General features: G+C 36.5%; 43 protein-coding genes. 7 read left to right on the forward strand and 36 right to left on the reverse strand.

The window, feature by feature from the left end:
* The 3 genes from OCV57_RS09065 to OCV57_RS09075 form a co-directional block, all read left to right on the forward strand.
* The coding region (locus tag OCV57_RS09065) for a hypothetical protein (RefSeq protein ID WP_267301251.1) at positions 1-238 on the forward strand (238 nt) is incomplete at its 5' end.
* Positions 239-291: 53 nt separating this feature from the next.
* A complete protein-coding gene (locus OCV57_RS09070) occupies positions 292-924 on the forward strand; it encodes a MuF-C-terminal domain-containing protein (RefSeq protein WP_267301252.1) in 633 nt (210 codons plus the stop codon).
* Positions 893-1,903 (forward strand): LPD3 domain-containing protein, encoded by a 1,011-nt coding sequence (locus OCV57_RS09075; RefSeq protein ID WP_267301253.1) that lies wholly within the window; start codon positions 893-895, stop codon positions 1,901-1,903. Before OCV57_RS09070 ends, OCV57_RS09075 begins: the two co-directional genes overlap by 32 nt.
* 21 nt (positions 1,904-1,924) lie before the next feature.
* On the opposite strand, the gene OCV57_RS09080 is transcribed toward OCV57_RS09075, so the two are convergent.
* A complete protein-coding gene (locus tag OCV57_RS09080; protein WP_267301255.1) occupies positions 1,925-2,125 on the reverse strand; it encodes a hypothetical protein in 201 nt (66 codons plus the stop codon).
* 102 nt (positions 2,126-2,227) lie between these two features.
* Here OCV57_RS09080 and OCV57_RS09085 point away from each other — a divergent pair, with 102 nt between their 5' ends.
* The 4 genes from OCV57_RS09085 to OCV57_RS09100 all read left to right on the forward strand — a co-directional run bounded on the left by OCV57_RS09085 (position 2,228) and on the right by OCV57_RS09100 (position 4,141).
* Positions 2,228-2,470 (forward strand): nucleotidyltransferase domain-containing protein, encoded by a 243-nt coding sequence (locus tag OCV57_RS09085; RefSeq protein ID WP_267301257.1) that lies wholly within the window; start codon positions 2,228-2,230, stop codon positions 2,468-2,470.
* An 88-nt stretch (positions 2,471-2,558) separates the two neighbouring features.
* Entirely contained in the window at positions 2,559-2,891 is a 333-nt protein-coding gene (locus OCV57_RS09090; RefSeq protein WP_267301259.1) for a nucleotidyltransferase family protein, read from the forward strand.
* Between the two features lie 51 nt (positions 2,892-2,942).
* Positions 2,943-3,176, forward strand: a complete 234-nt coding sequence (locus OCV57_RS09095; protein ID WP_267301260.1) for a helix-turn-helix domain-containing protein — start codon at positions 2,943-2,945, stop codon at positions 3,174-3,176.
* 677 nt (positions 3,177-3,853) lie between these two features.
* On the forward strand, positions 3,854-4,141 hold the full coding sequence (locus tag OCV57_RS09100; protein WP_267301261.1) for a helix-turn-helix domain-containing protein: 288 nt from the start codon (positions 3,854-3,856) through the stop codon (positions 4,139-4,141).
* On the opposite strand, the gene OCV57_RS09105 is transcribed toward OCV57_RS09100, so the two are convergent.
* The 35 genes from OCV57_RS09105 to OCV57_RS09275 all read right to left on the reverse strand — a co-directional run.
* Positions 4,100-4,594 (reverse strand): tyrosine-type recombinase/integrase, encoded by a 495-nt coding sequence (locus OCV57_RS09105; protein ID WP_267301262.1) that lies wholly within the window; start codon positions 4,592-4,594, stop codon positions 4,100-4,102. The two genes, OCV57_RS09100 and OCV57_RS09105, sit on opposite strands and share 42 nt — an antisense overlap.
* A gap of 699 nt (positions 4,595-5,293) precedes the next feature.
* The gene (locus tag OCV57_RS09110; RefSeq protein WP_267301263.1) at positions 5,294-5,491 is read right to left on the reverse strand and encodes a hypothetical protein; all 198 of its coding nucleotides are present in this window, start codon (positions 5,489-5,491) and stop codon (positions 5,294-5,296) included.
* Positions 5,492-5,682: 191 nt separating this feature from the next.
* Entirely contained in the window at positions 5,683-7,332 is a 1,650-nt protein-coding gene (locus tag OCV57_RS09115) for a hypothetical protein (RefSeq protein ID WP_267301264.1), read from the reverse strand.
* A gap of 39 nt (positions 7,333-7,371) precedes the next feature.
* Positions 7,372-8,046, reverse strand: coding sequence for a hypothetical protein (locus OCV57_RS09120; protein ID WP_267301265.1), 675 nt, complete (start codon positions 8,044-8,046; stop codon positions 7,372-7,374).
* Between the two features lie 363 nt (positions 8,047-8,409).
* Complete coding sequence (locus OCV57_RS09125; protein ID WP_267301266.1) at positions 8,410-9,834, reverse strand: deoxyguanosinetriphosphate triphosphohydrolase; 1,425 nt, start codon at positions 9,832-9,834, stop codon at positions 8,410-8,412.
* A 20-nt stretch (positions 9,835-9,854) separates the two neighbouring features.
* Entirely contained in the window at positions 9,855-10,226 is a 372-nt protein-coding gene (locus OCV57_RS09130; protein ID WP_117865725.1) for an ASCH domain-containing protein, read from the reverse strand.
* Between the two features lie 51 nt (positions 10,227-10,277).
* On the reverse strand, positions 10,278-11,345 hold the full coding sequence (locus OCV57_RS09135) for a hypothetical protein (protein WP_267301267.1): 1,068 nt from the start codon (positions 11,343-11,345) through the stop codon (positions 10,278-10,280).
* Between the two features lie 3 nt (positions 11,346-11,348).
* Positions 11,349-11,858, reverse strand: a complete 510-nt coding sequence (locus OCV57_RS09140; RefSeq protein WP_267301268.1) for an ATP-binding protein — start codon at positions 11,856-11,858, stop codon at positions 11,349-11,351.
* Between the two features lie 257 nt (positions 11,859-12,115).
* Positions 12,116-12,370: a hypothetical protein gene (locus OCV57_RS09145; RefSeq protein WP_267301269.1), complete on the reverse strand. Its 255-nt coding sequence runs from the start codon at positions 12,368-12,370 to the stop codon at positions 12,116-12,118.
* 12 nt (positions 12,371-12,382) lie between these two features.
* Positions 12,383-12,871 (reverse strand): gamma-glutamylcyclotransferase family protein, encoded by a 489-nt coding sequence (locus OCV57_RS09150; RefSeq protein ID WP_267301270.1) that lies wholly within the window; start codon positions 12,869-12,871, stop codon positions 12,383-12,385.
* A 19-nt stretch (positions 12,872-12,890) separates the two neighbouring features.
* Positions 12,891-13,979: an amidoligase family protein gene (locus tag OCV57_RS09155; RefSeq protein WP_267301271.1), complete on the reverse strand. Its 1,089-nt coding sequence runs from the start codon at positions 13,977-13,979 to the stop codon at positions 12,891-12,893.
* 60 nt (positions 13,980-14,039) lie between these two features.
* Complete coding sequence (locus OCV57_RS09160; protein WP_267301272.1) at positions 14,040-15,656, reverse strand: recombinase family protein; 1,617 nt, start codon at positions 15,654-15,656, stop codon at positions 14,040-14,042.
* Entirely contained in the window at positions 15,604-16,548 is a 945-nt protein-coding gene (locus tag OCV57_RS09165) for a recombinase family protein (protein WP_267301273.1), read from the reverse strand. Before OCV57_RS09165 ends, OCV57_RS09160 begins: the two co-directional genes overlap by 53 nt.
* 107 nt (positions 16,549-16,655) lie before the next feature.
* The gene (locus OCV57_RS09170; RefSeq protein WP_267301274.1) at positions 16,656-18,182 is read right to left on the reverse strand and encodes a recombinase family protein; all 1,527 of its coding nucleotides are present in this window, start codon (positions 18,180-18,182) and stop codon (positions 16,656-16,658) included.
* Positions 18,183-18,253: 71 nt separating this feature from the next.
* Positions 18,254-18,373 carry a DUF3789 domain-containing protein gene (locus OCV57_RS09175; RefSeq protein WP_267301276.1) on the reverse strand — a complete coding sequence of 40 codons (120 nt, stop codon included), beginning with the start codon at positions 18,371-18,373 and terminating at the stop codon, positions 18,254-18,256.
* Between the two features lie 12 nt (positions 18,374-18,385).
* A complete protein-coding gene (locus tag OCV57_RS09180) occupies positions 18,386-18,544 on the reverse strand; it encodes a hypothetical protein (protein WP_181979785.1) in 159 nt (52 codons plus the stop codon).
* A complete protein-coding gene (locus tag OCV57_RS09185; RefSeq protein ID WP_038670434.1) occupies positions 18,537-18,884 on the reverse strand; it encodes a type II toxin-antitoxin system PemK/MazF family toxin in 348 nt (115 codons plus the stop codon). The genes OCV57_RS09180 and OCV57_RS09185 overlap by 8 nt, the downstream gene beginning before the upstream one ends.
* The gene (locus OCV57_RS09190) at positions 18,865-19,101 is read right to left on the reverse strand and encodes a hypothetical protein (RefSeq protein WP_038670436.1); all 237 of its coding nucleotides are present in this window, start codon (positions 19,099-19,101) and stop codon (positions 18,865-18,867) included. Before OCV57_RS09190 ends, OCV57_RS09185 begins: the two co-directional genes overlap by 20 nt.
* Positions 19,102-19,559: 458 nt before the next feature.
* Positions 19,560-19,994 (reverse strand): RNA polymerase sigma factor, encoded by a 435-nt coding sequence (locus tag OCV57_RS09195; RefSeq protein ID WP_051706239.1) that lies wholly within the window; start codon positions 19,992-19,994, stop codon positions 19,560-19,562.
* 207 nt (positions 19,995-20,201) lie between these two features.
* A complete protein-coding gene (locus tag OCV57_RS09200) occupies positions 20,202-25,547 on the reverse strand; it encodes a YDG domain-containing protein (protein ID WP_267301278.1) in 5,346 nt (1,781 codons plus the stop codon).
* Between the two features lie 379 nt (positions 25,548-25,926).
* On the reverse strand, positions 25,927-26,265 hold the full coding sequence (locus OCV57_RS09205) for a hypothetical protein (protein ID WP_117928425.1): 339 nt from the start codon (positions 26,263-26,265) through the stop codon (positions 25,927-25,929).
* Between the two features lie 8 nt (positions 26,266-26,273).
* Positions 26,274-28,145 (reverse strand): protein kinase domain-containing protein, encoded by a 1,872-nt coding sequence (locus OCV57_RS09210; protein WP_267301280.1) that lies wholly within the window; start codon positions 28,143-28,145, stop codon positions 26,274-26,276.
* Between the two features lie 484 nt (positions 28,146-28,629).
* The gene (locus OCV57_RS09215; protein WP_267301281.1) at positions 28,630-29,067 is read right to left on the reverse strand and encodes a DUF5104 domain-containing protein; all 438 of its coding nucleotides are present in this window, start codon (positions 29,065-29,067) and stop codon (positions 28,630-28,632) included.
* 3 nt (positions 29,068-29,070) lie between these two features.
* Positions 29,071-30,297, reverse strand: coding sequence for a hypothetical protein (locus OCV57_RS09220; RefSeq protein WP_117859668.1), 1,227 nt, complete (start codon positions 30,295-30,297; stop codon positions 29,071-29,073).
* 28 nt (positions 30,298-30,325) lie between these two features.
* Positions 30,326-30,493: a hypothetical protein gene (locus OCV57_RS09225; RefSeq protein ID WP_181979776.1), complete on the reverse strand. Its 168-nt coding sequence runs from the start codon at positions 30,491-30,493 to the stop codon at positions 30,326-30,328.
* 3 nt (positions 30,494-30,496) lie between these two features.
* Positions 30,497-30,820: a hypothetical protein gene (locus tag OCV57_RS09230; protein ID WP_267301282.1), complete on the reverse strand. Its 324-nt coding sequence runs from the start codon at positions 30,818-30,820 to the stop codon at positions 30,497-30,499.
* Positions 30,821-30,834: 14 nt separating this feature from the next.
* Complete coding sequence (locus OCV57_RS09235) at positions 30,835-32,568, reverse strand: FtsK/SpoIIIE domain-containing protein (RefSeq protein ID WP_117859666.1); 1,734 nt, start codon at positions 32,566-32,568, stop codon at positions 30,835-30,837.
* Complete coding sequence (locus tag OCV57_RS09240) at positions 32,565-35,819, reverse strand: FtsK/SpoIIIE domain-containing protein (RefSeq protein ID WP_267301283.1); 3,255 nt, start codon at positions 35,817-35,819, stop codon at positions 32,565-32,567. The genes OCV57_RS09235 and OCV57_RS09240 overlap by 4 nt, the downstream gene beginning before the upstream one ends.
* Positions 35,816-37,144 (reverse strand): hypothetical protein, encoded by a 1,329-nt coding sequence (locus OCV57_RS09245; RefSeq protein WP_267301284.1) that lies wholly within the window; start codon positions 37,142-37,144, stop codon positions 35,816-35,818. Before OCV57_RS09245 ends, OCV57_RS09240 begins: the two co-directional genes overlap by 4 nt.
* A gap of 79 nt (positions 37,145-37,223) precedes the next feature.
* Positions 37,224-37,523, reverse strand: coding sequence for a hypothetical protein (locus tag OCV57_RS09250; RefSeq protein WP_267301286.1), 300 nt, complete (start codon positions 37,521-37,523; stop codon positions 37,224-37,226).
* A 2-nt stretch (positions 37,524-37,525) separates the two neighbouring features.
* Entirely contained in the window at positions 37,526-37,882 is a 357-nt protein-coding gene (locus OCV57_RS09255; RefSeq protein WP_267301287.1) for a WXG100 family type VII secretion target, read from the reverse strand.
* A 15-nt stretch (positions 37,883-37,897) separates the two neighbouring features.
* Positions 37,898-38,218: a hypothetical protein gene (locus tag OCV57_RS09260; RefSeq protein ID WP_267301288.1), complete on the reverse strand. Its 321-nt coding sequence runs from the start codon at positions 38,216-38,218 to the stop codon at positions 37,898-37,900.
* Positions 38,208-39,722, reverse strand: a complete 1,515-nt coding sequence (locus OCV57_RS09265) for a tetratricopeptide repeat protein (RefSeq protein ID WP_267301289.1) — start codon at positions 39,720-39,722, stop codon at positions 38,208-38,210. The genes OCV57_RS09260 and OCV57_RS09265 overlap by 11 nt, the downstream gene beginning before the upstream one ends.
* Positions 39,723-39,764: 42 nt before the next feature.
* Positions 39,765-40,292 (reverse strand): T6SS immunity protein Tdi1 domain-containing protein, encoded by a 528-nt coding sequence (locus tag OCV57_RS09270; protein WP_117925361.1) that lies wholly within the window; start codon positions 40,290-40,292, stop codon positions 39,765-39,767.
* Between the two features lie 14 nt (positions 40,293-40,306).
* Positions 40,307-40,890: HINT domain-containing protein (locus OCV57_RS09275; RefSeq protein WP_267301290.1), on the reverse strand; the 584-nt coding region annotated here is incomplete at its 5' end.

Consider the following 40,890-nt stretch of genomic DNA (forward strand, 5'->3'; position numbering starts at 1 on the left):
TATAAAGCTTAAGTTTTCGCAAGAACAGATACTTGCATTAAAACAGGCTGTGGTGGCAGCTGCACAAAATGGTGAACATAACATACGGCATTGGGTAAGCGTCCGATATTCGCCCGATGAGCTACAGCATATATCATCTTTAGTAGCAGACTACTACTCTCAAAGTGTAATAGAGCATTCAAGGCAGAACGTTCAAGCGGTTGAAGTCCAGGACAACTCTGCCGATACAATGACTTGAAGGTATGTGATACACCTCAAATACTGCTTGACGTTGGCTGTGAGCAACTTCCAATGCTTTATACGCAAAAACATTTGAAAAAAGTTGTTCAACCAAAAGATTTGGAAAAGCATACACATTGCTTAACTACAGAACAAATAAAAAAGCTACCTGAATGGCTTGCAGATCCAGTAATGATATATGACTCATTATCAAGACAGGATAGTTTAGTAGTTGTAACATCAGAAATTGATATTGATAATGAGCCTATAATCGTAAGTGTCCGTCCAAGTGGTAATGGAAATTATAATCTTAGAAGAGTAAGCTCAAATTTTATAACAAGTGTATATGGGAGAGAAAACTTTGACAGACATTTGGAGCTAGAGTTACAAGCAGATAATATCTTGTATATAAACAAACAAAAAAGTCAAGAACTGTTCAGTGTGCTGCGACTACAATTCTCGCAGGGCTTAAACGCTCTTGACTCTAATATTATTATACACCAAAGTCGCAATATTGTCAAGGGTATGCAGCAGGAAAATATTGAATACAAGGATTATTCTGTTACACAGCAGGATATTGATATTCTTCGTTCGATAGAGCTAAGAAAAAGCGTACTCAATTTCACTGCGGAAGAATTACAGCTGACAAAGGATTGGGCTGAAAGGTTTGAAAATGACATACACAAAAAAATCGCCGTTTTATAGAGCTGTAAACGGCGAGTGGAGAGATAAAGAAACAACAAGGGCAGAAATTCTTTCAATTTCAAACTATAACGTCGACTTTAAGAAAATTCGTGAGGATATAAAAAATCAGACAATAGTACGTGGAGTTTTTACAAATAATGATACTGCTTGGAATATACAGATAAGCAGAAATGGTTTAGAAGACTCCGTCAAATATGGGTTTAAACACAAAGATACAACTGTATACAATATGCTATATCAGTTGCCAAAGCTTGTTGAGAATAGTATTTTACTTGATAGTTTTATTTCTGAAAGAAACAATTCAAACAAAGCATACAATACAGCTTTTATGCACAAATTGTATGGTGTATGCAGAGTTGATGACAAACCATACCTTGCGAAAATAACGGTTGAAGAATTTGCAAATGGGCAATCAGGTACACTTATGAGAATGTACAATTTTCAAGACATAAAAATAGAGCCTATCAGGCTCATAGAGTTCACTGAAGAACAGCTAGCTCGTTCAGTCCTGAAAGGTTCTAATATTAGTATATCAGATTTGTTCAAAGTTGTCAAACACTATGATAATGATTTTTACATTAATCACAGTGAACAAAAAAGTCAAGAACTGTTCAGTGTGCTGGGACTACAATCATCCCAGGGCTTAAACATTCTTGACCCTAATGTTATTATACACCAAAGTCGCAATATTGTCAAGGGTATGCAGAAGGAAAATAATGCAGAACAACTCTCTTTCTTTGAAAATTCGACATTGGAAGATACGGAAGTTGAGATACCTTTTGCAGTTGGTGATGAAATAGATTATGGCGAACGCCATTACACGATTTCAAAAATCGACAAAGAGAAAAATACAGTTACGCTCCTTGACTATAACACAGGTTGGTATCCTATTTCTCATGATGAGGACCTGTCAATGGTCATTGCCGAGTTTGAAGCGGTGAGGGAAAAGGAGATAGCTGGTTTTGTCAATATCACTTGACACATTTTATTCGAACAAGAATTATGCAACGAGAAAGATATGATCATAGTAGAGCTTTCTTCGGGCTGCCGGAGGCAGCCCACCGTTGGCGGTGCAGATTCTTCTGTTGGTCCAGTAACTCATATAATATCTCCAGATCATAGTCTTCAACTCTTTCATAGTGTAGTTCTCCGGCTTGTCCTCACGGCTGTAGAACAGCTCTTCTTTCATTCTTGCACACATACTTTCACAGCTAACGGAAAACTGTATCTAAAAAGGATAAAAGTCTTGACTTAGCGCAAGGTATAGAGTATACTTTAGATAAATAATAAGGGGGTGTCAGTTGTGAGTGTATTTCCCGTAAGAGCTAGTGGAGATGAAAACGTCTTAAAACACATTTTTCCCACAAAGCAGGCTGATATTCAGAAATTACTTGAGTATGTTAAGAGCAACTCAGAAATAAAGAAGGTCATTGTGTTTGGAAGCGCAGTAACATGGCAGTGCCGCCCGACAAATGACATAGATATTGCGGTACAATATGCTTCTGACAGGAAGTTTGCTGATATTGCCGCTGATTTAAGAAAATAAATGACTTCTGAATGTGATGTTGTAGATTATGATGATATTCACAGCGTATTTCTTAAACAGGAAATAGACAAGAAAGGAGTGCTTATCTATGACGGACAAAATCTATAGCATTGATGAAATAAAGCACTTAGTCGCTCCTGTTGCGAAAGAGTTTGAGCTTAATGAGATTTATCTTTTTGGCTCGTATTCCCGTGATACAGCCAATAAAGATAGTGATATCGATTTATATATACCTATTTTGCCCTCCAAAATAGGTATAAGGTATTTTGGTATGCTTGAAACTCTTAAGGATACATTTCAGAAGGATATCGATATTATCACTGACGATACTGTATTTTTGTCAGCTGAGGAACATGATAAATTTATGTTGGAAATAATGAAAGATAGGGTGATTATTTATAAACTATGCTTAAGGATCTGAATTTCAGGCCCTTTTTTTGTTGCCTAAATATATTGGAAAGGAGGAAAGAAAATGCGCATACCAAACAGCTTTATAACGGACCTCAGAAGCAATTACACAGATTTTGCCGTAGCCTGCAAACTATATAGCCTTGTCAGCTCTCATACCAAGCGTAGCAGCAACGGCTATGAAGTTTGCATTAAGCAGGAAACTATAGCTGCTTCCTGCAAATGCTCTGTATCAAGCGTAAAACGCTCTGTGTGCCGTCTTGAAGAAATGGATATAATTTCGTTTGGACGGCTCTGAGGGGCGTTTAGGGGCATATCACTATGCGTTGAAGCCTTATGACCTGAGCAAAAACTATTTTTTTATGAATAATCGTAAGGCGTACTCTGCCAAATTGTCACCAAAGCTTTTCTATGTGTATGCAGTATTCTGCAAACTCATGTGCAATGATATAGCAAGATTTTATCAGTCGCTTAATGACCTTTCTGCGCTCATCAGGCTGAGTAGGGCAGAAGTGTCAAAGGTCATAGCGGTGCTTATTGACAGGTCCATGGTGCGCAAACAGCTCAAACGAACTAGAGCAGGAGATTATACGGACAATACATATTTCATCGTCACTCGTAAACAAGGTTGCATAAAAAAAGCAGGACCTAGATCCAATAGGTCCTGCTCAAATGGTTTGTGTTCTCGTGGGAGTTCACAACTCAAACAGCTATATAATAACACCTCGAACGGAATTTGTCAATCCTTTTTACGAAATTTTTTATTATATAAGCCGATTATATTTTATTATGGGGGTAGTCCCTGATTTGCACCGTCATATTTATAACCCACTTTGTATTAATATCTAAAAAAGGTCAGATAGAGTAATTCTGTTATATTACTTAGTTCAGAATATGTAGTAATATATATGGCTTTTGATTTTTTTGAAATTGGCCCTTTTGCCTTTTTTTAGATAATTTTAGGAGAACTTTTTTATGTTGAGAAGAGAATATTTGATAAGATTGCGTACAGATATGCACTTTACACGAGAAAACATTGCTAAAGAGCTTGGCGTTAAAGACCGCTATCTCAAAAACATAGAGGACGGGCGAAGCCTATCTACGGAAGCTATAACACGGCATTTTATTGTTTTGTCAAAGCTTTTTGGTATATCAATAACCGACTTGGTGGCAATGGAAGCACTATACCAAGTTGCCAATATTGAGCTGATAGATACGATGTCAAATGAAACCACCGAGAGCAGTATTGACAATGTCGACTGATTTCGTCTTGTTTTCCTCAAAGCAATGACTATATATGTTTAACGTTGTAGTTGGGGTTGAGTGACCTAGTGTCGCTGATACAGTTACAGCGTCTATGCCAGCATTTATCTGCAGACTGGCGTTGAGATGTCTGAACGTATGAACGCCATAGAAAGGCAACCTAGATGCTGCACACATAACTCTGAGCCAACCATATGGTGTATTCGGGTGCATTGGCGTTCCGTCCCTTTTGGTGAAAAGTCTGCCTGATTTTGTGATTTTTTCGCCTTTGTTTTTTGCATAAGTGAAGTCATGTTCCTGTGCTAACTGAAACATAATCAGAAGTTGTGTAAGCTCTTTTGTAATGCTTACAGTACGCTGTGACTTTTTGGTTTTTGTAGTATCAGTATAGATTCCACGGCTTTTTGTGTAGTTTGACGTCCGCGGACTGTGAAGCACTTTTATTTTTTTCATTGTAATTAACCTTAGCGGTTAATATATATCCCCGTTAGGCTTAAGGACCTTTCGGCTGGACTCAGAATAAGACATAATGATGTGTAATCTTTGCGAAATCACTAACAACTGCGCCGTGATGGACACTAGCGAGTATAGACACTGTGGTGCTGAGCTACCTGTGAGAGTAACAAAGCAAGGGCGTCAACTTCGAGCCGACATTGTCGTAATGTAGTCCCATTGTTTGAATGTCACTGCAGATGTTTCGTGCGCCAAAGGGAAAAATCATTATATAGCGCAAGCAAAAAAATCAATACGATTACGGATTGTTTTTACATACACTCGGTCAAGCGGTATGCTTGGCTGACCAAAGAGCATTTCAGCGAGTGCTTTTTGGTCAATCAAACATGGTCACTGTTTTTTTAGATAAAATTTGAAGTCCGCAGATAAACTCTACGGACTTCCTAAGTGTTGTTGTGTTGGGACTATGAAATAGATGACATTAATTTTATGCCTTATTCAAATAAAATTATACATACTTTTGTTTTTTTCTTATTTAATAAGCTTCAAATAAATTGATAACATAACAAAAATGAATAAACCGCACAAGACGGATGTTTATGTGCAATTTAAAGCTGAGTCTAGTAATAATTCAAATCAAGCAATGTAGTTAATTAATATTTACCAAGCAAATTAATGTTCTTCTTTTGATATCTATACTTACTGATACTCATTTCGCTTTGCATAAGCTAAACTTTTTAAACTTTCAGATTCATTCGACGTAAGCTGAACGGAAATACTACGCTCTAATCTATAAGCTGCTTTAGAAGAAATGCGTCCCTTTGGAGGATCAATCAACTTGATTTTTCCAGCCGACTGGCTTAATTCTTTTGGAATATATCTACTTAATTTTCTCATAAAAACCTCACTATTAAAAAACTAAAAAACACTATCATTTTCATTAGGGCACTATATAGGTATCTATTGAAAACAATATGTCTCTCAAAACAGGTTTAGCCACAAGGCACATATAAGTTTATCACATTTCATGAATTTTGTCAACCCCAAAATTTATTATATGATGTATGAGACTAAAATAACAATCTTGTTCAAAATTTCAAAAGATTCTTAGAATATCCTATAAATCGAGGATCTGTTTGAAGTCCTAGCCACTGTGACATATTTATATCGTTTTGAAATGGCAATCTAAATGCTAAATACTCAGGAAACCTCATTAAAATAAGGCTTTTTGGTCCTCGACTTGGTGCAGAAGTAGCATCAATAATGTACTCACAAAAAGCCTTCTTTTCGTCGTTACTATTAAAATACTCATCTTCCTTATATAGTTCACAAACCCATACAAAGCGTGGCATTGGTATTGAAGCATAGTAATGCTTCAGTTCAATATCATTATAATTTGCCACTCTGTAATTTTTTAAGCTTTTAGAAGAAGCCATGAACATTCTAAAAATTACTTTTTCATTTTCGTCCAATATATTTTCTGAATATACAGAAAAGCCAAAATTATCATCATATAATAAATCACGAAAAATTGTTTCTGCATCCACCGCATCCATAAACATCCTTTTATATAAAGGGACCGATAATCCATCAACAAGCATATTTTTTGAAAAAGCTGAAAAGCATTTTATTTGATATACCGGAACATTATCATCAACAATTACATAATCCTCAAAAAAATCAGCGGAGTTTATTATAGGATTTTTATGATTATTATTTCTATTCTTATATGGTATATAGCAATTTTTGCTTGCTCTTTTGTAAAGGTCACTTTTGGACTTTCCATGCCCTATACATACAATTGAATGATTTTCATTAGATGAAGATTGGACGGTAGATGTAAGATTGACAGCTACTGGTATGCCAGATTCTATATAATAGTGCAGTATTCTCCTTAATTTATCGTTTTTTGTCAAAGAAGAGAATACATTATTATCCATGCCAAACAATGTATATAATCTTGGAGCAAAGCCAAACTCTGACATTACTTTGGTTAAAATTGGATATGTCGTTCCGCGAGATGGTAAAACGCGCTCATAATTATGCTTTTCTTCACAAGAGATAATATTACTAGGTGTTACAATTCGATAATCATTATAAGAATTTGAATAATAATCAAATATATTTAGCATTGTTATTTCAGCACATCGCATTGTTTCTTGATCCTGAGAACGATATGGAAATGCTTTAACCTGTAGAGGACGCCCAAAAATATTTAATTTGAACGCTGATAATCTCATGTAACACTCTGTTTCACTAAAAGGTATAAAATGTGGAGAAAACAAAGTTCTTCCTATCGCTCCTTTTACTAACGGATTGATTACACAACTTCCAATAAAATCTTGATTTAATTGTTCTATTTCGGCTGTGTAAAAAGCATCTCTAGAGTACATACCATTTATAAATGATAATCGCACAGATGATCTATTGACAGAAAAGTGCTGATTGGAATAATACATATAAAATGTATCTCTGTAACTTTGATCAATATAATAAGGTTCTACAACTAAAGTAAAAGGACAACTAATCTTATTCAAAAGTTTTACAAACCTACCTATTATTGAATGTGAAAATGTTGCTTCAATTGAATCTAAAATTTGATTATCTGCATCTTGTTCAAAAAAATCTATATATTCATCCGAAAATAAATATGTGCATAGTTCTTTTAATACGTCTTTCTTATTGTCATCGTTCACCATACTGAACGCAAGAAACTCTTCTTCCCCTGATATAAACATTTATATCTGCACTCCTCAGAATTATAATAAATATTATATTTAATACTTAAAATGATATCGGTATGTACCGTCATCTTTTTTTTTCTTAATTATCAATTTCTTATTTTCTAAGGAGGTCATAGCTGCTTTTATTTTACCGTCATCACAAAAGTCACAACTATCATCATCTGCGTTGTAATAATCACATACCCAAGTAGAATTATGCATATTACAAGTAATATTTGAATCTTTAGGCAACCATGATTTCAATTCGCTTAATGAGAAACCCTGTTTTCCATGTTCTTTATGATGCGTCATTGCCTGAAAATACACGCAAAAATCTCCATCATCCAACTCACTTGCGTTTCGAAACAATTCATATAGTTCAAATGCGCAAGTGCCTATAAGTATAGGAAGTGTTGTACCTGTAACACCTTTAAACAATACGTCAACAAAACCAGCATTTATACTAGCTTTAACTAAAGCTAAGATACTGTCTTTAATGATAATGCATTTTTTCCCAACTAAGAACTCGCTAGGTGCATCAACATTATTGTCCCAGATTTCAACGCTCTCCTTATTATTTGTATCATCGCTACAATAGTCGTTAAAGAATGCGGAAAAAACAATCTGCTTTTTTATCTTTTTTTCCTCATCGGATGATGTTTCTACCTCATTAAAAATTCCATCTAGTAACTCGTAGAATTCTTCATTGGTCACCTGATAATCAGCCATCTCAATCCTCCTCCAAATTATATAGTCCCAAATTGAACGTTGCTACCTAAAATGTATAATTTATAGCAGCCTATTTTCAATGATAAGTTAATTATACCATATTAATGAAATGTCGTCAATACACCATATCCAGCTAATTAATAATTAAAATTCTCAAAACGTTAGGGTTAAATATATATGCACCAAGAGTTGGCTGATTTGCACAACAACTAACAGAATAACTAGAAGGCTATTGTTCGTTTAAATAATTAAGTCAATGCTGTCAATAAAGATTATTTATATTCATAATCACTTACCTATTTATCATCTAAATAGAATAATATACAATTATCATTCCTTGAAAATCTCTCAATAATTATACAATCACTCGATCCCACTCAACTCCTGATAAAGCCTTTTAGCATAACTATCAGTCATACCGCAGACGAAATCAGTTACCAGAAGCAGTCTGAGATACAGCTTTTCTTTATCGCTCTTACCCTCAGAATATATTGTGTAAATTTGGCGGTAGTTCTCGGAAATCATACACATAAGCCTGTCCTCCATAGGTGAAAGCTTTACCTCCGTATCATAATGGATTGCCGCAGGAATGAAATTGTCGAGCAGAAAATTGATTATATTACCCGCTGAGATCTCCATTTTAAGTATCGGCTTAGAACGGAAAACATACTCGTATGCTATACCCCCTAAAGCCTTTGACAGAGCATTTCCACGTGATACAGAAAGCACATCTTTAGTGAATGTGCCTTCCATTATACTTCTGTAATTTCTTGTGAAACCATATGAAGCACAGTATAAAAGATTTCCCTGTATACTGATAACCCAATTCTGAACCGCATTAAGCTCGGGATTTGCTATTTTCTTAGCTTTAGCATTTTGATATTTTGTTTCCAACCAATCGATCATATTGGTATAATTTTTTCTCTCATCTTCATCGGCGCATTTACTTATGTATTTCTCACTTCTTAACTCTTCAAGAAGCTGATCATAACTCAGGAATCCTTTCTTAACTGCGTCCTCTATGTCAGCTGTCAGATAAGCTATATCATCGGCGGCTTCAAGCAAATATGTAAGTGGATACCGGCAACCTGCTGCACCGGTCGAAGATGTAATATCTTCAAAAAGCTCTTTTTCTGCAAGGTAATATCCCATCTTCTTAGTCTTGATATTACCACTGTGCTTATCTATTTCACAAGATGAAATCGGATACTTTATCAGCGTATTGAGCAAAGCATAAGTAAGATGCATACCGTTTTCATCAACAAGATAGTGCAGCTTTGTCAGCAAGCGAAGAGCCTGGGCATTACCCTCAAAACGAAGCAGATCGCTTTTCATCTGCTCGTCTAAATACCGATCAAGCGTAGTTCCGTCAAATTCAATTTTCGTTAGATTTGCTTCAAACCAGTTTCTGATGGAATCTTCACCAAAATGTCCGAAAGGAGGATTGCCTATATCATGCAGCAGCCCTGCACATTCGAGTATACTGCAAACGTTATCTTTTATTTCCGTAGTAAGTTCACTATCGATATTTTTGTCGATCAAATACTGAAAAGAAGTCTGTCCCAATGATTTGGCAAATGACGAAACTTCAAGAGAATGGGTTAGCCTTGTGCGCACAAAATCACTTTTATCCAAAGGGAAAACCTGAGTTTTATCCTGCAAACGTCTAAATGACGCACTGCATATTATTCTGTGATAATCCTTTTGAAACTCGTTGCGAAGATCTTTTTTACTTGGATATTTAGATCTAGTCTGACGTTTTTCACACAAAAGCTTTTCCCAATTCATTACAAGCCCTCTCTTTGCTGTTAATTCAAATAAACAAAAGACTGTGGTGCGTTTTTTAATCCATAATCAGAAAGACTTAGTGGATTTTTGAAATAATTAACTGTGCCTAGGCAGTATGCAAATGCAGTCTTCTTTTTATGATAATATAAATCAAAAAAATTCTTATTTATCCCAGCACCAATACAAGTTTGATTCCATACAACTTCAGGTGTACCTTCAATCAAACCTACAACTTCGACCTCACCAACAATTTTCATAACAGGAGCCGTTGAATAAATAACTATACTGTCTATTTTTCTTTTACATTTTACTTTTCTATACTCAAACACTTTTTTCCCTGACATAATATTATCAACGTGTTCAGGGTTAATTGACATAAGAACTTTACACACCCTTACCACCTCCAATATCATTATATCATATTTTGAATTGTGTTTTCAAGGCTATTTGATTAATTTCCCGATGTTCTGTTTTGCATAGGAAAGTATTGATTTAAAATCAGACATACTATACATTGCCTGGAATGGATGACCATCTTTCCATATTCCATTATTTTTTAATGTGAAGTAGTTCACATTATTTCCTTCACCAAAAGCATGATCATATACAATCTCAAGAACATATAAATTTCGCTGTGAATAAAATGACTCAATCTCTTCAGATGAAAATACAGATTTATTTCCAACCAAAACCTTATAATCTTCCAAAGCCATATACTCTACATAATTTTGTTTAATTTTAATGCACCTTACAATGGTACCATACGATGTTATGACGGATTTAAATTTTTTGTTTTCACCCGCAAACTTTCGGTAAATTAGTATCGGCTGATTTTCTTTGTAAACTGGCTCACTGTAAGGAAAGAATAAATACGTTTTTGTCATTCCATTTGCAGCAGCAAATTCTTCTGTTTCTTGTTTGGTATTCTTTAATTCAGAGTATGGGAACAATTTATCATGCCATTTTTCATCAATAGGAAGTAATGCAAATTCGTTTTGATCTTGGTTAATAAATGGGAAAGATGTGTATGGAGTAGAAAAATCTATCTCCTTTTTACTTCTAACATATATCCCTTCATTGTTTGGATTATATCCGGCCAATATAAATCCAAACTTTTTAAGCATTTCAATTAATTTCATATGCTTATCATATACGGTTACATAAATCTCTTCGTCATCGGATTCGAGCCAATTCCAAAGAGCAATTCCAATAGCTCCTTCTCCCAAACGGTTACCTTGAACCCTATCTGATAGCTTCAAAGTGCTTATTTTCAGACGTTTGCATGTTGGCAATTTCCCATTTTGCATTTGTATGGTTTCTACTTCGTCAAATTTAAGCATTACAAAAGCACCTAATCCGTTTTCATCAATATATGTGAATGCCTGTTTTTCTTCTCTAGCTTTTTTCAAATACCAATTTTCAAATTCAGGATAATCGTATTTAAGTGAATCAAAAAAAGGATCATTAATATCACATTCAGACAACAATCTCCATTTGTATGCGCCTGCCATAAATCACACTCTCCTTATTATTTCTACTATTTCATCAATTTTAAAATCATCATCGATCGTCAGGAATTTAATTTTTAACATTTTAGACAATTCTTTTGCATATTGAATTTCTTCATATTGAAACGATTTGAGAAAGTCTATATTATATTTTTGATTGTCACGATCCTTTAACCTTTTAAAAATCTCATTAGGATCTGACACCTTAGTTATGATAATTTTCGGATTCAATTTAATTATAACGTCACTATTAATTCTACAGATTTCACCATCGCCATTAAGCAAACACAAATGTCCATCCCAAATATATGGATTCCCATCATTTAAAGAATTCATAGCTTTTATGAGAACGCACTGATTGTCATCTATATTATTGATTAACTTATTTGAACTGTATGCTTCTTTTTTATATTTAGCAACCAGATGACTGGCTGAACAAGTCGGAATATTGTACTTGTTCAATTCCTTACACAGATACGATTTGCCTGAACCGTGAATTCCGCTAAGAAAAATCATTCATATCTTCCTTCTTGGACATTTGTCTATCCTACAAATGTATATTTACTATAAAACTAAATAGAGCGTTTTTAATAATATTGTTATGCACTTTTCGTTTCGACAAGCGTATGATTATTTCAACTTTCTACACATACAGACTTTTACGACAAAATATAATTTTATTTTTCAAGAAAATCTTATTTGTTATATTATACTACATTTATTCAACACATTTTTAAAAGTCGGTACGAATAGTATAGTTTTATGGTACGAAATCAATATGCGTCATTTTTACATAGCTTTTCTTCACACTCCACAAAATCCTTCGCCAACTGCACCGCCTCCGTAAAGCTGTTCTCCAGTATCTCAAACCCCACAGCCGCAGAAAAGTTGTATATCTCGACCTGCTCGGTTTCGTCAGCGAAAACCTGTATCAAAAAGCCCTCACAGAGAATTTTATCGCCTTTCTTGTCAACTTTGGGGATATATTTGTCTGGTGTAATTCTCACATAAAAATCCTTGTATCTCATTTCACCACCTCCTTAAAGCTTCATCTGAAGATCATCATCTTCGTCAAGCTCTTCATCTTGAATTTCATCAAAATACTGTTCGCAAACTGAACGTTCAAGTGCCGCCCTCAGATAGCTTGTGTCCATACCGTTCGCCTCATATCCCTGATTTATGACGCTGTAATAATAACTGGTCGGCGGCGATATCTGTCCTTTGTTCATCAAGTACGCCATGCACTCTTTCTTTTCTCCGTCTACCTCTATCTCAAACAGCTCCTTGCGGTAAAGATTTGGAAAGCCCTCATACCTGTCAAGACTGTGTTCGTCACGTCCGTCTATCTCCCATATGAGTATGGGGACTTCCGATTTATCATTCGGCACGATCGTCGCAACGCCTCTGAACTCTAGCTCATAGCCTTTCAGCATTTCTTTGCCGATGACCTTTGAATTCGGGCAGCGGTTTGACATTTGTTCAAGATTGATGTTGCTGCCATAGGCGATATATAATCTTCTGTATTCCATAAAAATCTCCTTTTCAAATTTACATACTCATTTCAAGTTCTTCAATGCCGTCACATTCGTTTTCTAACGGCTCGTTGTTTTCATCGGGTATACACTCGGTTTCATCATCGGAATGGCACACAGGCTCGGCACGCCGCTCACGAGCCGCTTGTTTTTCAAACTCTCGTTTTTCTTTTAGCTTTGCCCTTGCCGCAATGCCGTCCTCCGGATGTCGCCAGGCTATGTCACCCTCAAGATGTTTCAGCAGATGTGCCCTGCAATTTTTGAATTCTTCACCTATCAGCCCAAGGTTTAAAAGCCATACTCTGAAACTGTATCTCATATTATCACTTTGTGAAACGTGGGGAGAACAATATTTCTTGGTCACAGCCGCATTGCTTATGGCTAATGCAAGCACTATCTGACTTCTTACCTCGCCGGCGTGAAGTGAACCATTGTACGCCCTTATCTCATAATGCCCGTGCTGAAAAAAGCTGTGCAGATTGCAGATCACATATCGGCTGTTCGAGTAATGCTGAAACTGCTCACTCATCCTTCCACGATACCAAAGCTTTTTTATCTCCTCCATATCTTTGGGTTTCTTGCGGTTTATGTTCTCTATGAACTGCTTGTCCATCTTGTGGCAGTAGGATTCACGGGCAGATGATACCTGCAAAGCGTCCCACAGAAAGTTCTCCTTGCTTGCGAAAATGTTTACAAGATTTCGTATCTGCTGCGGTGTATAATCGTCGGCTGAAATGTGTATATGAGTGCCTGCACAATATCTAGGACCTGTTACTCCGCCTGCACGGCGTAATGCTCTGACAACTTCCTGCAAAAGCGGAATATCCTCATATTCCAGCACAGGAGAATTCATTTCCACGCTGTAAGATTTAGACGCATGTTCACCATTGGCATTGTAACAGTTGATACTTCCGTCATAAACTATCGCCCACTTTCTGTTCTTTGAATCAGTTACAATGTATTTGTCATAGCTTCCACCCTCGTGTTCAACACGCCCGTCAAGGACATTTGCCATAGCCTTTGCCGCCTGACTTCGTGTAAGTCCTGTCATTTCTATCTCTATACCGAATTTTCTTGTTTTTATGCCGTCAAAGTTTTTGGACAATGCTGCACCTCCCAACAAAAAACAGCCTGCGAATATATCGCAAGCCGTAAATTTTGATCGTTATTCAATTTCAGTCCTGACCTCATACCCACCTTTAAAGATCACCAGTATCTCCGTCTTGCTCAGAACCTTCACACATTCTATCAGCTTTCTGATAAGCACATTATCGAACGTTTCCAGCTCGAATTTCTCATGCTCTATCATATCTATTATCTTATCAAGCTTGGCTTGAGTTTCGGCGGAAGTTTGATTTTTTGATTTCAGCATTGCAAGTCTTTCACTCAGGCTTTGCTCTTCCTCATACAGCTTTTCAAACTCGCTGTCCAGCTTGTCCTCATCACAGCCGCCTGTTGCTATGAGACTTATCAGATCACTTCTTGCCTTGTCGATCTCTTTAAGCCTTTTTTCGATCGCTGCGATCTCTTCCTGCCCATGACATTCAAGCACATTGCTGATATTCGCTTTTAAGATTTTTTCAACATCGTTACCACAAGAGTAGTAGTTATTTATCGCTCGTATTATGGCTTTGTGGAGCTGTTCTTCCTTTATCGTGGGCGAATCGGGGCAATATCTTTTGCCATGTTCCAGCCGGCTTATACACCGCCAGACTATTAACTTTTTCCCTCTTGAAGTCCACGTTGTACGGCGGTAAGGCGTGCCGCATTTTCCGCAGATAAGCAGTTCCGTAAGTGCATATTTACTGCTGTATTTTCCTTGCTCGGTAGTAGTTTTATCGCTGATTTTACGCTTAGAACTTCGCCTTGCAAGCTCCTGCTGAACTCTATTGTATGTGTCACGGTCGATTATGGGTTCATGATGATCTGTCACAAGATACATCGGGCGTTCGCCGTGATTTTTAACTATCTTGTGAGTGATACAATCTGAGGTAAAAGTCTTTTGCAGAAGTGCGTCGCCTGCATACTTTTCGTTTTTCAAAATGCTGCGGATAAGTGATTCGTTCCATACTTTCTTTCCCTGTGAAGTCAAAATGCCTTTGTTCTCGAGGAGCTTTTTTATCCTGCTCATGCTGTATCCGTCGAGAAACAGCGTATATATCAGCCTTACTGTTTCAGCCTCTTCGGGTACTATCTCCGGTTTTCCGTCTTCACCTTTTTTATACCCAAGCAGATATTTATACTGGAACTGCACCTTGCCCTCACGGTAGGCTTTTTCTTTGCCCCAGCTTACGTTTTTACTTATGGATTCCGATTCTGCCTGTGCAAAACTTCCATACAGAGCTATCATAAATTCCGATGTCATAGTTAAGGTGTTTATGTTTTCTTTTTCAAAGATAACGCCTATCCCCAAGTCTTTAAGTTGTCTGACATATTCAAGGCAATCCACAGTATTTCGTGCAAATCGGCTTATGGATTTTGTGATAACAAGGTCTATTTTCTTGTTTCTGCACATACGAATCATGCGGTTAAATTCTGTTCGCTTTTTTGTCTGAGTTCCGCTTATACCCTCATCTGCAAATATCCCCGCAAGCGTCCATTCTTTTTTTCTGTTGATAAGATCGGTGTAATATGCGATCTGGACCTGATAGCTGTTCTGCTGTTCTTCCTGAGCCGTAGATACTCGGCAGTATGCGGCAACTCTTAACTGGTGGTATTTACTGCGACTTTCAGCTGTCTGCACTTTCGCAGGGATTATCGTTACATTGGGTGCTGTGGACATTATTTTCACTCCTTGACGTTTTGACTTTTTCAGTAATATTCTTGATCCTTACTCCGTTGATAAGCTCGGCCTCTATGGTACAAAAATGGCTTATCCAGATTCGTGAAACACACGCTTCGAATAAGCCGATATCGAGTATATTTAATTGTTTGTTATTCTCAAGTAAATTACGTAGTTCTTCTGTCTTCTGCGGACTTTCATTGTAAGTGCAGCAGTCGTATTTCATTTCGGCAAGCCTGAAAATTTCAGCTTTAACTCTGTCAAAATCCACTTGCGGAGAATCTGTCATATGATTGATCTCATTTTGCTTACGGACTATATCCGCAGTAGGCGAATATGTGCTTATTTCGCCGCCCGATTCCAACAGACTCGGATTCACAATAGCCGAATTCAGAACATTAAGAACTGCTCCTATTATCATTTGATCTGTAAGCCGAAATTCAAGCTTGTAACAATCGGGATTTCTGCAATCCCACTTTTCATATTTTGAATTGCCGCCTATCCTTGAAAGTCTGTGACCACATTCAGTGCAGTATGTACGTTTTCTGATTTTTTGTAAATCATCGGGTATCAGATCAAGTGTTGTTGCTTTCTTTACTCGCTTTTCGTTTGCTCTCTTGAAAATATCATCGGTGATCAACTGCGGGTATGTATCATTGCCTAAATACTTATCATTTTCAATGATCCGCTTGACCATATTTTTGTTCCACTTATCCGAAACAGCATTGTAGCGAATTTTCTCTGTTTGCATAAGCTTTGCGATCTCTGACAAACTTCTGCCTTCCAGATACTCGTCAAAAATTGTAACAACGGCGTATACTTCTTTGGGTTCGGTTGTTATCTCACCGTTTTTCATACAGTATCCGAATGGGATTGTACGATTCTTTGCCATGACATTGCCTCCTTTCAGACTACAATAATATCACATTTTCTGCTGAAAAGCTATTACCAACAGCAACAAAAAACTGCCTTGCAATTTTACCTGCAAAGCATTTTCAGCTATATTTTTTCTTTAAACTTTAATCCACCTATCAAATGAAACTCCAGTTCATGCTGATTAATTACAATAATCTTCTCAACTATACTCTCAAATGCTAATTCTTCAAACTCGGTTATAGGCTTATCACGCCTTTCAAAAAAGTCAATTAACATTTCGATCTGATCAAGTGTTTCGTCCTCATCGTCTGAGCGTGTAAACTTTTTCAGTTCTGCTTGCAGCTTATTGATCTTTGCCGTAAGCTCAGTAGTCTGCTCAATGTATTTAGCCTCGTCAAGAAAGCCCTTAGTTTTCAATCTTGCAAGTACATGAGTCTGTTCACGAAGCTTAGCGATTTCTTTGCTAATGTCCATTACCTGAGTTTTACCGCTGAATTTTCTGAATTTTAAGTCCTGCAATGCTGTTTGAAGAGGTACAAGTATTTGCTTATAATCATGCCATAATTTATTGTGAAGTCTTATAAAACTTTGCTTGATAAACTTTTCCTCAACTCGTTTATTCATGCACAATTCTGCTAAATTATCGTGTTTGCGGCAAACCCAGTATATTTTATTTCTACTATCTTTGCGTTTGTATTTTGTTCCACAGTTGGCACATATCAGTTTTCCTCTGAACGGTGATTCAGACACTATATTTTTATGTTTTCTGCTTTCAATCAATTTTTGAGCTTTTTCAAATATTTCTATCGAAATTATTGCTTCATGAGTATTCTGAATACAATATTTGTTTAATTGTCCATTGTTTTGAATCTTTCTATATGGAAGATTATTTGTTGTAAATGTTTTTTGATAGACTGAATCGCCAATATATTTTTCGTTGGAAAGAATATATCGAATGCCGTAATAACTAAATTTATCTTTATACACTTTGTACTTGCTCTGACAGATTTCTGAAATTCGCTGATAACCAATACCATTCAAAAACATATCAAAAATTTCTTCCACAATCTGAGCTTGAATTTTGTCAATAATCAATGCGCCATTATTTAACTTAAAACCAAATGGTGCAGAAAAAACATTTACAATTCCTTTTTCAAATCTTTTTTGATAACTCCATTTCAAGTTTTTTGAAATGGATACCGATTCCTCCTGAGCCAGACCGCCCATAATGGTTATCATCATTTCATCAGTCAGTTTTGCGGTATCAATGTTTTCTTTCTCAAAGAATACTGTTATTCCAAGGCTTTTAAGCTCCCTTATATTTTTCAGACAATCCTTAGTGTTTCGGGCAAATCGGCTGATAGACTTTGTGTATATCCTGTCTATCTTACCTTTCCGACAGTCGCTTATCATTCGCTGAAACTCATCACGCTTGTCCTCACGAGTACCTGTTATTCCCTCATCTGCATATATGTCAACAAGCTGTTCTCTGTCAGACTTTTCGAAAGCTTTCTCGTAATATCTTGTCTGAGCCATAAAGGAATTAAGCTGATCTTCGCTGTTTGATGACACACGGCAGTATGCCGCACAGCGGAGCTTATGGTTTTGTTCTTCTGATATTGTCGGCTGTATTATCGTTACCGTTGTCATTTTCTCACCTCCGTTTTACCAACAATGATACCACAAATCTTTATGGAATGGTATCACTATACTTGATAAAATTACTTATCCGAATCTGTGCAGTTTTCACGTTTGTCGGCTTGTCCTGCGGTTATGCACAAAGCCATTGCAAATACGCCGACTGTACCGCCTATGATTAATCCGATAATAAATCCTACCATTTCAATTTCTCCTTAAGCTGCGTCTTTTGATGACGCAAATTCTTTGTATATATCTTCTGTATTTCTGTTGATGTAATTCTGCTTTTCGCTTTCTTTAAGAAGTTTATCAAGCTTATCTGCGAATATCCTTGCCATAAAGTCGTTATACTCTGCCTGTCCGAACTTAGTCATCAAAATCCACTCCTATGCTTATTTTCATCGCTTTTTCTACTTTTTCCATAAGTTCAAGATCAACCGAACCCACATAATTTTTCAGACGATATCTGTCTATGGTCCGTATCTGCTCTGCAAGAACGATCGAATCTTTGGGCAATGCTTTTGAACCCTTGATATGGATATGCGTGGGAAGATGATTCTTTTGGGCTGTGGACAGCGGAAGAACCACGAGGGTGGGGCTGTACTTGTTTCCCACATTATTCTGCACTATCAGCACAGGCCGTATACCTCCTTGTTCCGAACCGACAACGGGATCAAGGTCTGCGTAAAAGATATCACCTCGTTTGATCAGCATTTTCCTTCACCTTTTTCTTTAGAGTTTCAAAAACTTTCTTATTCCTTATACAGCTATGAAACGGACAGAACAGCACATTTGTATCTCTGACATACCACACGCAGCCGCAGCATGGATGCTTGTCCGATAATCTGATTGTAGGAGCAGGAATATATACTCCAAATTTATTATATTCGTACCGAAAATCTGATTTTTCAGGCTTAACTTTTTCGCTCATATATCAGCCTCCTGACTTTTGTTAATTTATATGTAACAGGCGGTCTGCAAAAGTGTGCAAACCGCCTTTAATTCGTTTTGCCTTCGTCCGATCCATTTTGTTTCGGACGTTTTCCGCAATATTTATCCCCGATACCCGTTGCGGCGGAACTCTGCAGGCAATCGACAGCGTATCGATCTCATGGGCGTTTCACCCGCTCTTTTAGCCCCTACTGGGAAGTATCATTATCCTCACACGTTTCATCGCCTTTTCGGAAAGCTGTTCCGAATTTTGAAACGTCACATTTATCGCTCATCCTTTCGGAGTCTTGGCGTGTGGTTTCTTTGGCTGCCGAGATTTCATACCAGCCGTGTGATCAACGTACTTGCAGAGTTGATATTCTATTGTCAAGTTACTTGGAGCTTTTATTCTCCTTACACTTGTATAGGGGTAGAAGTCTGGTATTTAACAACCGTTTTTTATTGTGATCTCAAAAGTTTGTTAAGCTTGCACAAAATCCTACGTTTCTTTTTGTGAATATTTTGCTGAGTGGTATGTAGAAAACAAGCGACCTCGTTTTCCGTTTTATTTTCAAAATATATTGCAAAGATCAACCTTCGTTCATCCTCTGAAAGTTCATTCAGACAGCTATACAGCTTTTCGCATTTAATATTTTGTATCACTCTTCTTTCGACGTCGTCATTTTCTGTTCGGAACTCCTGAAAGTTTTCAAGTTCTCCGTTAATGTTTCCTTTCAACGCAGAGAACTGGATCTCGTGCTTATAGAACGATTTATTGTTGTCATCAATATTCCATTGGGTTCTATTGTAATATGTGCGGATCTTTTCGCTTACTTCAATTTCAACGTATCTTTTGGTTATAGTGTCATAAACACTTACTATGTTTTTGCTCATTTTTTATTCCTCCGTTTTGATTTTCTTGTTCTGAATCAAAACGAAGGCTTATGGATATTTGGCAATAAAACATTGCCAGTTTTTTAGAATGGGCATAAAAATAGACCTTTCTGCTTTTAAAACAAAAAGGTCTATAAAGAAAAAGGAGTATAACTTTCGGCTTTAAAAGCTTTTGTTATACTCCATATCAAGTTTATATCTATGTATTTAACTATATCGCTTTTTTCTAACAAAATAAACTATCGTAATAGTTATTCCAATGAATAGGACAGAGGCTATTATAATGATCCACAGCCAAAAATACCCGATATGAATATTATCGACCTCCTGAACACTGTATGTGTTGCCAGCAACATCTTCAAGTGTAATTCCTACATTATGCCAACCTCCGTTAAGCGTAAACGACAGGCTACCTTCAGCTGCCGAGTAAGTAAAATCAATCGCTTTACCGTTATCATATACTTTACACCTTGTTTCATCAAGTAACTCGCTTATATTTGTAACAGTAATTGTGCGAGATTCGTTTCCATAATACCAATGCCATGATTTCAAATCATTAGGAATATTACACGAAGGCGGAATATTATCAATATGCATTTTGCCCAAATCGATCCTTCCGTTTTCATTTTTTACAGACAAATATAGTTCTGTATCTGTATCTTCTTGAAAGTTTTCCTTAAAATAATCTGACTTCAAAGTATATCTGTAAACACTTACACCATACATACTATTATCAGTCTGAGCCTGCAGATCGGTATTCTTTTCTTCACCATTGTAATCTCTAAGAACTATATCGGTTTGAGAATTTGTTTTAGCAAGAACAACAATATCTATGTCGCTAAAATTATCTGGACGCTTGCTTATAGGTTCTCCGTTTTCATATTGAAATGAGTACCAGCCTGTTTTTTCCGCTGCATTGCTGTTTGAAATATACGCAAGAACATCGCTGTCCACGATTCTCATGTATGTGTTTGAATTAAGAACACTTTCGTTACCAGCTTTATCTACCGCTATTAGTTCCAATGCGTAAACACCGTCTTTTGAAAAATCAGGTAGAGTGAATAAATTCCCCTTAAATATGCCCGCTTTATCTTTGTCAGAGTCAAGATATACACTAACAGGCTTTACTTCCGAAAGTTCTCTGCCATTTGTATACTCAGGCGTATAAACAGTAAGGACATACTTTATATGATCAAAATTTACGTCTGTAAATTCGACCGTCGGGGCTGCCTCGTCCTTTCTCTCATACGGATATATATCCAGAAAATTCAGAGCATTCTTTTCATCGACAAGAATACCATTTTTTGATGATACAACAGGAAGTGTCGTATCTATCTCGAAGATTTCTGAGCTTTTATAGCCGGAAGTATTTCCGGAGGAATCTGACGGAGATATTTCAACACGGTATACAGCATCATCATCAAATATAATTGAGAGCGTATGTGTATCAATATCATCAGACCAATCTGCCATACTTACCATAGAGTATGTGACATCAGTAAAATCATTCTCGTTATGCTTTGCTCCCGCATCCTTTTTCAGTATTTTCAAACCGACAAGGCTAGGATCAAAGTTGTGCTCGGTGATTTTAATAACAGCGGTTTTCTTAGTATTAAAATAATTGTCATTATCACGGTTTATAAAGTCGCTGAAATTTTCTTCAACTACAGGAGAAGTTTCATCAACATAAAATCTTTGTACTTTCTCATAATCAAGATTTACCCCTGCCGAATGTCCCCCCAGATCAGTACCTCTGATACCAAAAGTGTAATCACCTTCACTGAAAGTAATGACAGCTCTGTGTTCTGTAACAGATAGATCCTGAAAGCTAATATTCGGAACATTTCCGTTGTAAGTATTTTCAATTTCAGCTTGAATCAATCTTGCGTCAAAGTTTCTTTCAATTACATCGATCGTCATTACCGCTCTGTTTTCGGCATTGTAATAAATCGTATTATTGATTCCATTGTTAATATCCACATTTATAATCGGAGCAGTTTTGTCGATAGTGAATGTCTCACTTTGAACACTTTCATTTACATTACCTGAATTATCCATCGCATCAAATGCTAATGTGATATCGTTATTATCTTTATCGAAAATAAATGTTTTTGTGATCTCAGTTACAAGATTTACGTCTTTTTTTACTATGACCCAGCCGTCGCCTATCTCGGAATCTACCTCAACGCCTGTCCCATCGATTTCAAGAACTCTTCTCTCAAATCCGTCGTTTTCGGACGTCTGATAATAACCGATTTCTCTGATGCCTGATTTAGTATCTGTTATAGTTACTGTTACGACAATATCATCAGTAAATAGCTTGTTTCCGTTTGCGTCGCTGTATCTGCTGCCGCCGATTTCGGAAATATTTATTTCAGGAGGAATATCATCCGCAACAAATGCTTTTGGAGTTTCTTCATCGAAATAATTTCCAACATTATCAAAAGCCTTAACAAAAATCTGTCCCTTGAATCCCGCAGGAATATCTATATGAGCTATACCGTCGGAAATAATTACTTCTCCTGTTTTTTCTTCTTTCAGTTCTCCGTTATCGTAAGAAACAAGACGGTATTCTGCTTTGTTAAGACCGGATGAAGGCGCACTATCGGAAATATGGATATTCGCAATGAAGTTTTTTTTGAAATAGTATCCATACTCAAGATATTCGATATATTCAGAAGTCTCACTGATATTATCGGAGGTTGCAGGAAGAAATTCAAAGCGATCTACGTTCGGAGATTTATTATCTATATGGTAAGTAAAGCTTTCTTTTGAATTGACATTTCCCGCATTATCCACAACACTGACTTTAACTTCATATTCTCCATTCAACGATTCGCCTGCGATTTTGGTAAAATAATCGGTATCAAAAGTATAGATATGTTTTTCGTTGTCTCTTTTCTTAGCTGCTTCCGTTGCGGATATTTTAGGACTGATAGTGCCGTTTTTATCGGCTGTCACATTGATCCCGTTTACCTCTATATCTGCATTGCGAATACCCGAATCTTTATCGTAAATAGTTATGCTTATGTTTTTATTGGAATTAAACCAGATCTGCTTATCATCTCGCACTATCCCGTCGCCCTTAGGTTTACTGATAGTGACTTTCGGCTTTTCAGTTTCGATCATAGCGAATACATTATCGGATACTCCTTTACCTTGATCTGCATTTTCTATATTGGGGCAACTTAGACTACTTTTACCGTATTTATCATAAGCAGTAACTATAATATTACTTTGAAACACTTTTGTACCAACAGGAATTTTGTAAGAATAAACGCCGTCGCCCTCGTCTTTCATTTCTCTTTCTTCATCTAAACCGTTATATTTTATTTTTACATGATCAATACCGCTGTCAAAATCAACATCTGAAACATATGCTTTAAAAATCAAGCTATCGTTGGAATATGCTCCAAACGAAAGTACATTCAGTATTTTATCGAGTGCAGAGCTTTCTTTCAAAACTGTAAATTTATTGATCGATGGTGGCTCGCAGTCAATATATACTGTACAAGGTTCCAGGGAAGCAGAGTTGCCTGCAACATCCGTAATATCTCCTGTTACAACATATTTATGTTCGGTTTCATAATTATAATCTATGCCTGTTGTATCTACAGTAACAAAATATCCGTTTTCATCAGTCTGAATATCATTTCTTGTGAAATTCTTTTCTATGCCGTTTATCCAAAGTCTGATACCTTCAATTCCCGAAACGTCAGGCTTAGCATCTACATGAAATGTAACAATTTCATCCTTATCAAACCATAGATTTCCGTTGATTTCTTTTGCATTGTTTTTTTCAGCAGAAATTGTTCCGTCAGGCGCTTCTTTATCAACATAAATTGTAAGTTCGGCTTCTTTTGTATTACTGGCATTATCGGCAACTTCAACTCTAAAGTTATTTTTTTCATCATTTAATTTTGAAGCTTTAATTGTGATCTGATCATGATATTTGTCTACAGATAAAATATCATCAGTTGAGGATAACGATTTGCCGTTTTCAAGAATAGCTATTTTATCTATGCCGCTACATTTTTTACTGCCATTTACATCATCATTTATATCTATGACTAATTCATCTTTATCACTATTGAACCAGATTTTATTGTCCGTATTATATATGAAATCATTGTTATTAATATCGTTCTTCTCGTTTAAAGAATTGCTGACCAAAAAATTCACATTCGGCTTCTTATCTTCAACAATAAGTGAATTCGAATTGATATGTTCCAAGTATTCATCGGGCAAAACATCAAATTCATCTTTGTGTTTAAAAATATATTTTAATTCATCACTAACCAGTTTTGAACATTTATTATTCTCTTTATCCAAAACACAGATGAGCATATTTTCAACTTTAGTATCAGGTTTAAGACTGATCACATATTCAATATTGTCAAATTCGTCCTTTTTTTCTTGAAGTTCTCCGACTGTTATAAGATTATCGGCTTTTTCATCATAATCATAAAGAGTAGCTGATTTTATTCCAGATACATAATCACTATTAGATAGATCTTTAGCTTTTATGACCAGTTCAATTTCAGCATTTGAATAATTACCACTACTATTCATTTTGTTGAAAACATTCAAACTTTTATGATCATTTTGTAATGTATCCCCTGCCTTGCGAAAATTTATATATGTAATATTCGGTTCTACTTTATCCGTTTTATTCGAATACGAGTACTTGATCTCATTACTTATTGCCATATAATACTGTGAATTTTTATTGATATTCTTCAAATAATATGAAACTTCTTTTTTATCATATCCAGATGTTTCTTCCAATGTTACAGTTATCTCATCATAAAAATTAATTCCGTCACTGCTTATTAAATGTTCAGGAGGAGCTTTTAAACATATATTATCATTATGATATACTTCTGATTCGTTATCTATAATTGCAGTTGCATCTGTAGCATATTCATCAACTGTAAACACACATCCGTCGGCGATTTTTGCATCATAATTATAATTATTATATGTTAAGTTATAATTATATTTTCCAACTTTGAGTTTATTATCAGATACATCAATACCAATAGTCAGCTGAAGGTCTTCTGTCAAAGGTGGGTCGAAAGTATATGAAAAATTCGGAACAAGCTGTCCGTAATATATGTGTGATTCATTTGGAGTAACTTTTATTTTTTGGGGAGTAATATATGCATATTTTTCAACTACGCCATATTCTCCCGTAAGTTTGAATTTATCTTTGTCATCGCCTTCAAGCCTGAACCCTGATACGGTCACTTTCTTCTGTTCATCAGAAGCGTACTTACTTTCAAACTTTCCATCAGCCTCAAGCCAAACGCTATAGCCATTGATTTCTTCTGACGTATGCACATTTATCAATTTCACATCTTCGCAATGAACAACCGCTGTGTGTTCTCCATCATATTCCTTATCTTCAACGGTTACTTTATCAGCAAAACCATCTTCCAAAAAAACTTCGATAATATTATTATCTTCTTCAAATTCAGCTATAACAGACAAAGGGAAGCAATTCATAATTAAAAGCATTGCAATAAAAACAGACAGAAATTTTTTTCTCATTTTAAACACTCCATTCTTTTTATTACAAAATATATTTCTATGGAAAACAGTAATAAAAATAAATTTATGGAAAGAGCAAATTCATTATCTCTCCAGAAAGCCATAATAGGAATCAGTACAAAAACCGATATTAGAAATATAACTCCGACTATTTGTCTTGTTTTCGACTCCTTGACTTTAGTATACTTTTTACAGGTCACAAAGAGTATTATTTGAATAATTATTCCCGATATTGATCCGCCCCAGAACAACAAAGCGACAGCATATGCCGAAACAGATAGGTTATCATCAAAATCAAGAAATGGGATAATAAGCAAACTTGACGAAGAAATAAAAAACAAGACTCCAGATATAATATTCAATACCCTTAACTTCATAATTATCGACCCTGTTTTATATTTTCATTCAACGCACCAGCCAATGCTTTGTAAAACTCGCCTTTATAACTGTTTCTTTTGTATTTATACAAATACAATATCATACCTACAATAAACGAAAGAACGGCTAGTGTTGCGGCAATCAGAAGAGGTCCTATTATCCATGGTGAATCATACTTTAAATCAAGCATATTTTCAACAGCAGTGTATTTCCCTGTTATTTGTAAAGATGCAAATAGCACAGCAAAAAACAGTACAGAAACTAATAATGCTTTAAAAAACGCACTTAGGACATAATGAATCAGCATATGCTTTTCAAAAAACTTTTTTGAAATACTCATAATATATTTCACCCAATTTCCTTAAAATAATTTTTTATTTCTACTCTGGTAGTATTTTCATGTTCTGAGATCATTCTAATGCTTTCGTCATTATCCAACACATTTTTCAGCTTTATAACAGCATTTTTAAACGCATGATCGTCCTTGTATTTTTTCAAAGTTTCATAAGAACCAATAATCTCAGTCTTTCCAACTTCTGTGTTATAAATTGCTTTTGCCAACTCATATCCTGCACAGTTATACTCTGTATTGAGTTTCACAATGTCTGTTGAAATCTCCTTAAAATTCTTTGTATTGGCATTCTGCATCAATTCGTCGATATATCTACACATGTACTCACTATTTGACATCTTTCCAAGCAAATCCACAAGCATTGCCGCTTCCTGTTCGTCAATATCTCCGTCGGAATATGTAAACGCAGCTATCTTGGAATATGTATCATCCGTTTTGCCATTAGGGGCGGTTTTGATCAGGTCATTTGCTATAGTTTCAAGCTTATAAAATTGTGTAACGTTATAATCTGCTGTAAGGCTGTCCCATTTATCCTCGGCAATACCGAAACCTACCGCTCTGTAAATAATGGAGATCATTAAAAATGTAACGCATACGGCAAGCATAACACCAAACATAGTGAAAGCGTTTCTTACCTTGATATTTTCGGCTCTAACAATCGTAGGAGCAGAATTTTTAGCTTCTTCAATATCCTTTTTCAGCGTTCTGTATGAGTGATAAAAATCATCGTTATCAAGATTTAGATAGTTCTTGTTGCGTTCTTTAGTACACTTTTTTATGATATTCTCAAGCTTTTTATGATAATGCAGAGAAGTAATCGTCAGATCTCGGCTACAATATGCTGCATCATTAAGAAAATGATTCTTGTAAAAATCATGACTTTCTTTAGAAAATTCTTCGCTCTTAGTAACTAACTCGAATATATTCAGGCACTCCCAGAAAGTTGCTCCGAATGAGAATATATCGCTTTCAATAGACATTTTCCCCGGCTCAAAATGCTGCTTGAACGGAAACTGCGAATCGTCCGCCGCTTCAGCATAGCATTCAGGAGCGGCATATCCCAGCGTTCCGTACTGATACATTTTTTCTATGGATTCATTGTCATTATAGTTTACTTTTGCAAGATCGCTGACTGCAAATCTGTCGGCTTTGGTAATTCTTTTTGATCTTCCGAAATCTATTAAAACAAGCTCTTTACCGTACTTGGTCACCATTATATTTTCCGGCTTAATATCAAGATGCAGAATATTTTTCTTTTCCGTTACAAATTCAAGTATCTCGCAAAGGTTTATCATAAACTGAAATATCTCGCTCTGATATTTCAGAACATTGTCGTAATTCTTGTAATAGCTTAGATTAACAATGCCCTTTTCATCTTCCGTGTATTCATGGTAATCTACGACTTTGCTGAGATTGTTTTCAAGCTGTTCGATCTTTCTGAGTTTCCACCGTTCCTGCCGGCAGTACTCTTCAAGCGACCAGCCGTCGATATATTCTTCAACAACGCAGAAATATCCCGAGGCGTTTATCACCCCACTTTTTATTTTATCGCATGGCAGGCTGAAATCGCCAAGGCTTTCGATAACGTCATAGATACGGACTATTGATCTGCATTCCTGAAGATCCTCGAAAATTTTCAGTTCCTCGTCCTTGAAAACCTTGACTCTGTCAATTTTCGTTCCGTTTACATAAACATATTTGGGCTTGAATTTCAAAACACAGGAAAACTGAAGACCGCCTTTATCAGCAGTTTTCAGTCCCCTGTATACTATGCTTTCCGTACCTATTGCAATAAATCCGTCTTGATTTATGCCATACGATGTATCTACCGTGTACTTGAATTTTGTTCCGATTATTTCGCTGCTCATTTATTTCTCAGATCCTTGCCTTTAAATCTATTCATTCTTTAAAATATATTCATATTTATTATCTTCACTCCATTGGCTGTCTATATCCTTAACAGACAGCGCATTGATCGAGCCGTCATCTCTGCCAACAGCCACGATCGCATATTTATTGCTGTCTGAAATTTCATACATATATACATCGGCTAAAACATGTTCCTTGTCATTGTCAAGAGATTCGGCATACGGAGCGCCGAATTTTTCCTTAAAGCTCAGAAAATCTCTGCTATTCCATGCGGTTATATCATTATATTTTACAATACTTTGAGGATTGATTATCCTGTAAATATCTATAACTTCGTACTTATTGCCCGTCTGAGCGACTATATAACTGCTGCTGTCGCCATAACCGGAAGCAACGCAGCAGTTATGGTCTGCAATTTCAATAGTATTGGCAGTATTACACTCGATATCACCGGACTCATAATCCAAAGTATTTATGGATATGTTATAAACGCCGACCAGATNCATGCTTTTCATCGATGGGACAAACTGCTATATATACCCCATATTTTTGCTTATCCGTGATAATATAAAATGATCTGGAAAGAAAAGCACTGGTATAATTTTTCCCTGAAGAACTGGCGCTCACAGTATCCTTTTCATACTCTGTCGTGCGAATTATATCGCCTTCAAATCCATCAATCAGCGCTTGTATATCAGCGTCAATACCATCTGAATTTTTCAGACCGTTACACAGTAAGGATTTTACGCCGTCTTTATCCCCATCGTCTATGTATGTCAATAATTGATCTACCGTATCTGCGTAGAACTGATCGTTGTATTTATACTCAACACCGTTTATGATAGGCGTTTCTTTAATGGCACAACTACTCAGAGATATCACCAATGCTAAGCTCGAAATAAGGTTGATGACTTTTTTCATTTATTATTTCTCCTTCCAGTCTAATGTTGCCGTATAAGTCTCATCTGAGAATGACCAACCTGCAGTTTCGTCAGTTTCACCTTTTTCCCTTGTCGATACAGTCGCATCTTTGAAAGCCTCATACATAATCTCACCATTCTCCATTTCAGAAAAATCAATAATTGTAATAGCTTCTAAGTCCTCTGCTTTAACATTTTGCGTTCTTGCATCAAATCCTGTAATCCACCACTGTGCACCGTTATTCCAAAGATTTTCATCACCATAGGGAGAATAACTATATAGTTTCTCGCCGTTATGGTAAAGAGTAAGTTCCATATCAGTTGCTTTATCAGTTGCTGTAAGCCAATGGGTATCTGAATAATATTCATATATTCCGGTTTCAGCACCGGCACCAAGATTCATATAGTCACCCTTCCAAGACCAGAACATATACGTTTTATCTGTTTCTCCATCACCATCAAAATCCACTTCAAATTCCACGGATTTCTTTTTATCCATTGTATTTCCTGATGCTCTGATTGCTGAATCAAAAACATTATCATATCCATCATTATATCCCAATGGTGCCCAGCTTTGAAACCAATCTTGTCTTATATGGTAAACACCATCATTATCGTCATCAACAGCACCTATCAGACCTACAAATTGATCTGCACCTGGCAAATCCTTTTTTGTCCAGTATTTTATAAATTTCATTGTAGGATAGAAAGTAATAACCAATCCCGCAATAAAAAAAGCAAAAGGAGCAGTATTAATAAATTGTCCTATCAAATCAATAAATTTTGCAGCCAATTCATTAATTATTTCTTTTAAGCCTTCTACAAAACTATCCCAATGCTTCTTGCACCACTCACGAGCACTATCCCATTTCTCTTCCAACCAGCTTTTTTCACAGTCCGGCTTTAAGTATTCATACTTATCGTAAAAATCATTTTTGCTCTGATTAATAGCATCAGCGACATCGCCGTCAATACGCACCACATCGGCAACAAACTCATTTACATCTTTTTTGAGATTATCAAGAGCATCAATCTTGTCTTCTTGGGTTTGCGTTGATGATTTTATCGAGCTGATAACATCATCAACATTGCATATGCTGCTGTCAATTTTAAGCACTTTTGATTTCAGTGATTTCAAATCAGACTTATATTCTTTTATAGCTTTTTTTGCGTGGTTTATCAGCCTTGACATCTGATTTACTTTGCCTGCGTATAAAGTAATAGTTGCCATATATTCACTCCTTTACTCCATAAATATGTTAAACAGATTTTGATTCTTTCTCCTTATCCTTATTATCGGAAACAGAAAAAATCAAGTTATATATGGTTTCTTCGGAGTTTTCATTAAGTACAGTCAGCTTTTCGAGCTTTTCAGTCTGACTATCATTGAATCTCGTGTCAAGCTCACCTACACTTGGTTTACTCATATCTTATTCTCCTTCAGCCGTCTGTGGATTCTTATTAAACTCCCCAAGTTCTTCGTCGAGCTGAAGGTAAGCGTCCTTAGTGTCTTTGACCACTCCATTGTTGATGGAATCAAGAATATCCTTTATCCCACCTATGTTCTCCATAATATGATCCGATTCTTTCTTATAAGCGTCTTTACCCTCACCTTTCCATTTTTTAAGAAGTGTAGTGTTTATATCGTTAAACTTCTCCTTTATAGCGTCAAATTCTTTGATCGCTTCTTCACTTTTTTTCTCAAATTGCACGAGTTTATCAATATCAGCCAATACAAAAGCCGAATCTGCCATAATTACCGCTCCTTTCAATATTTAATAAATTTCAATTTAACAAGTTTATCTGCTTCAATGTCATAACAATACCCGTCGCCTAATTCACAGCGAGCATAATCTTCTTTAAGAGTTTTTACATCCATGTTTCCAAAGATAGTTTTTTGACCTCTTTCACCTGCAAATTCAGCTACATTGTCAAGCAAAAATGCAGTGGAAATATTATTGTTAAAAAACGAATTTTGCTCTCCGTCGCTTATTTTCTGAACATCTGAAAAAATGAATAAAAACTCACGTTCCTCTGCCACTGCGGCAAGCTGCGGAAGTATTGAATTAATAAAACGTTTTCCTTCTGGAGTGTTTAAATATATCAGCTTGCTCTGGATAATGAATACTGTAAAAGGAGTTTCATCCATATTGCAGCCGGGAATATTTTCATACTCTTTTTTCAAGTTCTCACTGACTCCATACATTCCCGCAAGAAACTTTTTATCCAGTTCTATGTAATTTTCATTAAGATACAAATAGAACTGTTGAAGAGGTGAAAGCTTTCTGTTTACAATCGTTCCGTCCCTTAATGTAAGATCCTTTTTATCAAACTTATTTATCAAAACACAGTTACGAACCGTTTCATACTTTTCATATATCTTGTTTAGCTGATTTCGTCCGTCATCAAAAAAAACAAGACGTATATCTTCTTTTTGTTCAACCAACCCTTCGATCAATAATTCAAGAAGATTTGTTTTTCCAAATTCTTTTTTACCGTAAATTGCAATTACATGGGATTTCCCTAAATCGACTGTAACAGGACAGAAATCTACATAATCCAGACCTACACTTACAGGAAACTTGACTTGTTCTTCAATATTCGTTTTTTGTTTCAGGCGTATATAGTCATCTTTATTCAGTTCTTTTGGAAATGTCAAATATTTTTTGACGTGTTTTCCATATTCCTGTGTATCAATATCAAAATCGAATTTTTTTCTTAATGCAGTCTGAAATGGCAGCGATTTATCATTATTACTGATTTCATTAAGAGCCTGAGCTTTAAAACACTGCACTTCATACGGCAGATTCATACGAAACGTACCCGTAATACCCTCCGGTTTTACTGTTACATTTGCAAAACCATGACCAGGATTATTACCAATAGCGTCGACCTTACCATTGAATATGTCAGCATACTTGTCTGCCGGCATTTCAAATGCGATTTTCTGCTTAAAACTGCCCATATATGAATTCAATCCTTTGGTTTCTCCCGCCGTGACCACAATGGTAATTCCTTTTGACAGACCGTCTCTGCAAAGCTTTGCAAGCTTTTCCTGATATGCAGTATATCTGGATTCATCTATAAAGGCGTTTACGTTGTCGATAATAAAAGTTGTATGTATAGGCTGATTTTCTGTAGTTTCTCTGTAGTTTTTACCGTTCAGGGTCTTGATATTGTCTTTTAATATGTTATCCATTACCTTGAAAACACGTTTCACATATTCCTCGTTGGAATTATCAAAATATGCAGATACCAATGGCATGCTGCGATATTCTGACAAAGCTCCGCCAAAATCAAGAATGAATATCTGCTCTTGATCTTCGTCATATTGTTTATGAAGAATATTGACAAGGTTTTTAATGAAAGTCGTCTTTCCGCTCATAGCAGAACCGAACAAAATCAGATTGGAATCCAGCAGATCAACGATAAAAGTCGGCTGCATCTGAATTATTGGTATATCGAATTTGCCCAAAGTACACAGAATTTTTTCTCTGCTCAACTTAAACCCTCCCAATCTGTTTTATCCGTAATTACGCCCGGCAAAGGTGGCAAAAATATTTGACGAGGTTTCTCCATGTTTTTTCCTATTTCAATAATGGTTTTAACAACATAAGCCAACTGAGTATCATGCTCACTAACATTTTCACTGCGTTTTTTCTCTATAATATTGTCCTTTTTGGAGAAATAGAATCCGTTGTTGAATTTACCTGAATTTGTTGCTTGAGTAACAATGACTGCCGGATCAATATTGAGATTTTTATTAGCTCCAGTGTATGCAGACTGAAAATACTCAAATCTCGCACCCGTTCCAACAAGCAAATAAGCTCGTCCGTTAAGGGGCATAGTCGGAGCAGCGGCGGCAGGAGTTCCTATCATTTCCTTTGAGGCTTGTTTTGTGGCTACCTTAAGACATATTCTTGCTTTGGAGTTTACACGGATATCATCGGTTATAGCTCCTTCGATATTCTGTGACACAAGTATGATATGAAATCCTAATGTACGTCCCACACGAGCAATAGTCGTTATCTCAGCAATAAAATCGACATCGTTGCTCTCGCTTGAAAAACGTTTCAACTCAGTAAATTCATCGACAACGAGGACAAGATGCGACAATGGTGAAAGCTCACTCAGATCCTTACTCAAAATTTCTTGCTGCTTATTGTTAAGTTTCTTTTTCAGCTTTTTGATTTCTTCACTGTTCTCCTCGTCGGATTCAAGCTCCTTTATTTTTCTGATAAGTCTTAATGCTCTGATATACGAATCAACATTATCAACTCCGAAACTTGAGAGCAACAATTTACGCCTTTTTATTTCAGCATTAAGCGTTTCAAGAAAACGCTTTAGCATATACGCAGCAGATGTTCCCTCATCCTCTCCTGCCGTATCCGTTACTACTCCGACGCAGTGCGGTAGATCTCCCAAACGATCGGAAAAGCCGCCGCCTTTCATATCAACAAGCATAAGATTTAGATCCATAGGTGAGAATTTCATGCACAGTCCTATAAGGTATGTAATTATTGTTTCGGATTTACCTGAACCAGTAGTTCCCGCAACAAGCATATGAGGTCCGTCTGCCTTTTCGTATAGATCTAGATACATTGTGCCGTGTTCATGCTTACCGATTGGAACACGAAGATTTCTTGTCACGTCATTTCTATCAATATCCTCCCAGCTCTTTCGTATGCTTGATTTTACTTCGCCGTTTTCGACTTTCTCGGAATTATATCCGTATAGCTCAAACAAAGTAACCATAGAGGGAACCTTGCCATTTTCTGCAATACGAGTATAGTAAATTGCACTTAGCTGTCTGAATGCAAGATCAAACTTATCATCATAGCTTTCTGGACCAAACATATACTTGTTCTGAAAATATTTATACTCTATCAATTTATCAGTATCATTTGCCTTGGTTTTATCGCCCTTGTCCTCGCTTAAAACATTCAAGGTTTCTCTGCTAAGAACGTTATATCTAAGGCTCACTTTTCTTTCCTTTTCATTCTCTTTGTCAATATTTACGATATTTCCACAGTATTTCGGAAGCATATCCTTTACAGGTCGAATGAAAATAAAAGTAAGTCCAAGCAAATTGATATAAGGCTCACCCTCTTTTGGAACTTCAGGCAAGAACTTTGAAAAACCTGTTTCCTTTATATCATAATCATCGAAAACCACACATACTATCTGTGTGAGTTTACCGTCTGACACAGAATCATCGGTATCTTCCTTTTTATTGTTGGACCGGCTATTCATAATACTGAGAAGCTGTCCGAAAACTATTCCTGAGCTGTCCTTATCAAATACAAACTGTGAAACACCGTCAAGCAATTCATTCGTGTGGGGCAGATACTTATAGTTTTTCAGTATTTCATTCTGCTTCTCAATTTTGTCCTCTTTGTCGAAAAAGAAAACAAATTGCAGATCCTCGGGCGAATGATAATATGCCAGTTCGAAAACAACATGCTGAATAAAGCGATGAGAAGTCTGAACATCATTTGATATAACGCCCAAAGCCCCACAGTTTTTCAAATCTATCAGTAAAGGCGGTTTTTTACCACTGTCACTTCTGAGGTAGTTAAATCCGATAACCTCGTTATCATTCTTAGTGTCCACGCCTTTATTTGCAAAATTGTACGCTAAGTCGGTAAGGAGGAACTTATTTCGCTCCCTTTCAGCTATTTCCTCGGGAGAAAGCTTTTTCAGCTTTCTGTTCTTTTTCTTTGTCGGAACTATTATTTCAATCTCATCCTTGTTACGACGCATTTTGTAATAAATATCGTAAAAGATATTATCCTTTTTCTCGCTTTTGATCTCAAAAAGCGGCTTTACCTCATCAGAAGTGCCAAGCGATATTTTCATAAAATCATTATCGTTCTGAGATCTTGAAAAAATAATACCGTTGATCTCGGCAGTATTCTTAAACAATGTATCCATATTCGGATACACGCTGTTCAGATATACAATATCGCTTTCCTGCCATTCTTTTATTGTTCTGATAATTCTGGCAATGTAGTTCTCATAGTTGTTCTTCCATTCCTCAACGTTCTTTTTATAGTCGGTCCTTTTTTTCATAAAGCTGTAGAATGAAGTAACCAAAGATACTACTCCCATAGCACCCGACATAAGAAGCATAGTATTGCCCATAGACGAAGCACTCGGCACAAGTTTCATAATAAGAAAACGTGCACCAAGCATTCCTCCTGTGGAAAGCACGGTGGGAATAAGAACATCTAGAAGCGATGATTTATCCTTTTGGGGCATATCATTGGGCGGAATTATGTCTATTACCGAGGATTCAATGACATTCAGTCTGCGAGTACTTATATTATATTCAAGCGTATCTTTTTCTTTTAAGATATAGCTGTTCTCTTCTTTTTTAAACAAATAAGACGGCTTGATCTCCTCATTCATCGTAAACAGGACGCAGCTTGAGGTCACAAAGCCCAGCTTATCAAGCTCTGCATTATAAATTTTGACCTTTTCGCCGCCTTTGACAACATCTGTTGTAAAATCTATCACATTATAGCTGCCCTTTGCCGTATACAGCACCTGAAGTTCTTTTCTGGTTTTGATATATTGCTCAAGCAACTCGAAACATTTCTCATAATCCGGGGATTTTTTTAATCCGTAATACAAAGCCTCGATAAAAGCTTTGAGGGTAATATCCTTAAGAACAAGAAATGAAAGCTCCTGACATTTACTCTTATCGTCAAATTCAAATCTTGCGGATATCATTATTTCGTTGTTTTTCATAATGCAGTTTCCTTATTCAGCATGGAAAGTATGTCCTGTGCTTCTGTTCCTGTTTCAAAACCTTTGCAAACTTTTATATCAGACAGCTCAGGTCGGCTTAATTCGGGTTTCTTAAAATTTGTTATCGGTTTAAATGTTTTTACCTTTGCATTTAGTTTTGGTATGATCTCCTGAGGTTTTGTAAAGCTTCCTATATTTATATTCACTTTCGGAAACTCAGGCAGCTCTGTCTTAATATCCTGCGGCTTTTTAAATGGCTTGACATTAATACTTGGTTTTGCGATAGCAGAAAGCTTGAGCTCTCGTTTTTCAGGAGCATGAAACTCTATACGACTTACATCAGGCTTGCGGATCATAGGCAACTTAACCGCTTCAAATTCAGGTTTCTCAAAAGCCTTTACTTCAACGTCAGATACAAAATTTAGCTTAATATCAAGCTTTGGCTGCACAGGAGGCTGAAAACTGCCTATTTCAACTTCAGCTTTTCTTATTTGAGGTAGATCAGTAACTGTGGTTTCGGGCGTTTTAAACGTTCTACTTTTAAAATCAGATTTCACATTAACAGGGATATCCGGTTTATTTCTTTCCGGCTGTCGGAAAGTCGGCATATTAACGTTTACTTTTTGAACTTCGAGAAAAGCTTTCAAAGTAAATTCGGGTTTTTCAAAGGGTTTTATCACCGTTTCAGGTTTTGCATTAACCGCAAAGTCAAGCTTAGGTTTTTCAGGTGGTACAAAAGCTCCTATTTTAATTTTCGAAATTTCTGCTTTTGAAAGAACAACCTTGTTTTTTTCAGGAGCAATAAACTCATGCAGATTTAACTTGGCAGTTTTTTTGATATTTACCGGTTTCAAAAGTACATTCTCTAATCTAGTAAAGGTCGTATCGGGTATGACAGGTTTTGATAGTTTGTGTAATACATATTGCTTTTGCTCATAACATTTAAAATTATTGGCCTTTGAAAACAGTTTATGATTGAAACCAATTTGTTCTTTAAGAACAGCGTTTGATTTAATTACTTCCGATATATTGATTTTTTCGCTCGCTTTGCCGATAAGATCATCAGGAAGTTCAGGCTTTTGCATAGGTTTCATATTGAGCCTTTTCCGTTCAGGACTTATGAAAGGTGCAAACTCGATTTCCCTGATAATATCGATTGATTTCAGATTTGGTTTGTACGGCTTGATCTCTCCATTTTCAAGTTTCGTAAGTTTTTCTACAAAAGCCTCTCTCTGCTTATATATATCAAGTTCTTTTTGATAGCATGCTATCTGCTCGTCAGTGAGCAGCGACAGTTCTTCTTCATTAAGTATTTTAAAAGCCATTTGTATACCTCCCGAGATAAAAATAAGCACAGCCTAAAAGCTTTGATACAAAGCAATATCAGGCTGTGCTTTTATGTACTTAACCGCCGCTTATATTATCTGCGATTTTCTGATCGACTTCTTCAAAGTTCTTTCGGTTTTCTTCAAGAAGAGTATACATACCTTTGATCGCTTCCGGCAAATTTGTTTCTGCAAATTCCTTTATATCTTTATCAATCAAAGCCTGAAATGCGTCCTTTGCAGCGCCCTCCATATCTGCGATTGCGCTAGTTAATGAGCTGATAAGCGTCTGTCCTGCTTCTTCAAAAGAAGCACGGCATGATTCAATTGAGTCAAGAGCCGTAAGTACGCCCTGATTTACTATTCTGCATCCTGCCATAATTAATTACCTCCCATTGCTTTTGTGTTCTGCTCTGCAAGCTGATCGTCAAGACCATCGCCGTCCTTAGGAATAGCGTCAGATATACCGTTTACTATTTCTCTCAGAAGTTTGATTATCTGCGACACTCCGGTACTCTCATCATTTGCATCGGCAAGCTTAGTAATATTTTCATCAAAAAACTGCTTAAACCCTTGTGCTGCACTTCCGCTGAAATTTCCCGGGATCAATTCGCTCATCGTGCTGTCAAGCTTTGAATAAAGCGATTTTACTGTAGTCTCATACTGATTGATTGCGCTTAATGCGCTACGGATCATTTCCGGTGTTACGTTTACCGTACCGGTGCTTCCCATTGCCATAATAAATTCCTCCTGTTAATTAAATTTAATGTTTTGCATTAACTGTTCGTATTTGTCAAAAACTCCTTGATAATAAGGCGTATCGATTATATCGTCAAGCGTTTTTGACATCTGACCGATAACAAGTATAAGGTCGTCGATAGGTTTAATAAGAACGTCCTTTGCCTCGATTTCGATCTCTTTTCCGGCCGGCGTATCCAAAGCCGTTGTCAGGTCATTATACATCTGTTCCAGCGTAGTTTTAAGCGTTTCAGCTCTTGTTTTTAAAGCAGACATTTCATTCGCCGCAGTTTTAAAAGCCTCACTGCTCAGCTTAATATCCTGTTCAAGAGTCAACGGATCTCGCCTCCTCTATTTTTTCGAGTAAAGGCTTTCTCAGTTCGTTAGCCAGAAGATTACAAAGCTGTTCCGCCTCGTCATACTGACCAATATCCATATAACACTGAATACGGAATGTCACAGCCGCCATATCGCTTGGGTCTTTGATCATAGCGTTTCTGAAGTATTTTATCGTTTCCTCATACTTCTGCTTTGTTTCAGGCGAGCCAAGCTCCTTGTAGGCGTTTGTTTCACTGTAAATTCCTATGTATGAATTCTGAACGCTTTCGCTGCTCTGCAATTTTCTTGCATAGTCGATCACCTTATTGAATTCCTTTTTCAGAGTATATGCTCCTATATACAGACGATTGATCTGATCTATATTTTCGGGAGTCAATTCAATTTCTTCCGTTTCGTCAAGCTTGTACGCCGTTTCCTCGGTATCGGTTTCATCTTCAACGTTCGTAAGATATTCTCTTGCTCCGTTTTCATCGGGTTCAATGCTTTCAGCCAATTCTTCCAGACCGCAATCGCCGTATTTTTCAGCAATGCGTTCCTTATCGGCTTCGATCATTTCCTCAACATCATATTCTGTAAGATTAACAGGCTCAAATTCCTTATCAATGACATCAAAACCAAGATTATATGACTCAACAGGATTTTGAGCAGCGTTTAGACATTCGATCGTTTTGTCTGCATTTTCAAGCTGAAGATAAATTTCCGCAGAATTTATATAACTTTCCAAAACCTCAGAAACTGTAGGTTTTAATGTCGTCAATGCTTCGTTTATATAACCCAATGCCTTGTAATAATGCTCTTTATCACTATCGGTCTGATATTTCTGTATCTCAAAAGTCATTCGGTCAAAATAATAGTCCATGGAGAGTTCGGCATATTTCTTAGCCATTTCAAGTTCCCGTTCTGCTGTTTCGAGACGATTCGCCTGACACAGCAGCTTAAATGCCAGCTGATAGCCAGTATAATCAGAAGGTGCAACCAGTTTCATCTGATTTGTTGTAAGAAGTCCGTTTCGGATATCATTCTTCATGCCGTAAATAATGACCTTTCGCTTCATTATATCCAGATCTACGCCGATGATCTGCTCCGCTTTTTCAAGATTTACAAGTGCATCCTTATATCTTCCTATATCGAAACAGATTATTCCAAGCAGGTTATACAGCTGTACCGTATTCTCGGGTGAACAGCCTAATTCTTCGGCTTTTGCAAGATTTTTTATAGCGTCAGCGGCTTTTTCGTTAGTGGCAAGGGCATACCCTAAGTTAAAATACCTGTTGCCGTTATTCTGATCAAGCTTGACCGCTTTTTTATAGCTCTCGACCGCCTTTTCATACTGTTCCAAAGACATATACGCATCTCCTGCACATTGATAAGCGTCAGGATTTTTTGGAGCAAGCCTAATTGCCTCATTCGCTAAATGAAGAGATTCGTTGTTTTGGCTGTTTATGAATGCAAAGTGCGAATCTGCTAAAAGCTGTGAAACTTTTTCTTGGTTTGTGGGCATTTTATCACCTCCGTAAATTGATATCAAATATGCCAATATTGATTAAAGATTCATTAATGGCATCATTATTTCCCAATATACTTCCATATCGGATACTTCAAGATTTTCTATGTCATCTTCCCCATTGAGGAATAGTGGTACTTTGTAACCCACACATTTATTGTGAGGCAAAACAAAATTGCCATTTGCCTCAAACCATTCATTGAAGAACTCAGACGCCAAGCAAGCGTCATGATATTGCGGTATCTCACTATCATGGAAATTCACAAAGTTTTCCCCAGTGTTAAGAATCTCTCCTGTACCTGGTTCAAATATCAAAACTACATCTCTTTGCGTATCCAGTGCAAAATTTCTGCCTAACCAATCATATCCGAATACCTGTATGCCATTTTTGAATTTAGGGAAAGCTCTCTTGAGTATCTCGTTCCACTTTTTTACATCATTTTTGTTGTGTATACGATACAAACCATTCAAAAATGTTTCTCCGCCATAAATGTCCATAAATCCAGACATATCGGTCACATTATTTTTGTTTTCAACACCTACAAAATCATAAAATTTCTCAAACATCTCTTTTTACCACCTTATAAATTTTTTTGATCTACCATTTTAAAATTTCTTAAAACTGTCCCATAATCCAAATTTTTTATTAAATATGCTATCTGGCTTCCTAAACTTCGATTTACACTTTTATCTAATGGGTTCATATTATGGATATCATCTATTCCACCAAGTTGTAAATCAATAGTGTGATCGACATCTTGTGTCTTTAAAACTGAATTTTCTCCATACTCATTTTTGTATTTTTTTGAAGCGGATGTGCTACCACGTTCTGGAATCGTTTTTGCTGTATCAGCTTTAGATAACGCTTTACATTTTGCATCAGCTTCTGCTCGTTGCCCTGGTGTCCAATCCTCTTTATATGATAGCTCTGCATCATATGTGCCGTCATCATTTTTTATCAGCTTACAATTCGAATTATGAACCCAAACTCCATTTTCGCCAACATGATAAGTATGGAAATCCTCTACCTGAAAATTATACACCTTTACAGGTTTATCTGTCAACTCGACATTAAATTTTTCAACTAAAAGAACATTTCCGTTTACATCAAGAAGTTCATCACCAACTATTAGTTCTCCTGCTTTGATAAAGCCTTGATTTTTTA

The organism is Hominimerdicola aceti, from assembly GCF_025567495.1.
GTDB lineage: Bacteria > Bacillota > Clostridia > Oscillospirales > Ruminococcaceae > Hominimerdicola > Hominimerdicola aceti.

Bases quoted from the DNA above. Each gene is read 5' to 3' on its own strand.
- OCV57_RS09170 (WP_267301274.1), bottom strand. From the start codon at position 18,182: ATGACAACGGTAACGATAATACAGCCGACAATATCAGAAGAACAAAAC.
- OCV57_RS09270 (WP_117925361.1), bottom strand. From the start codon at position 40,292: ATGTTTGAGAAATTTTATGATTTTGTAGGTGTTGAAAACAAAAATAAT.
- OCV57_RS09120 (WP_267301265.1), bottom strand. From the start codon at position 8,046: ATGGCTGATTATCAGGTGACCAATGAAGAATTCTACGAGTTACTAGAT.
- OCV57_RS09195 (WP_051706239.1), bottom strand. From the start codon at position 19,994: ATGAGCAAAAACATAGTAAGTGTTTATGACACTATAACCAAAAGATAC.
- OCV57_RS09105 (WP_267301262.1), bottom strand. From the start codon at position 4,594: ATGAAAAAAATAAAAGTGCTTCACAGTCCGCGGACGTCAAACTACACA.
- OCV57_RS09180 (WP_181979785.1), bottom strand. From the start codon at position 18,544: ATGACTAAGTTCGGACAGGCAGAGTATAACGACTTTATGGCAAGGATA.
- OCV57_RS09190 (WP_038670436.1), bottom strand. From the start codon at position 19,101: ATGAGCGAAAAAGTTAAGCCTGAAAAATCAGATTTTCGGTACGAATAT.
- OCV57_RS09255 (WP_267301287.1), bottom strand. From the start codon at position 37,882: ATGGCAATGGGAAGCACCGGTACGGTAAACGTAACACCGGAAATGATC.
- OCV57_RS09240 (WP_267301283.1), bottom strand. From the start codon at position 35,819: ATGAAAAACAACGAAATAATGATATCCGCAAGATTTGAATTTGACGAT.
- OCV57_RS09075 (WP_267301253.1), top strand. From the start codon at position 893: ATGACATACACAAAAAAATCGCCGTTTTATAGAGCTGTAAACGGCGAG.
- OCV57_RS09225 (WP_181979776.1), bottom strand. From the start codon at position 30,493: ATGAGTAAACCAAGTGTAGGTGAGCTTGACACGAGATTCAATGATAGT.
- OCV57_RS09115 (WP_267301264.1), bottom strand. From the start codon at position 7,332: ATGTTTATATCAGGGGAAGAAGAGTTTCTTGCGTTCAGTATGGTGAAC.
- OCV57_RS09135 (WP_267301267.1), bottom strand. From the start codon at position 11,345: ATGGCAGGCGCATACAAATGGAGATTGTTGTCTGAATGTGATATTAAT.
- OCV57_RS09090 (WP_267301259.1), top strand. From the start codon at position 2,559: ATGACGGACAAAATCTATAGCATTGATGAAATAAAGCACTTAGTCGCT.
- OCV57_RS09070 (WP_267301252.1), top strand. From the start codon at position 292: ATGCTTTATACGCAAAAACATTTGAAAAAAGTTGTTCAACCAAAAGAT.
- OCV57_RS09200 (WP_267301278.1), bottom strand. From the start codon at position 25,547: ATGAGAAAAAAATTTCTGTCTGTTTTTATTGCAATGCTTTTAATTATG.
- OCV57_RS09080 (WP_267301255.1), bottom strand. From the start codon at position 2,125: ATGTGTGCAAGAATGAAAGAAGAGCTGTTCTACAGCCGTGAGGACAAG.
- OCV57_RS09110 (WP_267301263.1), bottom strand. From the start codon at position 5,491: ATGAGAAAATTAAGTAGATATATTCCAAAAGAATTAAGCCAGTCGGCT.
- OCV57_RS09100 (WP_267301261.1), top strand. From the start codon at position 3,854: ATGTTGAGAAGAGAATATTTGATAAGATTGCGTACAGATATGCACTTT.
- OCV57_RS09250 (WP_267301286.1), bottom strand. From the start codon at position 37,523: ATGGCAGGATGCAGAATAGTAAATCAGGGCGTACTTACGGCTCTTGAC.
- OCV57_RS09165 (WP_267301273.1), bottom strand. From the start codon at position 16,548: ATGGCAAAGAATCGTACAATCCCATTCGGATACTGTATGAAAAACGGT.
- OCV57_RS09230 (WP_267301282.1), bottom strand. From the start codon at position 30,820: ATGGCAGATTCGGCTTTTGTATTGGCTGATATTGATAAACTCGTGCAA.
- OCV57_RS09205 (WP_117928425.1), bottom strand. From the start codon at position 26,265: ATGAGTATTTCAAAAAAGTTTTTTGAAAAGCATATGCTGATTCATTAT.
- OCV57_RS09175 (WP_267301276.1), bottom strand. From the start codon at position 18,373: ATGGTAGGATTTATTATCGGATTAATCATAGGCGGTACAGTCGGCGTA.
- OCV57_RS09210 (WP_267301280.1), bottom strand. From the start codon at position 28,145: ATGAGCAGCGAAATAATCGGAACAAAATTCAAGTACACGGTAGATACA.
- OCV57_RS09150 (WP_267301270.1), bottom strand. From the start codon at position 12,871: ATGGAATACAGAAGATTATATATCGCCTATGGCAGCAACATCAATCTT.
- OCV57_RS09220 (WP_117859668.1), bottom strand. From the start codon at position 30,297: ATGGCAACTATTACTTTATACGCAGGCAAAGTAAATCAGATGTCAAGG.
- OCV57_RS09160 (WP_267301272.1), bottom strand. From the start codon at position 15,656: ATGTCCACAGCACCCAATGTAACGATAATCCCTGCGAAAGTGCAGACA.
- OCV57_RS09140 (WP_267301268.1), bottom strand. From the start codon at position 11,858: ATGATTTTTCTTAGCGGAATTCACGGTTCAGGCAAATCGTATCTGTGT.
- OCV57_RS09245 (WP_267301284.1), bottom strand. From the start codon at position 37,144: ATGGCTTTTAAAATACTTAATGAAGAAGAACTGTCGCTGCTCACTGAC.
- OCV57_RS09145 (WP_267301269.1), bottom strand. From the start codon at position 12,370: ATGAGATACAAGGATTTTTATGTGAGAATTACACCAGACAAATATATC.
- OCV57_RS09265 (WP_267301289.1), bottom strand. From the start codon at position 39,722: ATGCCCACAAACCAAGAAAAAGTTTCACAGCTTTTAGCAGATTCGCAC.
- OCV57_RS09095 (WP_267301260.1), top strand. From the start codon at position 2,943: ATGCGCATACCAAACAGCTTTATAACGGACCTCAGAAGCAATTACACA.
- OCV57_RS09125 (WP_267301266.1), bottom strand. From the start codon at position 9,834: ATGAATTGGGAAAAGCTTTTGTGTGAAAAACGTCAGACTAGATCTAAA.
- OCV57_RS09185 (WP_038670434.1), bottom strand. From the start codon at position 18,884: ATGCTGATCAAACGAGGTGATATCTTTTACGCAGACCTTGATCCCGTT.